This window comes from Collinsella aerofaciens, from assembly GCF_039758965.1.
GTDB lineage: Bacteria > Actinomycetota > Coriobacteriia > Coriobacteriales > Coriobacteriaceae > Collinsella > Collinsella aerofaciens_BR.
Genome location: NZ_JBDMSL010000012.1, coordinates 1 through 57,032 on the forward strand (window position 1 = coordinate 1; position 57,032 = coordinate 57,032).

Here is a 57,032-nt window from a genome sequence, read left to right on the forward strand (position 1 = left end):
GGGTATCGGGTTCCCACATTCATCCGCACATGTGCGGATGAATGTGGGAGGTGTTCGGATGAAGTTGATAATCAAGGCAATTCTGTGAACGGGCGAGTTTTTTGGTAAGGGTAGGCGCGGTCGCACCGCCAACGGTTGATAATGGGACATCGCCCGCATCGTCCGCAGAACATCTACCGGCGGGTGTCTAACGAGGGGGTCCCTTTGGATATTATCGAGCTTCTAAAATCTGCCTTCATGGGCCTGGTCGAGGGCATCACCGAATGGTTGCCCGTTTCGTCGACGGGTCACATGATCTTGGTGGACGAGTTCGTCAAGATGAACGTGAGCGAGACGTTCTGGAACATGTTCCTAGTCGTGATTCAGCTTGGCGCCATTCTGGCCGTCTGCGTGCTGTTCTTCCATGAACTCAATCCGTTCTCGCCCAGCAAGGGCAAGGAGGGCCGTCGCGACACCTGGGTGCTGTGGGGCAAGATTGTGCTCGGTTGCATTCCTGCGGCGGCGATCGGCCTGCCGCTCAACGACTGGATGGAGGAGCATTTCTACAATGCTCCCGTCGTGGCGCTGGCGCTCATTGTGTACGGCGTGCTGTTTATCGTGATCGAGAACTGGCGCGCAAGCAAGCGCGAGGAAATGGCCGTTGCCGGTTCGTTTGGTTCGCGTGCTGTGGTGTCGGGTGGACGTCCCGCCGGTGCGCACTTTGCGGCGCCCGCCGCGGCTACTGCTGAGGATGAGGACGATGACGAGAACCTGGACTTTGGCTCCATCGCCACGCTCGAGGACCTCAGCTGGAAGACTGCGCTGGGTATCGGCTGCTTCCAGGTGCTTTCGCTGGTGCCTGGTACGTCTCGCTCCGGTTCTACCATCATCGGCGGCCTGCTGCTGGGCTGCACGCGCTCGGTGGCGTCTAAGTTCACGTTCTTCCTGGCTATTCCCGTTATGTTTGGCGCAAGTGCGCTCAAGCTGGTCAAGTACTTTATTAAGGGCGGTACTTTCGGCACCAACGAGATTGCCATCTTGGGCGTGGGCTGCGTCGTCGCCTTTGTGGTGTCGCTCATTGCCATCAAGTGGCTTATGGGCTTCGTCCGCCGTCACGACTTCAAGTGCTTCGGCGTCTACCGCATCATTCTGGGCATCGTGGTGCTTGCGTACTTCTTCGTCTTGGAGCCTATGCTCGGCCTGTAGCTTGGTTGACGCTGCGCGGCGGCCAGAACGACAATTTGTCATTCAAAGAGGGTGGCATGACCAAAAGGTCTATGCCGCCCTCTTTTCATGCCAATTTGTTCGTTCTGGCCGCCGCTCGCTGCCGTTGCCATGACATCGGTGGCTCCCTGATTGGTGCAATGGGGACAGGTTGCTTTGCAGCAACATGGTGCAGACTAACCTGACCCCATTGCGCCAAATCCGCTGGGGCGGGCCTGACGGCGGCGCACGGAGTCGTGGTGTGATTTGCGTCGGTGTCCGCGCGGCTCGGTATACTGGTACGGCTCAAACTATGGCGCTGCCCGCAGGCGCGCCGTCCGTCAGATGAGGAGTCGCCCATGACCCAGCCCTTGCCCTGGGAAAAGAACGCCGCGGTGCCCGTGCCGCCCACGCCGGAATCCGTGCCGCTCGATGCATACACCGCCCCCGCTGCGCCGGAGCCCGAGCTCGTCCCGCTCGACATTTACGACGCTCCCGCGCCGGCACCTAAACTCGCCAAGCCGCTCGTCGACATCGACAGCCTTAATCCCGCCCAGCGCGAGGCGGTCCTGACCACCGAGGGTCCGTTGCTGGTCCTTGCCGGCGCCGGCTCGGGTAAGACCCGCGTCTTGACCTTCCGTATCGCACATATGCTCGGCGACCTGGGCGTTAAGCCCTGGCAGATCCTTGCCATCACGTTTACCAACAAGGCCGCGGCCGAGATGCGTGAGCGTCTGGCGGCGCTCATTCCCAGCGGTACCCGCGGCATGTGGGTGTGCACCTTTCATGCTATGTGCGTGCGCATGCTGCGCGAGGACGCTGACCTGCTGGGCTACACCGGTCAGTTCACCATCTACGATGACGACGATTCCAAGCGCATGGTGCGCGATATTATGCAGGCGCTCGGTATCGAGCAAAAGCAATTCCCCATCAATATGATCCGCAGCAAGATCAGTTCGGCCAAAAACGCCATGATCGGCCCCGAGGACATGCTCAAATCCGCCGACAGCCCCAACGACAAAAAGGCCGCGCAGGTTTACCTGGAGCTGGAGCGCCGCCTGCGCGCCGCCAATGCGATGGACTTCGACGACCTGCTCGTGCGCGCGCTCGAGCTGCTGCGCACCCGTCCCGAGGTGCTCGATAAGTACCAAGAGCGCTTCCGCTACATTAGCGTCGACGAGTATCAGGACACCAACCACGTCCAGTACGAGATCGCCAACCTGCTGGCCGCCAAGTACCAAAACCTCATGGTCGTAGGCGACGATGACCAGTCCATTTATAGCTGGCGTGGCGCCGACATCACCAACATCTTGGACTTTGAGAAGGACTTTAAAAACTGCAAGACCGTCAAGCTGGAGCAGAACTATCGTTCCACGGGTCACATCCTGAGCGCCGCCAACGCCGTGGTGCGCCACAACTCGCAGCGCAAGGACAAGCGCCTGTTTACGGCCGAGGGCGATGGCGAGAAGATCCAGGCCTTCCAGGCGAGCGATGAGCGCGACGAGGGCCGCTGGATTGCCGGTGAGATCGAGAAGCTGCACTCCAAGGGCACGAGCTACGACGACATCGCCGTGTTCTACCGTACCAACGCCCAGTCGCGTATTCTCGAAGATATGTTCCTGCGCGCGGGCGTGCCCTACAAGATTGTGGGCGGCACGCGATTCTTCGACCGTGCCGAGATCCGCGACGTCATGGCCTACCTCAAGATGATCGTGAACCCGGCCGACGAGATGAGCGTCAAGCGCGTCATCAACACACCTCGCCGTGGTATCGGCTCCACCTCGATCCAAAAGATCGAGCAGCTGGCGCGCGACAACCGCTGCTCGTTCTTCCAGGCCTGCGAGATCGCGTGCGCCGAGACCGGTATGTTTAGCGCCAAGGTGCGCAACGGCCTGTCGAGCTTTGTGTCGCTGGTGCGCGAGGGCCGTCGCATGGACGGCGAGCTCAAGGACGTCGTCGAAATGATTGTCGATAAGACGGGCCTGCTGCAGGCTTTCCGCGCCGAGGGCACCATGGAGTCCGAGAGCCGCGCCGAGAACATCCAGGAATTCCTGGGCGTCGCCGCCGAATTTGAGGAGACGCACGAGGATATCGAAGGTACGCTCGAGAGCTTGGAAGAGCTGCGCGCTGCCGGTGTTGCCGATGTGCCTGCTAGCGCCGAGCCCGAGCCTGTCGTGGTGAGCGCGCCTGCGCCCGAACCGGGGCCATCTGCTCCGGTATCCTCGTTTGAGGCGCTCGTTGGCGCGCGTGACGCCGCGGGCTCCAATCCGCTCGATAGCTTGGCCGCTCCGGCGCTGTCTCCGCAGGATGCCCTGGCCGCCGCCATCGCGGGCAACGCGTATGCCGCGCCGACGGAGATGCCGGCGGGTGCCGTGCATGCCGACGAGATCGAGCGCACCTACGGTCCGCTCACCTGTAAGGCGCTGCCGGCGCTCATGGAGTGGCTGGCCCTGCGCTCCGACTTGGATTCCCTGGCCGGCGAGACGCATGCCATTACCATGATGACCATCCACTCCGCCAAGGGCCTGGAGTTCCCGGCGGTGTTCGTGGCCGGCATGGAGGAGGGTATCTTCCCGCACGTGCACGACTTTGGCGGTAGTGACGATCCGGGCAAGCTCGAGGAGGAGCGTCGCTTGGCCTACGTCGCCATCACGCGTGCTCGCAAGCGCCTGTTCCTGACCTATGCGGCCACGCGTCGCACCTACGGCTCGACCTCTGCCAACCCGCGCTCGCGCTTCCTCAACGAGATTCCGTTTGAGGATATCGAGTTTAGCGGTATCGGTTCTGCCGGCTTTGAAGGCACGGGCTGGGAGAAGCGCGGCGACCGTCACGGCACCTTTGGCTCGGGCATGGGCTCGGATATGTATGGCGGCAAGGTGTTCGGCTCGCATACGCGCTCGACCGGCGGTTCCGGTTCGCGCGGCGGATCGAGCTTTGACGATTTCTTTGGCGGCAGCAGCTACGGGACCGAACGCCATCGTGGGGTCTCGCCCGATGCCGGCCGTGTTGCCTCGACCTTTGGTTCGGGCGCGCCGCGAGCCAAAAAGCCGTCGTCCAAGGTGTCGCCGACGGTGGAGCGCAAGGTCGATCGCGCCAGCGCATCGCAGGACTTTGCCGCGGGCGATACCGTGAGCCACAAGACCTTTGGTACGGGTACCGTGATCTCGGTCGCCGGAGACATGATCGAGGTTCAATTCGAAAAGACCGGCCAGACCAAAAAGCTTATGAAGGGCTTTGCTCCGATCGTCAAGCTGTCGTGATCCTGGCGGACCTGGGCGGGCGTATAGGGCAACATCGCCTGCTCGGGCAGTCCTGCGCAAGACGGAGGCCACATTAAGTGGCCTCCTTTGCGTGCGGAACTCGCGATCGATGTTGCCCTATACGCCCGCCCAGGTCCTTGGGTAACGTTGCTGGACGAACGTCGCTTTGCTCGTTCGCTTTTTGGTCTGGAGAGCCGGGTGGGCTGATAGATTAATAGATATGAGTAGGGGCTCCCCCGTTGAAGAACGGGGGAGCCTCTTGTTGCGTTTGGGTTGTTGGTGCGACCTAGAGGTGGCTGATGATCAGTTCCATCTTGCCTTCGAGGTCGATGGAACTGACGGTGCTGGGTGCCAGCAGGTGGCTTCCCTTGTGGACGGGGTCGCCGCAGACGGTGCCTTCGCCGTCGATGACCGATAGGCACATGAAGGGCCAACGCTGGTCGAGGGTCTTGCTGCCGTCGACGCGCACGCGATCGACGGTGTAGCAGGAGTTAGACTCGAGCTCGGTCACGCCGTCCACCTCGGGCGCGGTCACCGTGCCGTCGATCGGTGCCTGAACGTCAAAATCGATGCAATCGAGGCTCTGCTCAATGTGCAGGGGGCGCAGCTTGCCGTCGGTGCCGGGGCGGTCGTAGTCGTACAGACGATACGTCACGTCGCTCGACTGCTGCGTCTCCAAAATGAGCGTGCCGGTCTTGATGGCATGCACGGTACCGGAATCAATCTGGAAAAAGTCGCCCTTGTGGATCGGCAGCACGTTGAGCATGTCGTCCCAACGGCCTTCCTCGATCATCTGTGCGGCCTCCGCGCGGTCCTTGGCGCGCTGGCCGACGATGATCGTGGCGCCGGGCTCGCAGTCCAGCACATACCAGCACTCGGTTTTGCCCAGGCTGCCGTTCTCGTGCTTGGCGGCGTACTCGTCGTTGGGATGAATCTGGATCGAAAGGTCGTCCTTGGCGTCCAGAATCTTAATGAGCAGCGGGAACTCCTTGCCCTCGCAGTTGCCAAAGAGCTCGCGATGCTCGGCCCACAGCCACGACAGCGTGTGGCCGGCATGCGGGCCCTCCGCAATCTGGCAGTCGCCGTTGGGGTGGGCCGAGATGGCCCAGCACTCACCGATGGGACCCTCGGGAATGTCGTAACCAAATACGGTTTCGAGCTGGCGGCCGCCCCAGATCTTCTCGTGGAAGATCGGCGTCAGTTTAATCAAATCGGACATGTTCATACCCCATTGTGTTGCGCGGGCGCTGTGCAAAACAGCTCAAAGCGAGCGCCCGCATGACTACAAAAACCTATGCCAACGTTACGTTGTGCAACTCAAAGCGGTCGCCAACGTTGCGCGAGACCGAAGACTCAAAGGCGGCGCCGCTGTCCAAAAAGCCAATCTGGGTGAGCTCGAGCAGGGGAGAGCCAGGTTTGGTGTCCAGGCGCTCAGCTTCTTCCTCGGTTGCTGCCACGGCGCGAATGGTACGGTGGAAGCTCGAGATTTTCAGCCCGCATTGCTCGCGGATGAAATGGTAGACCGATCCGTACAGGTCCTTCTTTTTCAGCCCCGGAATCAGCTCGAGGGGCATGTAGGTGTACTCGATAACGATGGGCTTCCCATCGGCCTGACGCACGCGCACGACGTGATAGGCAAAGTCATCCTCGGCAATTCCCAGCTGGGCTGCGATGTCCGCTGGTGGATTAACAATCGAGAAATCGTAGACCACCGAGGTCACCTTTTCCCCGCGGTGCTCATACGAAAAGCCCTGGGCACGGTCGTTTTTGCCCTGGAAAAACGCCTGGCCGGGAAGTCCCGCCGTGTCCTTAACGTAGGTACCCGATCCGCGCCGGCTGGTAATAAGACCTTCCTCGGTGATTTGCTCGATAGCTCGTTTGACGGTGATTTTGGAAACGCTATAGAGCTCGCAGAATTCAACGACGGTGGGAAGCTTGTCGCCCGGTTTAAGAGCGCCATCCTCGATGCTTCGACGGATATCCGCAGCGATCGTTTCGTATTTGGGAATCATGGAACCCCCTTTCCGGCTTGATTGAATATAAAAGAAAGTATAGTCAACGCCTAGGTATCCCTATTGCGTTTTGAAAAGTTCGAGAAGGATTATGCTAAAAGCCGCTCCGCATATAAAACTAGAGCGCTCTAAACGGATATACATGCGAATAATGTCGCGTTGAACAAATTGATTGGTCCGCGGACCGGGGCGAGTCGTTTTACCACCCAGCAAACCGAATCCCATGCCCTGCGTTTCCCCAGATAAAACCTGCCAAAACAAACCTGTCCCTTTTTGGTAGGTTTTTGCCTTGGGAGCGGTACCATACAGGCAATGTTTAAACGAGAAAGGTGGGCTCCCATGGAACCTAAGCAGTACTACATCGGCATCGACGTCGGCGGCACTTCGGTTAAGGAGGGTCTGTTCGACGAAGACGGCAACCTGCTTGCCAAGGCCAGCGTGCCCACGCCTCCCATCGTTGACGCCGCGGGCTTTGCCGCGGTGACCGAGGCTATCGACCAGGTGGTCGCCAAGGCGCAGATTCCGCGCGCCTTTGTGGCAGGTATTGGCCTGGCCGTTCCGTGCCCCATCCCGGCATCGGGCGATGCCAAGGTCAAGGCCAACATTGCCATTAACCTGCCCAAGCTCAAGATCGCCATCCAGAAGCACTGTCCCGACGCGGTCGTTAAGTACGAGAACGATGCTAACGCCGCTGCCATGGGCGAGGCCTGGCTCGGCTCTGCCAAGGGCGTGCAGAACGTGGTGATGGTCACCATCGGCACCGGCGTGGGCGGCGGCGTTATCGTCAACGGCGACGTGGTGTCGGGCGTTGTGGGTGCTGGCGGCGAGATCGGCCACATGTGCCTGAACCCGGCTGAGGAGCGCACCTGCGGCTGCGGCGGCCATGGCCACCTGGAGCAGTATTCCAGCGCCACCGGCGTGGTGAGCAACTACCTTGCCGAGTGCAAGAAAGCGGGCGTCGATCCCATCGAGCTCACCGGCCCCTCCGATTCCAAGGACGTGTTCCAAGCCTGCCGTGAAGGCGACAAGCTTGCGCTGGCCGCGGCCGATACTATGGCCGACTATCTCGGTCGTGCACTGGCGCTTATTGCCAACGTGGTCGATCCCGAGATGTTCCTCATCGGCGGCGGCGCCTCCGCCTCGGCCGATGTCTACCTCGACAAGGTTCGCGAGCACTTTAAGCAATACGCGCTCTCTGCCTCGCGCGAGACGCCCATTAAGGTCGCTTCGCTCGGAAACGACGCCGGTATCATCGGCGCCGCCTACGTAGCCCTGCGCGCCGCCGGCAAATAGCTGGTGCAAGGGGGACAGGTTACTTTGCACCAACATAGTGCAAAAGGGACAGCCTTGGCCCCCGTGCCTGCCCCAAAATATGCCGTGGCCCTTCCGTCTGCGAAGGCTCGGCATCGGCGTGCTACCATAGCTACGTCCAAGTACACATATCAAGTGGAGGATATCCATGGCAAACGTTCTTGTCTTTGGTCACCAGAACCCCGATAACGACGCCATCATGAGCGCCGTCGTCCTGTCCCAGCTGCTCAACCAGGTTGAGTATGCCGGCAACACCTACGAGGCCTGCGCCCTTGGTCAGCTTCCGGCAGAGTCCGCCAAGCTGCTCGCCGACGCCGGCATCGCCGAGCCCCGCGTGATCGAGTCCGTCGAGGCCGGTCAGCTCGTCGTCCTCACTGACCACAACGAGTCTGCCCAGTCCGTCGCCGGCCTTAAGGACGCCACGGTCTTTGGCGTTGTCGATCATCACCGCATCGGCGACTTCGAGACCGCCGGCCCGCTGCACTACATCTGCCTGCCCTGGGGCTCCAGCTGCACCATCGTCACCAAGCTCGCCGGCGTGCTCGGCGTTGAGCTTTCCGACGTCCAGGCCAAGCTGCTGCTCTCGGCCATGATGACCGACACGCTCATGCTCAAGAGCCCCACCACCACCGATGTCGACCGCGCCGTCGCCGCCAAGCTCGGCGAGCAGGTGGGCGTCGACCCGGTCAAGTTTGGCATGGAAGTCTTCCTCACCCGTCCGTCCGGCTCCTTCACCGCAGCCGAGATGGTCGGCAACGACATCAAGATGTTCGAGCCTGCCGGCAAGAAGCTGCTCATCGGCCAGTACGAGACTGTCGACAAGACTCGCGCACTCGGCATGATCGACGAGATTCGCGAGGCCATGCGCGCCTACGCCGCCGAGAAGGGTGCCGACGGCATCGTCCTGTGCATCACTGACATCATGGAGGAGGGCTCGCAGGTCCTGCTCGAGGGCGAGACCGAGGCTGCTCAGAAGGGCCTGGGCATTGCCGACGAGCACGACGGCGTCTGGATGCCGGGCGTCCTCTCCCGTAAGAAGCAGGTCGCTGCCCCCATCATGGCCGCCTGCTAGGTTTAGTTGACCAAACGCCACGACCGGATCGCGGAAGCCCCGCGCTCCGGTCGTTTTTTGTGCACGGCGCCGCGTCGTCTCTTGGATAGGAGCGCCCGTGCCGTTGAGCAAATAATGTTCAACCTGTGGTTCCGCTTTTCGGCCACGCCTGCGTGCCTGTCGTGCAGGGTAGGCTAGATGCAAGCGTAATACGTTAGAGCGCGGCACCGCCACTTGGGCGGGCCGTGCTTTTTTAAGACGGGAGCTTTCCCGTGAAAGGAGCCGCCCATGGCAGCACCCGAGCAGCTGTTTAACGTTCGTGAGCGCAAGCGTTTTGAGCGCCACGACATTTGGGAGCGCATCACCGAGAACGGCACGATTTCCGCCGCCGTCATGGTCTTCGCCGCCATCGCCGCCGTCATTTGCGCCAACACCGATGCCTACGAGGCCATCCATCACTTTTTGGAGACCCCGCTGTATGTGGGTCTGGGCAACCTTACGGCCGGTCTCACCGTTGAGCTTTTCGTCAACGACTTCCTCATGGCGATCTTCTTTTTGTTGGTGGGCATTGAGCTCAAGTATGAGATGACGGTCGGCGAGCTCAAAAACCCGCGCCAGGCCATGCTTCCCATGCTGGCGGCCGTGGGCGGCGTCGTCGTTCCCGCCTGCATCTACCTGATCTTTAACCATGCCGGCGCGCACAACGGCTGGGCCATTCCCATGGCAACCGATATTGCCTTTGCGCTGGGCGTGCTGTCGCTTTTGGGCAATCGCGTGCCCAACGGCGTGCGTGTGTTCTTCTCGACGCTCGCCATCGCCGACGACCTCATCTCCATCGCCGCCATCGCCATCTTCTACGGTCAGAGCCCCAATCCGTTTTGGTTGGGCGCCGCCGCGCTTGTGACCTGCGCACTCGTGTGGCTCAACAAGACGCAGCATTACCGCCTTGCCCCGTACTCGGTGCTGGGCCTGCTGCTGTGGTTCTGCATGTTCAAGAGCGGCGTGCACGCTACGCTTGCCGGCGTCATCCTGGCCTTCACCATCCCGGCCAAGTGCGGCGTCAAGCTCGATAGCCTCACCGATTGGTTGGGCGAGTGCCTGCCGCTGCTCGATGACCGCTACGACGACGAGGCACACATCCTGGGCCAGCATGACTTTACCGTCTCGACCACCAAGGTCGAGCGCGTCATGCACCGCGTGACCCCGCCGCTCATCCGCATGGAGCGTCTGATCTCCACGCCGGTTAACTTTGTGATTCTGCCGATCTTTGCGTTCGTGAACGCACAGGTTCGCCTAGTGGGCGTGGACATGAGCACGCTACTCACCGACCCGGTGACGCTCGGCGTGTACTTTGGCATGCTGCTGGGCAAGCCGATCGGTATCTTTGGCATGACGTTCGCCTTGGTCAAGCTCAAGGCCTGCGAGCTGCCGCGCAATGTCAACTGGCACATGATTGCCGGTGTGGGTATTCTGGGCGGCATCGGCTTTACCATGTCGATTCTCATCAGCGGCCTTGCCTTCCCGACGGCTGAGTTTGAGGTTCTGGCCGCCAAGGCCGCTATTCTCGCCGGCTCTGTCACCGCGGCCGTACTTGGCATGATCTACATGAGTGTGATCTGCAAGCACCCCGCGCCCAAGGACGAGTAGGCGCGTAGAAACAGACGCCAGAGCCTGCTCGAGCGCGTGTGAAATGCGGTTTTGAGTGGTACTTGCCACCTGCCGGACACCCCAGTGGCCAAAAAACGCCGTTTGTGAGTACTGTCACAAACGGCGTTTCATTTTAGGCGCGAAAAATAATGTACAAATCTATTCTGTCTGTGCATTAACGATTGCGTGGCTGGACGAAAAATGACGACGCATCCTTCCAAAACCGGACACAAAAGGCCAAGACAGGCCTTTTTAATTCAAAATCGCTGTCACTAAAAAAGTAACAGTACTCATATTTGCTATTTTTTGGCCACAGGCCCCAATGACTAGGTTTATTCCACGGTGCCGTAGACGGCGCCCCAGCCGTGGGCGGCCAAGGCGGAGTTGAGCTGGTCGCAAAGTGACTGGCGGTCGTAATAGCCGGGCGGTAGCAGGTTGACGATTTCCATGAGATCGGGCGCCAGGTCCAAGATTTCGGCCTGTACGATCAGATCCAGGCGGTCGATGGCGTGGCGGTCGTAAAACAGCCCGTCGACCAGGCGCTGCAGGTCGCCGAATTCCTCGGCCTGGAACGATCCGTACTCCATAGTGCCTCCTTGAGCGCTCCACGCCGGCATGCGCGGCGTTTCGTAATTTATTGCGATGGACTTAATCTATCACGGCTTCATACCCTTGCGACGGTGGCGGTCTATACTTAGAAGAATTGCAACGTACCGCTTCGTGAAAGGTCGCACCCATGCAGACGATCTACCAGAAGATGGAAACCACCGAACTCGATGCCGCCATCGAGGCGCTCAAGGCCGAGGTCGCCGAGGTCAAGGCCAAGGGCCTGGCGCTCGATATGGCCCGCGGCAAGCCATCGCCCGCCCAGGTGGACATCTCGCGCCCCATGCTCGATATCCTCAACGCCGACGCCGATTTGCACGACGGCAACGTCGACTGTTCCAACTACGGCTGCTTTGAGGGCATTCCCTCGGCACGCAAGCTGGCGGGGGAGTTCCTGGGCTGCCCCGCCGAGCAGACGCTCGTGCTGGGTTCGTCGAGCCTGCTGATCGAGCACGACATCGCCGGTATGTTCTGGCGCTGCGGCTCGTGCGGCAGCGAGCCCTGGGATGCCTACGAGGCTGCCCACGACGGCAAGAAGGTCAAGTTCCTGTGCCCTGTTCCCGGCTACGACCGCCACTTTGGCATTACCGCCGACTTGGGTATCGAGAACGTTCCCGTCGCGATGACCGACAACGGCCCCGATATGGACGAGATCGAGCGCCTCGTTGCCGCCGACGATTCCATCAAGGGCATCTGGTGCGTGCCCAAGTATTCCAACCCCACGGGTATCACCTTTAGCGAGGACACCGTGCGCCGCCTGGTCGAGATGCACACGGCCGCGCCCGATTTCCGCATCTTCTGGGACAACGCCTACTGCGTGCACGACCTGTACGACGAGACCGACGAGCTCGCCAACATCTTTGATCTTGCCCGCGCGGCGGGCACCGAGGACCGCGTGGTGGCATTCGCCTCGACGTCCAAGATCACCTTCCCGGGTGCCGGTATCGGCTTTATCGGTGCGAGCCCCGCGGTTATCGCGGAGTTCTCCAAGCGCCTGAAGGCCGGCCTCATCAGTGCCGACAAGCTCAACCAGCTGCGTCACGTGCGCTTCCTTCCCACCATCGAGGCGGTCAAGGAGCACATGAAAAAGCATGCCGAGTTCTTGCGCCCGCGCTTTGAGGCTGTCGAGCGCAAGCTCACCGAGGGCTTGGGCGACACGGGCTGCGCCACCTGGACGCACCCCCGCGGCGGCTACTTTGTAAGCTTCGATGGTCCCGAGGGTTCAGCCCAGAAGGTCGCCGCGCTCTGCGCCGACCTGGGCGTCAAGCTCACGCCGGCTGGTGCCACCTGGCCTTATGGCAAGGACCCGCGCGACACCAACATCCGCATCGCGCCGAGCTATCCCACGGTCGAGGACCTGGAGGCCGCGCTCGATGTGCTGGTGCTGGCCGTCAAGCTTGTCGCTGCCGAGCTTGCGCGTGTCGAGCGCGCCTAACGCGCGGCTTCCCGTACTATCCGCACTTTCGATACGTAAAGGAGCGTATACATGGATTTGGGTATTTCCACCAACCCCACGCCAGAGCTCTACACCATTAAGGTAACCGGCGAGATCGATATCTCTAACGCCGATAGCCTGCGCAATGCCATCGACCTGGCGCTCGAGCAGCCCACTGAGGCCGTTGAGCTCGATTTTGCCCAGGTGAGCTACATCGATTCGACGGGCATTGGCGTGCTCGTGGGCGCCGCACACCACGCGGTCGACCACGGCAAACTCTTTAGCTGCACCAATGTGCAGCCCCCGGTGATGCGCGTGGTTCAGCTGTTGGGTGTCGACCAGGAGATTTCGATCACCGCTGCATAACCTTTGCCCCCAAAAGGGCGTGCCATTTGGCATATGTTTGTGATGCGCTCGGACGTTTTGGTGTCCGGGCGCTATACTTGACCGAATGAATAGACGAGTTCCGGCCGAATGGCGCGGTGCGGGCTCGACTCACATCGAGCCTTGGAGGTATGTGTGTTTGGTATTGGAGAGGGTGAGCTCGCGATCATCGTGGTCTTCGGCTTTTTGCTGTTTGGCCCGGATAAGCTCCCACAGATGGGCCGCACAATCGGCCGTGCCATTCGTCAGTTCCGCGAGACGCAGGAAAAGATGACGGCCGTTGTTCAGTCCGAGATAATCGATCCGGTGAGCGAGGCCGCGTCGGCCCCGGTCAAGCCCAAGAAGGCTGCTGCGACCGACGACGATTCCGATGCGGACGAGGATGCCGCCGAGACGGCAGCGCCCGCCAAGAAGGAGACCTTTGCCGAGCGTCGCGCCCGTCTTGCTGCCGAGAAGGCCGCGAGCGAGGCTGCCGCCGAGGGCGAGGGTACTGCTGAGGAGTCCGAGGCCGAGGGTGCCGAGCCTGCCGCTGCCGCCGAGCCTGTCGTCGAGCCCGAGCCTGCTGCAGAGCCGGAGTCCGAGCCCGAGCCGGCAGAGCCCACGACGGCTGACCTCTACGCCCGTCGTCCCCGCAAGCGCAAGGCCGTCGTCGACCAGCTCGCTCGCGAGCTCGAGGCCGAGGACGAGGCCGTTGCCGAGGCTGCCACCGCCGATGCCCCGAAGGGAGGCGATGAGTAATGCCTATCGGACCTGCGCGCATGCCGCTCTTCGATCACCTGGGCGAGCTCCGTCGCCGCCTGACCATCGTGGTCGTGTCGGTGTTTGCCGCCGCCATCGTGCTGTATTTCGCCACGCCCGTGGTGCTCGACATCCTGGAAGACCCCATCCGCTCCTTTGTGCCGGACGGTAAGTTCTACATCACCACCACGCTCGGCGGCTTTGGCCTGCGCTTCTCGCTGGCCATCAAGATGGCCGTGGTCATGTGCACGCCCATGATCATCTGGCAGATTCTGGCATTTTTCCTGCCGGCACTGCGTCCCAACGAGCGCAAATGGGTCGTGCCCACGGTGCTCGCCTCGACGGTGCTGTTCTTCCTGGGTGCCATCTTCTGCTATTTCATCATCATCCCGGCGGGCTTTGAGTGGCTTATCGGCGAGACCTCGGCCGTCGCCACGGCGCTGCCCGACCTGGAGAACTACGTCAACATGGAGCTGCTCTTTATGATCGGCTTTGGCGTGGCGTTTGAGCTGCCGCTCATCATCTTCTACCTGTCCGTCTTCCACATCGTGTCCTACGCGGCCTTCCGCGGCGCCTGGCGCTACGTGTACGTGGGCCTGCTTGTGGGCTCGGCTGTGATTACGCCCGACGGCTCGCCCGTTACGCTGGGCCTCATGTATGGTGCCCTGCTCTCGCTCTACGAGATTTCGCTCGCCATTGCCCGCGTGGTCATTACCGCGCGCGAGGGCAAGGAGGGCTTGTTTGTGAGCCGTCTGGACCTGTTCTCGGACGATGAGGACGACGAGGAGTAAATCGGTATGCACGAGGTTGGCATTGTCAACGGCATACTCGATACAGTGATTCGCGCGGCGCGTGGGGCGGGGGCCTCGCGCGCCGTTTTGGTAACGCTGCGTATCGGGGATATGACCGAAGTTGTGCGCGAGGCGCTCGACTTTGCGTGGGAGACATTTCGCGATGAGGACCCGCTCACGCGAGGCTGCGAGCTTGCCGTGGAGGAGGTCCATCCACAAAGCGAGTGTCTGGACTGCGGCGAGGTTTTCGACCACGATCGCTTCCACTGTCGCTGTCCCCAGTGTGGTGGTGCCAACGTGCGCCTACTGCGCGGCCGCGAGCTCGATATCGCGAGTATCGAAATTGAAACCCCCGACGATTAGCCCGCTAGCCATCTGGTGATGGGGTATAAAGGGGCCAAAGTAAGGAGTGCCGAGTATGGCCGAGAAAACGATTGATATCGCGTCGCCGATTCTGTCGCGCAACGAGCGCCTGGCAGATCAGTTGCGTCAGCGATTTAAAGAGACAAACACCTATGTGATCAACGTCTTGTCGAGCCCCGGTTCGGGCAAGACCACCACGATCCTGGGCACCAACGAGCGCCTGCGCGACAAGGCCGGCCTGCGCTGTGCCGTCATCGAGGGCGATATCGCCTCGGATGTCGACGCCATCACCATGAAGGAAGCCGGCATGCCCGCCATCCAGATCAACACGGGCGGCCTGTGCCACCTCGAGGGTAACATGATCATGGAGGCCGTTGACGCGTTCGACCAGGCGGTGGGCCTTCAGAACATCGACGTCATCTTTATCGAAAACGTGGGCAACCTGGTCTGCCCGGTCGACTTTGACCTGGGCGAGAACCTGTCCATCATGATCCTCTCGGTGCCCGAGGGCGACGACAAGCCCATCAAGTACCCGGGCATCTTCCAGCACGCCGGCGCACAGCTGCTCAACAAGGTCGACGTGGCCCCGGCTTTCGATTTTGACATGGATGGGTATACTAAGACACTCGATGACCTCAATCCGCAGGCGCCGCGGTTTGCCGTGAGCGCGCGCAAGGGCGAGGGCATGGATGCCTGGTGCGATTGGCTCATCGGGCAGATCGAGCAAGCAAGGGCGTAAATCGGTCGCCATACGGGCGGGCGTAGCCGCAGAGACACGAGATAGGAGCCTCTTTTGAAGCTCATCATCGCCGAGAAAAACGACGCCGCGCGTCAGATCGCCGAGCGTCTGTCCACGGGTAAGCCCAAAAAGGACAAGGTGTACAACACCGCCATCTACCGCTTTGAGTGGAAGGGCGAGGAGTGCGTGACGATCGGCCTTGCCGGTCACATCCTTGCGCCTGATTTTTGCGACAGCGTGCTGTTCGATAAAAAGCTGGGCTGGTATTCGGTCACCGAGGACGGCGAGATACTGCCGGCCGACATGCCCGATGGCCTGGCGCGTCCGCCCTATGACACCAAGCGTAAGCCGTTCCTTGCCGATGGCATCTCCATTAAGGGCTGGAAGCTCGAGAGTCTGCCTTACCTCACCTGGGCGCCCGTCATTAAGTTGCCGGCTGAGAAAGAGCTCATTCGCTCGCTTAAGAACCTCGCCAAAAAGTCCGACAGCGTCATCATTGCCACGGACTTCGATCGCGAGGGCGAGCTGATCGGTTCGGACGCCCTCAACAAGGTGCGCGAGGTGGCGCCCGACTTGCCGGTCGCCCGCGCCCAGTATTCTTCGTTTACCAAGGCCGAGATCACGCAGGCCTTCGATAACCTTGTCTCGCTCGACCAGAACCTGGCCGACGCCGGCGAGAGCCGTCAGCACATCGACCTCATTTGGGGTGCGGTGCTCACGCGCTACCTGACGCTCGCCAAGTTTGGCGGCTTTGGCAACGTGCGTTCCGCCGGCCGCGTGCAGACGCCGACGCTTGCCCTGGTGGTCGAGCGCGAGCGCGAGCGCATGGCGTTTGTGCCCGAGGACTATTGGCAGATCCGCGGCATGGGCGCCGCACAGGGTACTGCCGAGGACGACCGATTTAAGATTGCGCACAAGACGGCACGCTTTACCGACAAGGATGCTGCTGAGACGGCGTACGGCCATGTTGACGGCGTCGCGACGGCAACCGTCGCCGCGGTGACCAAGCGCTCGCGCAAGCAGCAGCCGCCCACGCCGTTTGCGACCACCTCGCTGCAGGCTGCCGCCGCAGCCGAGGGCATCTCGCCTGCGCGTACCATGCGTATCGCCGAGTCCCTCTACATGGCGGGCCTCATCAGCTACCCGCGTGTCGACAACACCGTGTATCCCGCGACGCTCGATTTGGGCGCCGTGGTGAGTGACCTGGCAAAGATCAACCCGGCGCTGGCGCCCGTGTGCAAAAAGGTACTCGCTGGTCCCATGAAGCCCACGCGCGGTAAAGTCGAGACCACCGACCACCCGCCTATCTACCCCACGGGCGAGGGCGATCCGTCCACGCTCGACGGCGGCCAGCGCAAGCTCTACGACCTCATCGCCCGTCGCTTCCTGGCGACGCTTATGGGTCCCGCGACCATCGAGAACACCAAGCTCGAGCTCGACGTGAACGGTGAGCCGTTCGTGGCTTCGGGCGATGTGCTCGTGACTCCGGGCTTCCGCGAGGCGTATCCGTATGGACTTAAGCGCGACGAGCAGATGCCGCCGCTGGAGCAGGGCGATACGGTCGACGTGTTCGACATTAAACTCGAGGCCAAGCAGACCGAGCCGCCCGCGCGCTACAGCCAGGGCAAGCTTGTGCAGGAGATGGAAAAGCGCGGCCTGGGCACCAAGTCCACGCGCGCGAGCATCATCGAGCGCCTATATGCCGTGCGCTATCTCAAAAACGATCCCGTGGAGCCGAGCCAGCTGGGCATTGCCATCATCGACGCGCTGACGCAGTTTGCCCCGCGCATCACGAGCCCCGATATGACCAGCGAGCTCGATGGCGATATGACCCGTGTGGAGCGCGGCGAGGATACCGAAGAGCATGTCGTGACGCACTCGCGCGCGCTGCTGGCTGGCGTGCTCGATGAGCTGCTCAAGCACACGCAGGAGCTGGGCGACGCCATCAGCGACGCCGTCACGGCCGATGCGCGCGTGGGCGCCTGCCCCAAGTGCGGCAAGGACCTGGTTATGAAGACGAGCGCCAAGACCCGTGGCAGCTTCATTGGCTGCATGGGCTGGCCCGACTGCGACGTGACCTATCCGGTGCCGAGCGGCGTCAAGGTGAGCCCGCTCGAGGGCGAGGCAGCCGTGTGCCCCGAGTGCGGCGCGCCGCGCATTAAGTGCCAGCCGTTCCGCCAGAAGGCCTTTGAGATTTGCGTGAACCCCACGTGCCCCACCAACTACGAGCCTGACCTTAAGGTGGGCGAGTGCAAGGTGTGCGCCGAGGCCGGACGCCATGGCGACCTGATCGCGCACAAGAGCGAGAAGAGCGGCAAGCGCTTTATCCGCTGCACCAACTACGATGACTGCGGCGTGAGCTATCCTCTGCCGGCGCGCGGTAAGCTCGAGGCGACGGGTGAGACCTGCCCCGAGTGCGGCGCCCCCATCGTGGTGGTCAACACGGCGCGCGGCCCGTGGCGCATCTGCGTGAACATGGACTGCCCGACCAAGGAGAAGAAGCCCACCCGCGGTCGCAAGACCACGACCAAGGCGAGCACGGCCAAGAAGACGACGGCGGCAAAGAAGACTGCTGCCAAGAAGACGACCGCCAAAAAGACGACGGCCAAGAAGTCGACTACCAAAAAGACCGCTGCCGACAAGTAGCCGCACGGTCGAAACATCACCTAAAACAAAAACGAGCGAGGACCTCAAAATCCTCGCTCGTTTTTTATCCGGCAGTTAGGGACGTTCCTTTTCTGCCGGCAGTTTAGGAACGTCCCTTACTGCCGGCTCGGGAACGACAGAGCGCTAGTTCACCTCGACAGGCTTGGCGCTGGGATAGCGCTCCTCAAAATCTAGGCGGTACTTATTGTCATTGGTGCCCGCCACGTTGTCGCGCGACAGCGGCGCCACGATCTCATTCTTGTGGTCCTCAGGCTTGGCGTATTTCAGGCTGATCTCCCAGGCATCACAGATTGCGTCAATGCGGTGATCCAGGTCGTCGTACAGGGCGATGATGTCCTTCCAGGAGTTGTAGTTCTTGGAGCTCGTCGGGACGTCCAGGTCCTCGACGATGTCGTAATACTGCTCGATGGTGTCCTCTGTGCGCTCGGCGACGTCGGCGAGATTTTGGCGGGTGGTTCGATCCTCTTCCAGATAGCTGCCGTTGAAGTTCTGCGCGCAGCCACGGACGTAGTTGTCGAGGTCTTCTAGCAAGTCGTAGTATTCGCTCAGTCGGCGGTAGAGGTTCTGCTCGGAGAGTGTTGCTTCGCCGCCATCCTCGTCGTCATCGTCATCATCGTCGTACAGGCTGTTGGGATCGCCGAGAGGCTTTAGGTCATCGTCGTCGACGTCATGGTGCAGCTTAGCTACCTCGGCAGACGTCTGCGTGGCGGCGTTGTCGAAAGGCTTGATCACAAAGAAAACGACCAGGGCGATGATGATCGCCACCAGCACAACGATAACGGCGATAAGCGGCCCGGTGCCGCTCTTTTTGGGAGCGGGGGTCTGTGGCGAAGCGGGCGCGTATGCGGGAGCCGGCTGCTGTTGGGGCGAGTCGCTCGCGACGGGTATGCGCTGCGTGGTCTCGACGGCCGCGGGGCCTGCGGCGGGGTCGGGGCGATAGGCGAGGGGGTCGTCCGCCTTGACTTGCGGCGTATCAAGGGAGCCGGTCTGCTCAAAAGCGGGCTGGCTATCGCTCGCGGTTGTTTGCTCAACAGGTGCACCGCACGAGGTGCAGAACTTGGCATTATCTGCAAGAAGCTTGCCGCACGAGGCGCAATACCGAGACATTGCCACTCCTTTCGCCACATTTCAATGCAATACGACGATTATACCCAGCGTCCAAAATTCCCCATCATAAGTTGCGGTGAAATAGGGACTGTTTGGCGGTCTCAGAGCTTCAATCAGTCCCTATTTCACCGCAACTTCGGGGATGCCTCGATGGCTAGGTTGTGGGGGTCATTGGGGACGTTCTTAAACGACTAGTCATTCAAGAACGTCCCCAATGACTAGGTGGGGTTTGGGACGCGCCTGCCCCTGGGGTATCATGGCTTGGTTGATATATCTGCATTTACGCGCCTTGTAGGAAGGGGCTGCGCCCATGGCTTTTGAGCCCGCTCAACATAGCTTTATCACGCTCGAGGGCGTCGATGGCGCCGGTAAATCTACGCAGGCGCGCCTGCTTGCCCGCGCGCTCGACCTTGCCGGCTACCAGGTTGTGAGCCTGCGCGAGCCGGGCGGTACCGCCATCAGCGAAAAGATCCGTGCTCTGCTGCTCGACCCCGCCAATACGGCGATGGGCGACACCTGCGAGCTGCTGCTCTACGAGGCCGCGCGCGCCCAGCTAGTGCACGAGGTTATCGCGCCCGCCCTTGCGGCCGGCAAGGTGGTCCTGTGCGACCGCTTCTACGATTCCACGACCTGCTACCAGGCGTTTGCCGACGGCCTCGACCGTCAGATGGTGCGCGATGCCAACAACCTGGCTGTCGCCGGTACGCATCCGGCGCTCACGCTCGTCTATCACATCACGCCCGAGCAGGCGGCGCTGCGCATGGCCGCCCGTGGTGCGGCCGACCGCATGGAGGCCAAGGGCATGGCCTTCCAAGAGCGTGTCTACCAGGGATTTTGCGCCATCGCCGCCGAGGAACCAAACCGCGTAAAGCTCATCGACGCGACCGCGTCCATTGAGGACGTCTTCGCGCAGACGGTCGAGCAGGTTCGCGCCTGCGGCCTCGACATTTCTCAGGACGCCGTCGCCGCCGCGCTTGCCAAGGAGGCCGAGTAACATGACCCCCGCTCAGGCAAGCCTGCTGGCCAAGCTCGACACCCAACAGCGCGTGCGCGACTTTTTGACCAATGCCGTCGCCAGCGGTCGCGCATCGCACGCCTACCTGTTTTTGGGCGCGCCCGGCGCGGGCAAGCTCGACGCCGCGTGGGCGCTCGCCCAAGCCTTTCTGTGCGAGCAGGATGGCTGCGGCTCATGCGATAGCTGCGTGCGCGTCGCCCGCCATACGCACCCCGACGTGCACTATTACACGCCCGAGAGCGCCACGGGCTACCTCATCGCCCAGACCCGCGAGCTGCTCGACGACGTGCCTCTGGCGCCCATCCGTGCCAAGGCCAAGGTCTACATCATCGACCGTGCCGAGCAGCTGCGCGCCAACACCGCCAACGCACTGCTCAAAACACTCGAGGAGCCGTCCGAGGGCGTTATGTTTATCTTGCTGGGCACCTCGGCAGACGTGATGTTGCCCACCATCGTGAGCCGCTGCCAGTGCGTGCCGTTTCGGCTGGTGTCGCCCGCCGTCGCCGTGCAGGCCGTGAGCCGCGCCACCGGTCAGGACCCTGTGCGTTGCCGCATGGCCGTCGCCGTAGCGGGAAGCCCCACGCGTGGCATCGAGTTCCTCAAGAGCGCCGAGCGCCAGGACGCCCGCCGTCAGATGGTTCGCGCCATCGATTCGCTCATCGCCGCCGACGAGGCCGACGTGCTCAGCCGCGCCAAGTCGCTCATCGTCGCCGTTAAGGCGCCGCTCGCCGAGGTCAAGTCCACGCAGGAAAAGGTGCTCGAGCAAAACGCCGACTACCTGTCGCGTGGAGCATTGAAGCAGCTTGAGGACCGCAACAAGCGCGAACTCAACGCGCGCGAGCGTTCGGGTATCATGGAAGCGCTGGCGAGCGCGCGGACGCTCATGCGCGATGTGCTGCTGACGCTTCAGGACGAGGCAGCCGACGTGGTGAACGAAGACGTGCGCGACACGATCGGTCGGCTTGCCGCCGCGACCAATGTTGCGGGTGCCACCCAGGCGCTCGAGGCAGTCGCGACCGCCGAGCGCAACATCGCCAGAAACGTTACTCCCCAGCTGGCCATCGAGGTCATGCTGTTCGACATCAGGAAGGCACTGAAATGCCGTTAGTCGTACCCGTTAAGTTTACCTACGCCTCGCGCGACCTGTGGTTCGATCCGCAGGATCTGGATATCCTCGAGGCCGATTATGCCATTTGCTCCACTGAGCGCGGAACCGAGATCGGCCTGGTCACGGCCGATCCCTTCGAGGTGCCGCAAGACGAGATCGGTCAGCCGCTCAAGCCCGTGCTGCGCGTGGCGAGCGACATCGACCTGCAGCTTGCCGACGACCTGGCCATCCAAGGCGACGAGGCGATGGTCGACTTCCGCCGCCTGGTCAAGGAGCTCGACCTCGAGATGAAGCCGGTCGGCGTCGAGTACCTGTTTGGCGGCGAGAAGGCCGTGTTCTACTTTGCGGCTGAGGAGCGCGTCGATTTTCGCCAGCTCGTCAAGGACCTGTCCTCGACGCTGCACATTCGCGTCGACATGCGCCAGATCGGCGTGCGCGACGAGACCCGCCTGGTGGGTGGCTACGCCCAGTGCGGACAGGAGCTCTGCTGCACGCGCTTTGGCGGACAGTTTGAACCCGTCTCGATTCGCATGGCAAAAGAGCAAGACCTGCCGCTCAATTCCTCCAAGATCAGCGGCGTGTGCGGTCGTCTGATGTGCTGCCTGCGCTACGAGTTCGAGGCCTACAAGGACTTTAAGAGCCGTGCGCCCAAAAAGAAGACGCTCATCGATACGCCGCTCGGCAAGGCGCGTATTCAGGAATATGACACGCCGCGTGAGCAGCTGGTGCTGCGCCTAGAGAACGGCAAAGTCTTTAAGGTCAACCTGGCCGATATGACGTGCTCGGAGGGCTGCAAAAAGAAGGCCGCCGAACAGGGCTGCAACTGCCGCCCCGACTGCGTGACGCGCGACGTGCTCGAGCGCATTGAGTCGCCCGAGATGCGTCTGGCGCTCATGGAGCTCGATCGCGAAAACGGCGTCGATGTGGGCGATGGCCTGTCGAGTGCCGACCGTCTGGCCGGCACGTCGATGCCCAAGCGCCGTCGTCGCGATGCTGAATCCGATGCTCGCGCCGGTCAGGGTCAGGGCGAGGGCCGTGGCCGCGGAAAGGGCCGCGGTAAGGCCGAGACACCCGAGGCCGAGGGGGCGGCCGATGGCCGTCGCCGTCGCAAGCGCGCGGGCTCGGGCGATGCTACCGAGGTTGCAGCCGCGGGCAAGAACGCCTCTCGCGAGCGCGAGGTTCAGCAGCCCCAGCAGCAGAATCGCGGCGGCGGCATGAACCCCACACGTCGCCGCCGCCGTCATCTGTCGAGCGAGGAGCGCGAGGACGCCTTCCGCGCCGCAGCTGCTCGCGAGGCCGGTGCCGCTTCCAAGGGCGCCTCGGCCTCCGATGCGCCTGTCGACAAGGGCGGCAAGTCACGTGGCGAGGAGGAGCGCGCGCCGCGTCCGCGCCGTCGCCATTCCTCGGGCGCGCAGCAGAAGCCCTCAGTGCCCTCCGTGGCCGATCAGGTCTCGGATGGCGAGGTCAAGGTCACGCGCCGTCGTCCCGGAGATGGCGGGGGAGCGGCTGCCAAGGCTTCGCGTGGCGCCGCTCGCGACGAGCGCGAGCCGCGCGAGGATCGCGGTGGCGAGGGCTCGGCCGACCAGGGTCAAAAGCGCCGTCGCCGTCGCCGTTCCCGCAAGCCGCGCCAGGATGGTGGCGAGGGCTCGACCCCGTCTTCGCCCGCACCACAACCGCCCGCCGGCGAATAACGCCCGCGAGCGGATTTAGCCCGCCTTGCCCCGAGCGCATCTGGGTATCATAGCGCCGAATCAACAACCCTCCCTGCGACCGAGCGTAGGGAGGGTTGTGTCTTGAAGAGCCATCTGAACATATTGAGCCGTCTGCAGGGTGCCGGTGCCCTACCGTTTGCGGACGAATTGCTACCGTTTGCCGAGCGGGTGGCACACGAGGCGCTCGAGGCATTGTCGCCAACACGATGTGCCGGCTGCGAGCGCGCCGGTGCGCTTATTTGCCAAGACTGTCTGGCTGCGCTCACGCTCATCGACCCGTGTCATAGCTGCACCCGATGCGGCGCCCCGTTTGGGGATTTGCTGTGCACTGAGTGTTCGGTCGAGGGCACGTCCTCGGCAATGGCGGAGGCGCTCGACCGCTGCCTGGCGTGCGCCGTCTATGCGCATCCGCTGCCGCGCATCATTAAAGCGTACAAGGATGCGGGCGAGCAACGTCTGGCTCCGTATCTGGCGGAGCTGCTCTACGACACCGCCCTGCATGCCCAGGTCGTAGCGCCCGATCGCTACGGAGGTGTGCTGTCCGGTGCGGATGCGGTGGTGTTTGTGCCTGCGACGGCGGCAGCGTTTCGGCGGCGTGGTTTTGATCATATGGAGGCTATTGCGCGCCCATTTTGCGAGCTGTCGGGTGTTCCCCTGCTCGATGCTCTCGTCAAGTACGGGCATGGCGACCAGCGTGAACTCGGTCGTGAAGAACGCCGTGAACGCGCCCGAGGCATGTATGATACCGTTGAGGACGTGCAGGGCAAGCGCCTGCTGCTTATCGACGACGTTATCACCACGGGCGCGACGATGGCCGCGGCTTCGGCGGAACTCAAGCGCGCCGGCGCCGCAGCGGTCGATGGCCTCGCTATCGCACGCGTTTGGTAGGGGTGGTTTTGTGTCAGTAAAGATTGAGCGGCGCAACGAGCCGACAGGCGAACAGCTAGCGGCTTCCGTAATCCTAACAGGCGCCTCGGCGCTACGCATGATGCGCGCCGAGCGTCGGCAGATGGGCTACATAAGCTGGAAGGACCTCGATCCCGATGAAGAGCGCCGTGTGCTGCGCACGTCGTCGCCCTCGACCGAGGACATCTATCTTCCCGACTTGGTGCGGATTGGGGCCGCAAGCGGCGAGGTGCAAGAGGATTTGTGCTTGCTGGTAGGGTCTGCAGTGCAGCGCCGCCGCATTCTTGGCGTGAGCTGGTCCGTATGCTCCGGGTTGCCCGCCGGCTCGATTCTAGAGGTGGAACCGGGGGTGTACAGTCTATCTCCCGAGGCCCTTTGTGTTGTCGTCGCCCGCGAGGTCGGCTGCATCCAGGCATTTGCCCTGGCCCAGGAGCTGTGCTCTAAGATTTCGCTGAGTGATCGCGGGAAGTATCTGCCTCCTTACACCTCGCCTGTCGTGAACAAATTGGCAAAGGACAAAGACCAGCCGCCAGATGTCGGTTACTTTGAGGTCGAGCCCGTGCTGACACCCGATCGCCTAGTGGATTACCTTGCGGCGTGCAAAGGAAGCACGGCCAAACGGTTGCTGCGCCTGTGTCCCTACCTGTCAGAAAACCTGCTGTCGCCCATGGAGTGCATCATGCTCGCTCTGTTTTCGCTTCCGTTTTCCTATGGCGGATTTGCCTGCGGTCCTTTTAAGACCGACTACAAGATCGAGTTCGATGACCGCGCGCAGGCAATCTCGGGGATGTCGCACGCAGTTTGCGATGCGTATCAGGAAACAGCCCGGTTTGACCTGGAATACAACGGTGAGCTGGGCCATTCCTCCCGGAGGGGACGTATCCATGATGAAAAACGCAACACGGGCTTGATTACTATGGGAATCGAGGTCGCGACGGTCAATAACGAGATGCTCTGCGACATGGAGGAAATGGAGGCGCTCGCATGGCGCATGCACCAGCGTATGCGAAAGCGGTACCGGAATCGTGTCGATGCCCGCAGGAAAAAGCAAGAGGCGCTGCTTAACACGCTGCGGGCGTGTTTTGGGCTTAAACCCGCCTAACAATGCTCTGAAACAGGGGGTTTGATATATGCTCTGGCCAAAATATAGCAAATATGAGTACTGCTACAAATTCAGTAACAGAAAAATCAGGGATTTTGGGACTGGAAGATGGGGTAAATTAGAAAGATATTAAACAAATGTAGAATATCCTGGCATCAATCTGACGTTATAGAGCGTGAAAACAGCTTGCAGAGCCAAAAACTCCTGCTACTAAATTGGTAACAGTACTCATATTTGCTATTTTTTGGCCACGGCGCCCTAAGACGGGTGTGTTGGGGCTTTCCATAGGGGAGCGACGGGCTCAATCAGAGCACGTGCGGCCCGTCCTGACCTGCGAAATCTGTACTCGCGATGCGAATAACGCCCCTAACCTTAAACTTTAGCTTGAACTTAGCTATAATGCGCTTCGTTCCTACCAGGCTGTGGTTGCGGACGGACGAAATGCCCGTCCTAGTCCAAGACAGACGCGGTCAAAGGGATCCACGTAAGCGACCGCGTGCGCGCGGCGCGATCATGGCGCGTCCTAGATGTAAGCCGCACCGTCCGTTCTACTTTCTTTGGGGCAATACCGCCTCGCGGGCGAGCGGGCCAGTCGTGAAGGTGGCTGCGGCCTCCCGAGCAAACACCCCGGTGCGCAAGTGTGGGGTCAAATACCAGGTCAGCTGGTGGGAACAACCTGATATTCCGCGCAACGCACGGATCGTATACGACACAGAAGGCAGGGTAGTGGACATGGTGAGGGGCAGCTTGATGCACGCGGCTCGGTTAGGTGCTGGGACCGCAGCGGTCATCGCCGTTTTGGGCCTGAGCGGATGCGCGTTCAACCCGCTGTCTACGTTCACGACTCCCACGATCGACCAGATCGAGTACGAGACCGTCACGCCGGCGGTGTCGGACGATGCCCTGGTCACTCCCGGAACCCTGACGGTCGCCCTCGATACTTCCGATGCGCCGCAGGCAATGCAGGGCGCCGACGGCGAGCTCACGGGATATGCGGTCGACGCCGCCCGCGCCCTCGCAAGCCGCATGGGCCTTAAGGTCGCCTTTGTCGATGCGTCCTCGGCAGGTTCCGCGCTCGGCGACAAAAAGGCTGATATCTTTATCGGCGAGATCAACTCCACAGACGGGGACGTTAGCTCGCTCGGCACCTGCCTGTACGATGCCGCTTCTGTGTTCGGTAAAACCAGCGATGGTGGGTCGCTAAGCGTTTCCACCGATACCCTTAACACGTCTACCCTGGGTGTCCAGATGTCCTCGGCCTCGCAGGAGGCGCTTGCCAAGCAGAGCATTACCGCCAACCAAAAGACCTACTCCAACATCAACGAGTGCTTTGAGGCGCTCGAGTCCGGCGAGGTCGACTATGTGATCTGCGACTCCACGGCTGGCGGCTACCTTGCACGCCTGATGAGCGAGGTCTCCTATGTCGGTGCGCTTGAGGCGCCCTCGACGCTTGGTGTTGCGGGCCTCTCGTCCAATGACGAACTGTGCCGTGCCGTGAGCGATGCCCTCGACGACATCACGGTCGACGGCACGCTCGAGGCAGTTCACTGCGTCTGGTATGGCAGGATGCCCTACGACCTCACCACTAAGACGGTTTCGGGCGCTAACGTGCAGCCGGGCGACTCTGAGTCCAGTGAGACCACGTCCTCCGGCAGCGAGTCCTCCGATTCCGGCAATGAGACCGCATCCTCCGAGGACAAATCGTCCAGCCAGGAAGGCACTATCACTGACGACGACATTAACAAACTCAATAGCTAGTTATTGCTAGGGGTGGTGTCTCCTATACGTTGGAAAGGACACCTCTTCACGGTTTCAACACGCACTGCCGGGCTTCCCCAATAGGGGAGCCCGGCTTTTTCATCCCTATAAAACCAGCAGGTCAAAGCCAATTTTCGGGACCAAATACAAATCTGTCGGCTCCCTCCTATAGCGCACTTTGCCATGGAAAAGTACGAGACTTCGGTATGCGGTATCAAGCAATCGTTATTCGGGTCTTTAGGAATCCGCGTGATTAAATGCACGGCAATGGGTACATAGCCAGTACAGTAAGTCCCCGAGGCAGATTGGAGCCACGTATGGATATCAAGGTTTCTGGACGCAAGACGACGGTAACCGATGCTCTGCGTGCGCATGTGGATGAGAAGATCGGCGAGGCGCTCAAGGTTTTCGATATCGAGCCCATGACGGTCGACGTTGTACTTCGCTATGAGAAGAACCCCTCGAACCCCAACCCGGCAATCGTCGAGGTTACGGTTCGTGCCCGCGGTTCGGTGATTCGCGTTGCCGAGCACGGTGCAGATATGTACACCGCCATCGACCTCTCCGCCGATAAGGTCACCCGCCAGCTGCGCAAGTTCAAGACCAAGGTCGTGGACAACCGCCAGGGCGGTGCCAGCGCCGCGGATGTCGCGCCGGTCGAGCGCGTCGAGGATCTGGCCGACCTGCTGCTGCCCGAGGAGGAGGACGACCTGCTCGTCCGCGAGAAGGTTATCGACGTCACCCCGATGACCGAGGAGCAGGCGCTGGTGCAGACCGATCTGCTCGGCCACGACTTCTATGTGTTCGAGAACGCGACGACCGGCCTTATCAATGTGGTGTATCACCGTAAGAATGGTGGATATGGCATCATCAAGCCCCGTATCGAAACACTTGACGAGTAAAATACGTTAACTTGCATGAGTTAACGGTTGGCGGCCATCCCATGCGGGTGGCCGCCTTTTTACGTAAGGAGTCGCTTTGATGGACAAGGCCGCATCCGCCGGTCATTCGGACCGTTGCCGCATCGTCGTCGATACCTGCTGCGACTTTAGCCCCGAGGTCGCCGCGAACCTCGATGTCGATATCCTGGGTTTCCCCTTCATTATCGATGGCGAAGAGCGCACGGATGACATCTGGTCGAGCATCACACCCAAGGAGTTCTACGACCGGATGCGCGCCGGTGCCCGCGTGTCCACCTCGGCTGTGTCGCTCGGTCGCTATATCGAGTTCTTTACCGAGTGCGCCAAAGAGGGCACGCCCACGGTCTACCTGTGCTTTACCTCGGCGCTGTCGTCGAGCTACAACTCCGCGTGCCAGGCGGCAGATGCCGTGCGCGCCGAGTATCCCGATTTTGAGCTTTACGTGGTCGACAACGCTCTGCCCTGTGCGACCGGCGCGCTCTTGGCGCTCGAGGCCGTGCGCCAGCGTTCGGCGGGACTGACCGCCAAGCAGCTGGTCGATTGGGCAAACGAGGCAAAGACCTACGTCCACGGCTACTTTACGCTCGAGAGCTTCGACGCACTGGCTGCCGGCGGCCGCATTCCGCCCGCGGCAGCGCAGCTCACGGCAAAGCTCGATGTCAAGCCCGAGCTCTCCTACGACCTGGCCGGCTCGCTGTCGCTGATCGGCGTCAACCGCGGCCGCAAGAAGGCACTCAAGTCCATCCTCAAGTCGTTCCGCGAGAACTACGTGCCCGACCGCACCATGCCCATCGCCATCATGACGGCCGATGCCGAAAAGGACGGCGACTGGCTCGAAGCCGCCATCCGCAAGGAGGAGGGCTGCGCCGACGTCACGATCATTCGCGGCTCCGTGGGTCCCACCATCGGCTCGCACGTGGGCCCCGGCATGGTGGGCTGCGCGTTTTGGGGTAAGAACCGCGCCGACAAGGCGTCGCTTTCCGACCGTATCGCCCGCCGCGTGCGCGGTCAGTAGGCAAGCGCTGCGTCCGTTATCGCCCTCGACTCACAGCCCAAACGCTGGCACCGAGTATTCAACCTGGTAACAACACCCAACCCAAAAGGAAAGGTTTCATGGCAAACAAGCTCTCCGTCGCATTTATCGGCACCGGAATCATGGGTGCCCCCATCGCCGGCCACATCCTGGATGCCGGCTATCCCGTCACGGTTAACAACCGCACCAAGTCCAAGGCTGCCGCGCTTATCGAGCGCGGTGCCGCTTGGGCCGATACGCCGGCCGATGCCGTGGTTAACGCCGATGTCGTCTTTACCATGGTGGGCTATCCCTCCGAGGTCGAGGAGCTCTACCTGGCGGGCGACGGCCTGCTCGCGTGCACTAAGCCCGGCGCGGTCCTGATCGACCTCACCACGAGCTCGCCCGAGCTGGCGCGCGACATTGCCGAGGCCGCCCAGGTCTCCGGCCGCATGGCGTTTGACTGCCCCGTCACCGGCGGCGAGTCGGGTGCTATCGCCGGCACGCTTACGGCTATCGTGGGCGCCACCGAGAACGACATCGCGCCGGTCCGCGACATCCTTGCCACCTTCGCGGCCAACATCTGCTGCTTCGACGGCGCCGGCAAGGGCCAGGCTGCCAAGCTCGCCAACCAGGTGTCGCTGGGCGCCTGCATGGTCGGCATGGCAGACGCCATGGCATTTGCCGAGCTGAGCGGCCTTGACCTGGAGAAGACCCGCCAGATGATCCTGGGCGGTACCGGCAAGTCCGGCGCCATGGAGAGCCTGGCTCCCAAGGCGCTCGACGGCGACTACAAGCCCGGCTTTATGGTCGAGCACTTCATTAAGGACCTGCGCTTGGCGCTCGCCTATGCCGACGATCGTGAGCTTGCGCTGCCCGGCGCCGACGTGGCCTTTACGCTCTACGACATGCTCGACGCCATCGGTGGCGCCAAGCTGGGCACCCAGGCCATCACGGTCCTCTACAAGGAGGAGGCCGACGCCATCGCCGCCGGTCTGGACTGGTCGCAGTATCGTCCCGAGGAGCACGGTGCTCACGAGGACGGCTGCGGTTGCGGCGAGCATGGCGACGACCACGAGTGCTGCTGCGGCCACCATCACGGGGAGTAGCGCCCATGAGCTGGACGTTCGTGGTGCTTGCGCTGGTGCTCTTTCTCTTTGCGATCTACATCGGCTTTTTGTGCGGCCAGTGGGCTTGCGAAAAGCGCGTCATCACCAAGCGCGACTACTGGATCGCCAATTTTGCAGGTGCGGCGGCGGTCGTCCTGCTAACCTGGGTGTTTTCGCTGTTCCCGCTGGTGCAGTTTGCGCCGATCGGCTGGCTCGGCGGCTTTATCGCCGGCCTTAAGATGAGCTTTGGCGAGTCCGTCGGCCCGTGGCGCAAGCATGACGAGGTCTTTAACGTCAACAAGGCTCACCGCGCCGCTGCCGACTCGGGCGATGCCGAGGAACGCCGCCGCGCGCGTCGCAATGGCGCAGCCGACCGACAGCTCATCTCGGTCACCGATGACAGCAAGGGTGCTGGCAAGCACGCTAAGAAATAGTAAGAAGAGGTAACTATGGCAGAAAACAAGGAAGAACAGCTCACCGATGAGGAGCTGGCACAGCTTCAGCTGGCAGAGGAGAACGAGAACGCCGTCGACCGTCTGGTCAAGGAGCTCGGCTGCCCCACGCGCCGTATCCGCCAGTTTGCCGCCCGCGTGCTGCACCTGCTGGCCGAGCGCGATCCGCAGCGCGTCGTGCCCTGCGTGCCCGCGCTGATCGAGGCACTTGACCGCCCCGAGGCTCAGACCCGCTGGGAGGCCCTCGATGCCCTTGCGGTGCTCGCCACCACCTGCCCCGAGCAGCTGGGCGATGCCTTTGAGGGCGCCGAGACCGCGCTGTTCGACGAGATTTCCTCCACGCTGCGCTATGCCGCCTTCCGCCTGCTGTGCGTGTGGGGCGCCACGAGCGTCGAGCGTTCGCGCGAGGCTTGGCCGATCCTGGACGAGGCCATCCAGTGCTACCACGGCGACCTCGAGTATCGCGACATGCTCGGTTGCCTGTATGAGTTTGGCCAGGGTGAGATTGACGCCGAGGTCGCCGAGAAGCTCGCGCTGCGCCTTAAGTTCGACGCCGAGAATGGCAAGGGCAGCTATCTCAAGGCCCGTTCGAGCGAGATTTGCGAAATGCTTGTTAAACGTTTTGGCCTGGATCTCTCCAAAAAGAAGAAGCGTGCTAGCGTTAAAAAATCTGACGACGCCGAAGACGAGGAGTAACAGATTATGGCGCACGATGTAGTCCTGATTCCCGGTGACGGTATCGGTCCCGAGATTACGCAGGCCATGCGCCGCGTGGTCGAGGCCACCGGTGTCCAGATCAACTGGAACGTCCAGGAGGCCGGCGCCGGCGTCATGGACGAGTTTGGCACGCCGCTGCCCCAGCATGTGCTCGATGCGGTCGCCGAGACCAAGGTTGCCATCAAGGGCCCCATCACCACGCCGGTCGGCACGGGCTTCCGCAGCGTTAACGTCGCCCTGCGCAAGCATTTCGACCTGTACGCCTGCGTGCGCCCCTGTCTGTCGCAGCCGGGCGACGGCTCGCGCTTCCGCGACGTTGACCTGGTCATCGTGCGCGAGAACACCGAGGACCTCTACGCCGGCATCGAGTTCGATGAGGGCGCTGCCGAGGTCGAGGAGCTCTCGCAGCTTGTCGAGCGCTCGGGTCAGAAGACCTTCGCCGCAGATTCCGCCATTTCGATCAAGCCCATCTCCATCGCCAAGAGCCGCCGCATTGTGGAGTATGCCTTTGAGTATGCCCGCCGCTGCGGCCGCAAAAAGGTGACGGCCGTGCATAAGGCCAACATCATGAAGGCGACCGATGGCCTGTTCCTGCGCGTTGCGCGCGAGGTGGCCGCCAACTATCCCGATATCGAGTTCAACGACAAGATTGTCGACGCCACCTGCATGGGCCTGGTCCAGAACCCCAACGACTTCGATGTCCTGGTGCTGCCCAACCTGTACGGCGACATCGTGAGCGACCTGTGCGCCGGCCTGGTGGGCGGCCTAGGGATGGCCCCCGGCTCCAACATCGGTGCCGACTGCGCCATCTTCGAGGCGACGCACGGCTCCGCGCCCGATATCGCTGGCCAGGATATCGCCAACCCCACGGCCGAGATTCTGTCTGCGGCTATGATGCTCGATCACCTGGGCGAGAACGACGCGGCCAATCGCATTCGCGCCGCCGTTTCTGCCACGCTCGACGAGGGTGAGCAGGTTACCGGCGACGTTCGTCGTGCCCAGACCGGCTCCGTTGAGGGCGCTGTGGGCACGCAGGCCTTTGCCGATGCCGTTATCGCGCACCTGGCCTAAGGCATGCAGACTGCAAACGCCTAAATAGTACTTAAGTGTTTGCGTATAACCTGAGAATCAATACGCCCGGCGCTCTGTCGGGCGTATTCTATTGCGGACTATGTTTCCTAACAAGGAGTAACTGATATGGGTCTGATTCAAAAGAAGGACGAGAAGGACGAGATCGACGGCATCCAGATCATCGAGCGCGGCGAAGGCCCCGACGGTGATGAGGACGAGAAGATCGATCTGGTCGCCGGTACGTCTGCCGAGCACATTGCTGCCGGCACGACTGCCGAGGAGGAGGACGCCCGCCTGGAGGCTCAGATTGCCGCGGATGCCGCTGACGAGAATCTGATGCCCGAGGAGCAGGACGAGGACGACGACTCCGACGAAGACGACCATACATCCAAGCACAAGAAGACGATGATTGCCGCCTTTGTGGTCGCTATCGTGATCGCTGCGGTGGTCGGCTTCTTTATCGGCAACGGTGGTTTTGGCGGCAAGGGTGTTGGCTCGGCGACCCTCACCGAGGACCAGCTCGATTCGACCGTGGCAAGCTATAGCTACAACGGCAAGAAGAGCGACATCACCGCGCGTGAGGCCATCGAGAGCCAGTACAGCCTCGACACCGTCAAGGATAGTGACGGCAACTATACTGCTCCTTCTGCCGACGTCATCCTGTCCTACGTGCGCAACAAGATCCTGCTCGATGCTGCCGCGGACGAGGGCATTACCGTTTCTTCCAAGGAAATGAAGAAGTACGCCGAGGATTCCATCGGCACCTCCGACTACAAGACCATGGCCACGCAGTATGGCGTGTCCAAGGACCAGGCCAAGCAGATCGTCCGTCAGTCCGCGACGCTGCAGAAGCTCTACAAGAAGAAGGTGGGCGATAGCTCCGCAAGTATGCCGACCGCCCCGACCGAGCCTTCTGACGGCAACGAGGAGACCGCGAGCAAGGACTACGCCGATTACATCATCAACCTTGCCGGCGACGAGTGGGATAGCGAAAAGGGTACCTGGAAGGACGCCGATAGCACCTACGCTAAGGCCTTCGCTGACGATGCCTTTACGGCCGATAGCGCTACCTATAAGCAGGCCATGACCGCCTATTACACCGCCTACCAGCAGTATTCCTCGCAGGCTTCGAGCGCCAGCTCCAAGTGGACCGAGTATGCTAACGGCCTCTACGCCAAGGCCAACATCAGCGTCTACGGCCTGTTTGCGTAAAGAGTTGCACGGCTCATCGAGCATCTAGCCGATAGACAGCAAATAGCCCGCCAGTACGGAAGTCGTTCTGGCGGGCTATTTGCGTTGAGAGCGTGATCGGCAGTTTAATTATGGCTATTCATCTTTAAGCCCAAAAAGGCTATCGGCTTCATCGTCGGATATATATTCCAGTACATCGCCCGGTTGGCAGTCGAGTGCCCGGCATATCGCGTCAAGAGTTGAAAAACGTATGGCAGAAACCTTGCCCGTCTTAATGCGTGACATATTGACCTGGGAGATGCCCACGCGTTCCGCAAGCTCTTTGGATGAGATCTTGCGTTCGGCGAGCATGCGGTCAAGCCGCAGAATAATCATGGATTCCCCCTAGAGCAACTCGTCATCTTGTTTTTGCAGGATATACCCGTAGCGGAAGATACTGGCAATCAGGCAAATAATCAGGCCTGCAAAGAGCATGGAGGGCTCGAATAACTGGCCGACGAACGCATCCGTAAAGCTGCCGCCAAATCCTGAGAGTATCAATCCCGTGATTACGGCACCAAGAAGCCTCACGGCAACGCCGCCGATAAGGAATAAATGTCCTACTCGACGAAGCGTCTGGTTGCATTCAAGGTCAAAGGGTCTGCCTTCCTTTTCAATGTTGAAGAAAAGCCTGCGCACGCTTATCGCGATGGTAAGCGCGAGACATGTCATCAAGAGGCTTCCTATGGCAGTGTGACCATCGTGTGCGACGAGCATAAGTGGGGCCTGCGCATCGGTACCGACAATAGCCAGGCACGGCCCTTCGCCGGCTTGAAGTTCTACGGATTGGAGGCACGACCCTTGGGAGAGGCCGGGCAATATAAGTAGAAGGTCAATCGCAATGACTGCGAGGAGTCCCAGGGCGAGCGCGGTGGTAATGCAGATTGTGGCCCATTTGCAGATGCGAGCGAGCCTCCTCAGCTCGGCTATTGTCTGTTCGCGACCGATGGCTTCATTCGATGCGGATGCGTTCCGGCGGATCATAGCCCCTCCAACCAATCTTTTGGATGATACTTGTATCATACCAGAATTAACGATAAACGATAAATAATTACGAATATTGAGTAAGTAATGATTGAGAACGATTAGCATGAACTATTAGCTCGTTTGGGTGTCGGAGTTTGGCGCGCGGGGGATGAGGATAAATGTCAAAACTTCCCGTGATCGCGCAAGCGCTCCATCGGGTTCCCCTAATTCATCTGGGAAAACGACTGCAAACGATTGCAAGTAACCGGTGAACGGCCGAAAACTACCGTTCACCGATAATCTCAAAACTGGTTCTAACTGGTATTAAGTCAAAAAGACCAATTCACATATCTTCACAATGACCTGCAATTTTTCAACACGCTATTTTTAGCCACCCTGCGTTGTTTAGACACAAAAAAAGTTCCGATCTTTTGCCAAAGCGTTTCGAAACGGTTTCAAAACCACAGGTAGAAGTGTTAACGACCGGTAAACGGTCGATTTATCACCGTGAGCGGTGCAAAAACGTTTTACCGTATGAATCAACGAAAGCGACCTCTTTTGGGGTGATATAGTGACAACAACACGTCACGTGGTTACTACCAGTTTAGAAACCACTGGTCTTCAAAGAAGGCTTTCTAAGAAGCTTTAAGGGCGAGCGCCCGCTGGCTTCCGAAAATCATCGGACTCAGATTGTACACACCTTCGGAAGGGAAATTTGAATGGTTGGCTTTATTCTTACCGGTCATGGACAGTTCGCACCCGGCCTTGCAAGCGCTATCGCTATGGTTGCCGGCGACCAGCCTGCTTTTACCGTCGTTCCTTTTGAGGGCGACCAGGCTGCTTCCTACGGTGAGGATCTCCGCGCCGCTATTACCGCTATGCGCGAGGAGTGCGATGGCGTGCTCGTCTTTACCGACCTGCTTGGCGGTACCCCGTTCAACCAGTCGATGATGATTGCCCAGGATGTCGACAACGTCGAGGTTCTGACCGGTACTAACCTTCCCATGGTTATTGAGCTTCTGTTCCTCCGCAGTAACGCCACGCTCGCCGAGCTTGGCGAGCAGGCCGTGACCGTTGGCCAGACGGGCATCACCGCCCAGACGGTCGCATCCGTTGCCGGCTCTGACGAAGAGGATATCTTCGGCGACGAGGACGGCATCTAATGGCCGATTTCGGAGCCAACGTCCTGAGCTCCTCGGTCGCCCTTTTAGGCCTGCTTGTCATCATGGGTTTGATTTACACCATCTGGTCGCAAATCAACATGAAGAAGAAGCAGAAGTACTTCAAGGAGCTGCACACCGAGCTCAAGCCGGGTCAGGAGGTTCTTTTCGCCGGCGGTATCTACGGAACCGTCAAAGGCATCGAAGGCGAAAAGGTCCAGATCAAAGTCCGATCCGGAGCCGTCGTAGACGTTTCGCGTTACGCGATTCAGGAGATCAAGTAACTGTCGTCAGCAAATAACGAAAGGAAGCTGATCAACATGGCAGAACCCAACATTCTTCTTACCCGCATCGATAACCGACTGGTTCATGGTCAGGTTGCCACCCAGTGGAACTCCACCCTGGGCTCCAACCTTATCCTCGTCGCCAACGACGACGTGGCGACCAACACCATGCGCCAGAACCTCATGAAGATGGCCGCTCCCGCCGGCGTCGCTACGCGTTTCTTCTCCCTGCAGAAGACCATCGACGTCATTGGCAAGGCGAGCCCGCGCCAGAAGATCTTCATCGTGGCCGAAACACCGGAAGACGTGCTTACGCTCGTCAAGGGCGGTGTGCCTATAAAGAAGGTAAACATCGGCAACATGCACATGTCGGAAGGAAAGCGCCAAGTCGCCACCTCCGTCGCAGTTAACGACGAGGATGTCGCTGCGTTTAAAGAGCTGCAGGAATTGGGGGTGGAGTTGGAGATCAGGCGCGTTCCGAGCACGCCTGTTGAGGACACGAGCAAGCTCTTCTCGTAATCCTCGTGATCCACGTTGTCAGGAGTGAAACCCTGACGTTCTGTACGTGATATCCAAAGTGCGTACATACATTTTGAAAGGAGGAGCAAGATGGAATACTCGATCATCCAGATCGCTCTGGTCTTCGTCGTCACGTTCATCGCGGCAATCGACCAGTTTGACTTCCTCGAGTCTCTCTATCAGCCCATCGTCACCGGCGCCGTCATCGGTCTTATCCTTGGCGACCTCAACACCGGTCTTCTCGTGGGTGGTACCTATCAGCTCATGACGATCGGCAACATGCCGATCGGAGGCGCTCAGCCGCCTAACGCCGTCATCGGCGGCATCATGGCAGCCATTCTCGCTATCGCCACGGGCCTCGAGCCCAACGCGGCAGTCGGCCTCGCCATTCCGTTCGCTCTGCTTGGCCAGCTCGGCGTTACCCTGGTCTTCACGCTTATGTCCCCGCTTATGTCCACGGCCGATAACATGGCTCATAACGCGGACACCAAGGGCATCGAGCGCCTGAACTACTTCGCCATGGCCCTGCTTGGCCTGATTTTCGCTGTCGTCGTCACCCTGTTCTTCATCGCTGGCGCTACCATTGGTCAGACCATCGCTTCCGCCATCCCGACTTGGCTGCAGACCGGTCTGTCCGCTGCAGGCGGCATGATGCGCTTCGTCGGCTTCGCCGTCCTGCTCAAGGTTATGATGAACCGCGATATGTGGGGCTTCTTCCTCATGGGCTTTGGCCTCGCGCTCATCACCGTTGCCAACGATTCGCTGGCAACCCCTGCTCTGCTCATCCTCGCTCTCATCGGCTTCGGCATCGCTTTCTGGGACTTCCAGCAGCAGACCGAGCTGAAGGGTGCAGCTGTTTCTGACGGAGGTGACTTCGAAGATGGCATCTAATGAGTATGTGATCCCGGAGCACTACGAGGATCTCACTCCTGCTCCGCAGCTCGACCAGAAGACCCTCAACAAGATGGCTTGGCGCTCCTGCTTCCTGCAGGCCTCGTTCAACTACGAGCGTATGCAGGCCGCTGGCTGGCTCTACTCCATCATCCCCGGTCTGGAGAAGATCCACACCAACAAGAACGACCTCGCGGCTTCCATGAGCCACAACCTGGAGTTCTTCAACACTCACCCGTTCCTCGTCACCTTTGTTATGGGCATCGTGCTTTCGCTCGAGCAGAACAAGGTTGACATCCCCACGATCCGCGCCGTCCGCGTCGCCGCAATGGGCCCGCTCGGTGGTATCGGTGACGCCCTGTTCTGGCTGACGCTCGTGCCTATCACGGCTGGCATCACCTCCAACATGGCCATCAACGGCAACGCCGCTGCGCCGATCATCTTCCTGGTGATCTTCAACGTCGTCCAGTTCGCTCTGCGTTTCTGGCTCATGAACTGGTCCTACAAGCTTGGCACCAGCGCTATTGACGCTCTGACCGCCAACATGCAGGCCTTCACGCGTGCCGCTTCCATCATGGGCGTCTTCGTCGTCGGTTGCCTGGTCGTCACCATGGGTGGCACCCAGATCAACCTCCAGATCCCCAACGGCACCACCCGTGGCCTCTCCGCTACTACCGTGATCGTCTCCGAGAAGGAGGCCGAGAACTTCACCGGTATGGAGGGCATCGATACCGAGACCGCTGAGGCCGGTACCATCGCCATGACCGATAAGGACGGCAACGCCCTTACCGCTTCCGATGCCGACGGCAACGCTGTCGAGTGCGGCGTCACCGATCTGGGTAACGGCATGGAGTCCGTGACCTACGGCACCGTTACCGAGGATCCGGTCAACTTCTCTGTTGCCGACACCCTCAACACCATCGTCCCGAAGCTCGTCCCGCTTATGCTTACGCTGCTGCTTTACTACATGTTCGCTAAGCACAGCTGGACCCCGACCAAGGGCATTCTCCTGCTCTTCGTCCTTGGCATCCTGGGCGCTGGCCCGCTTGGTCTCTGGCCGAGCATCTGGTAAGGCTCTAGCTTGAGGGGTGTGTCCCTACGCGGCTCACACCCCGACCCCTTAAGCCATGTGTATGTTAAAAGCCGCGTGCTCGAAAGAGCGCGCGGCTTTTGTTTTCTTAATGATTCGGGTGTGGCAGACAGATAATGCATAACACCCTAGGTAGTTAGCCGAATTCGAGCAAAAGGGAGGATAGGATGGCGATCGGAGCGCGTAAGCAACCGCTGTACGATCAGCTGGTCGATATTCTGACCGAAAAGATTGACCATGAATATCGCGCCGGTGACATGATTCCTTCCGAGCGCGAACTTTCGGAGCGCTATGGTCTCTCGCGCACTACGGTACGCCTGGCTCTGCAGGAACTGGAGCGTTTAGGACTGGTGGTTCGGCAGCACGGTCGCGGTACCTTTGTGACCGACCGTTCGGCAAAGGCAACCAATCTTATGCAGTCCTACAGCTTTACCGAGCAGATGCGCGCGATGGGTCGAGAACCCGAGACCACGATTCTCGATTTTTGCGAGATGGAGGCCGATAAGAATCTGGCTGAGCATATGGGATTGCGTATCGGTGATCGCATTTTTAAGCTCAAGCGTCTTCGTTCTGCCGACAACATGCCCATGATGGTCGAACGCAGCTATCTACCGGTTCGTCAATTTCTATCCCTAAAGCGACCACTGCTAGAGCGTAAGCCGCTTTACGATGTGATTGAGCAGGACTTTCAGCAAAAGATTCGCGTGGCCGAAGAGGAGTTCTATGCGAGCATAGCCCGTCCCACCGATGCCCACCTTTTGGGAATTGTCGAGGGCTCGCCTGTGCTCGATTTGGTCAGGACTACGTATAACGAGTCAAACGAGGTAGTGGAGTACACACTCTCGGTTGCTCGTGCCGATCAGTTTAAATACAAGGTTTACCACCAGCGCAGCAACTAGTGCTCGCATCGTTTCCATATGGTGATTCTTTGCATTTAACTGGTTACTACCAGATAACCAACCGAAGTGTATAATTGCACGTCAGAGGATTACTTCTAGAGAGAGGTATTAAAAATGTTCGAGAAGAGTGTCGAGGAGCTCACCGAGCTTGGCGCCCAGATCACCACGGCCGAGATTGCTCAGCAGCCCGAGCTTTGGCGCGATACGCTCAACATCTATCGCGAGAACAAGGAGGCCATCGAGGCCTTCCTGGCCGAGGCTCGCGCTATGGGCGAGGGTCGTCTGTCCGTTGTCTTCACCGGTGCCGGTACGTCCGACTACGTTGGCGATACATGCGCCCCGTACCTGCGTCACGCTGGCAACACTGATCTCTACGACTTTAAGCCCATCGCCACGACCGACATCGTGAGCGCCCCGCGCGACTTCCTGCGCGCCGAGGATCCCACGCTCGTGGTTTCCTTTGCCCGCTCTGGCAACAGCCCCGAGAGCCTTGCCGCCGTTGCCGTTGCCAAGGAGCTCGTCCACAACGTCAAGTTCCTCAACATCACCTGCGCGCCCGAGGGCAAGCTCGCCGTCGAGTCCGCCGATGATCCCAATGCGCTGACGCTGCTCATCCCGCGCGCCAACGACAAGGGCTTCGCCATGACCGGTTCCTACACATGCATGACCCTGCTCTCCACCCTTATTTTCGACACTGCCTCTGACGAGCAGAAGGCCGAGTGGGTCGAGACGATTGCCAAGATGGGCGAGGAGGTCATCTCCCGTGAGCCTGAGATCGCCGATTACCTCGCTGGCGATTTCAACCGCGTGACCTACTTGGGTTCTGGCTCCTTCGGTGGTCTTGCCCAGGAGAGCCAGCTCAAGATCCTCGAGCTCGCTCACGGTCTGGTTGCTACTTCCTACGACACCTCCATGGGCTATCGTCACGGACCTAAGTCCTTCGTCGACGATAAGACGCTCGTCTTCGTGTTCGTCAACAACGACGCCTACACCCGTCAGTACGACATCGACATCCTCAACGAGATCGGTGGCGACAAGATCGCTCAGCACACCGTTGCCGTTCAGCAGGAAGGCGCTACCGTCTACGAGGGCGAGTCCTTCACCTTTAAGGGCTACGAGGCGCTTCCCGAGGGCTACCTTGCCTTGCCGTTCGTGATGTTTGCCCAGGCTATCAGCCTGCTCAACTCCGTGCGCGTGGGCAACACGCCCGATACGCCGAGCCCCACCGGCACGGTCAACCGCGTGGTTAAGGGCGTGACGATTCACCCCTTCACCGCTTAATCGCGTCCCCCTGTAAGGGCGCCCGTCCGCTCATAACGGCGGGCGGGCGCTTTTTGTTTTACGTGAGCTGGGTATAAGCATCACCACAGTCAACTGCTTTAGAAGCGAGGAGTGCATATGAGCACGTACGCAATTAAGGCTGACAAGTTCTTCTTGCCGGCAGGCCCGCAACTGGGCGGCTATCTTATGGTCGAGGATGGCGTTTTTGGCGCCTGGCAGGCCGACGAGCCCTCTTGCGAGATTAAGGACTACACGGGATCGTGGATCGCACCGGGTATGGTCGATACTCACATCCATGGCTTCTACAACCACTCAACTACCGATAACGATCCCGAGGGCATCGATATCAGCTCAACCGAGCTCGCCCGTCGCGGTACCACCAGCTGGCTGCCCACGACGTTCACCGATGGCGTCGAGCAGATCAAGGATGCCTGCGCCGCCATCGCCCAGGCTGACGAGGGCCGCGGCCCCGACTTCTGCGGTGCTCGCATTCAGGGCATCTACCTGGAGGGCCCCTTCTTTACCATGAAGCACGTGGGCGCGCAGAACCCCGCTTATCTTATCGATCCCTCCGAGGAGGTCTTCGACCAGTGGCAGGAGGCCGCGGGCGGTCGCATCGTTAAGAGCGCCATGGCGGCCGAGCGCGACGGTGCCGCTGCTTATGCGGCTGCTCTGAACGCCAAGGGCGTGGTGACCAGTATCGGTCACTCCGACGCCACCTACGATGAGTGCATCGCCGCCATCAACGCCGGTGCCAGCTGCTTTACGCATACCTATAACGGCCAGCGCGGGCTGCATCACCGTGAGCCCGGTGTCGTGGGCGCTGCCATGTCCACGCCCGAGACCTACGCCGAGATCATCTGTGACGGCAAGCACGTAAACCCTGCCGCCATCAAGGCGCTGCTGCAGGCAAAGGGCTGGCAGCACACGGTGCTCATCACCGACTGCCTGGGTTGCGGCGGCATGCCCGAGGGCAGCTACACCAGTGGCGGCATGGACGTCATCATGAAGGACAACCTGTGCTGGCTCGCCGACGGCAAGAGCATTGCCGGCTCGGTGCTCACGCTTGCCCAGGGCGTCAAGAACATCGTCGACTGGGGCATCGCCAGCGCCGATATCGCCATTCGCATGGCAACTGAGGTGCCGGCACGCTCCGCGCACATCGAGGATAAGTGCGGCAGCATCATGCCGGGTCGCGACGCCGACTTTGTCGTGTTCGACCATGAGCTCACCCTCGTCGAGACGTATGTTGGCGGCCAGAGCGTCGGCAACGCCTTTACCGAGTAACGATAGAAAAAGACGGCGGGCCCGAATCTGCTCGGACCCGCCGTATGGGTTAAACGCTCAAAAGCACCTTAACAGTTACAGCTTGTTAGCGATCTTCTTTGCCGTGCGCTTGACGCCGGCCACAAGACCCCCCGCGGGATGCTCCTTTTCGTATGCTAGACGCTTCTCGCGCTTGGCGTACTCTTCGACGATGATGTCGCCATACTCGTCTTCGATTTTGTTGAAGAAATCGACGGCTCCCTTAATCTCTTCGGCAGTTGGGTGCCCCTTCTGGACGCCGCCGGCGAGCTTGAACGGTCCCCACGTATCAAAGCCGGGGCAGCCGTAGACACCCATAAAGATGGCCTGTCTCATGCGGCAGATGCCATCGATATCCTTGCCGTACCACTTGTTTTTGCCACCGTAGGTCATAAGGCCAAACACCTTGTCCTGCGGCTGCAGTACGTTCGTGAGCACGCGCGCCATATCTTTGTCGATCTCGGAGTAATAGATGCCCGTGGCGACGCCGATCAGATGATATTCGTGCAGGTTGGGGTACTCGTTTTTACCGAGTGACCTCACGTCGAGGGTATCGATTTCGGGGTGCGCCTCAACGATGGCGTCCACGAGCTTTTTCGTATTGCCGTGATGGCGCGAGGCATAAAGGATGATGGTTCGCATAAGAAGGCCTTTCAGCTGTAATTGCATCAATGTCTGTATGGTACCCCGTTGCATGGCTGGGAAACCGGACGCATCGATGAACGTGCGGGTTTGTCCTTTGGTCAGGGCCGAGACGGGTTCTTGCGAGCAAAAAGCAGTTGTTCGAAAGGATGGACAATGGAATACGCTCTCTCCAACGATTCGATTTCTATCAAGGTCTCCACGGCCGGCGGCTCGTTTACCTCGATTGAGGCTGGAGGTCGCGAGTACTTGTGGCAGGGCGATCCCGCCGTGTGGTCCGGCCAGGCACCGATTTGCTTCCCGATTTGCGGAGGTTTGCGCGATAACAGCGCCATGACGTTTGCCGGACATCATGTGAAGCTCGCCCGCCACGGCTTTGCGCGCAAGCAGGAGTGGAAGCTGTTGAGCCAGAGCGAGAGCGAGCTGGCGATGTGCCTGGCTTCGGAGGATAACGCCGCGCTGCTGAGCGATTATCCGTATCCGTTTAAGCTTGTCGCCCGCTATACGCTCGAGGACGCTGCCGTGCGCGTTTCCTACGAGGTCACCAACGAGGGCACCGAGGACATGCCGTTCTTTATCGGCGGTCATCCCGGCTTTAGGTGTCCGCTCGATGAGGGCGAGGCCTATACGGACTACGAGTTGCGCTTTGAGAAAGACGAGGCTGCGGAGCTCTGCACCGCCGTTCCCTCGACTGGATTGATTGACGTGGCAAACCGCTCCAAGAACTCCATGGTGGGAAAGACGCTGCCCCTGTCGCACGATCTCTTCGATTTTGCGGAGACCATCTTTGACGTGCTCGAGAGCCGTCAGGTCACGCTTTCCAAAAAGGGCGAGGACAAGGGCGTCCGCCTGAGCTTTGAGGGCTTCCCATATCTCATTGTGTGGAGCAAGCCCGAGGGCGATTTTGTGGCGGTTGAGCCTTGGGGCGGTCTCTCGACCTGCTCCGATGAGGACGACGTGCTTGAGCATAAGCGCGGCTGCCTTGTCGCCAAGCCCAAGGAGACCGTCGTTCGCTCGTTCACGATTGAGATCCTGTAATTCCGTTTTGTCGACTCGTATCGCGAGGCACAAGGAGCCTGCGAGATAAGGAGCTAAAAATGATCCTCACCGTTACGATGAACCCGTCTGTCGATACGCGCTATCAGCTCGACGAGCTCGTTATCGACGACGTCAACCGCGTGACGCCCGAAAAGACCGCCGGCGGCAAGGGCCTCAACGTGGCCCGTGTGCTGGGTCAGCTGGGCGACGACGTTGTGGCAACCGGTCTGCTCGGCGGCCACATGGGCGCCTACATGGCTGAGCTCATGGACGCCAACGGTATTAACAACGACTTTGTGCCCATCAAGGGCGAGACTCGCATTTGCCTCAACATCCTCCACGCCGGCAACCAGACTGAGCTGCTCGAGAGTGGCCCGACAATTGCCCCCGAGGAGCTCGATGCCTTTACCGCCAAGTTTACTGAGCTTGCGGGCAAGGCCGACGTCGTCACCATTTCGGGTTCTCTGCCCCGCGGTGTCGAGGCAGACTACTATGCCAAGATCACGGGCATTGCCGAGAACGCCGGAGCCAAGGTGCTGCTCGATACCTCGGGTGCTTCGCTCGAGGCCGCCCTTAAGTCCGAAATTAAGCCCGATCTGGTCAAGCCTAACCTGACCGAGATCAACGGCCTTCTGGGCACGAGCTTTACCACCGACGATGTGGACGAGCTCCGCGCCGCGCTCGCCTCTGATGCCCGCTTCTCCGATATCCCCTGGGTCGTCGTGTCCATGGGCGCTGCCGGCTCCGTTGGCTTCCACAATGGCCGTGCGTTCCGCGCAAAGACGCCCGATATCCCTGCCGTTAACGCCACGGGCTCTGGTGACTCCACTATCGCTGGCTTCGCGCATGCCATTGCTGCTGGCGCAGACGACGAGACGGTGCTGCGTACCGCCAACACCTGCGGCAAGCTCAATGCCATGGATCCCATGACTGGCCATCTGGTCATGGACCGTTGGGACGAGGTCTACAACGGCGTTGTCGTGACCGAGCTGTAGGAGCTTGTGCTGCGGCCCCGGCATCGGTTGCTAGCTCATGTCGCCGACAGGTGCAGTAGCATTATGCCGGGGCGCGACGCCGACACTGTCGTGTTCAATCCCGACCTTACCCTGGTCGAGACGCATGTGGGTGGCAACAGCGTCGGTAATGCGTTTGCCGAGTAGCCGCCAAAGAAACGATCCGAGAGGGGATTTAGATGATTTACGGTGCATTGGGCGATATCGAGGAGTACCGTGGAATGCTCAAGGGCCTCGACGTGCTGATCGATTGGCTCGAGGAGAACGATCCGGCGAAGCTCGAGGTCGGCAGCCATCCGATTCTGGGCGACAAGGTCTTTGCGAACGTCATGGCTCCCACGACGCGTCCCGAAGGCGAGGCTCACTATGAGACGCATCAGCGCTATCACGACCTGCAGATCGACGTCGAGGGTCGCGAGGCCTTTAAGGTTGCCACGGGCAGCCTGACGCTGGTTCAGGAGTTTGACGAGAAGGACGACTACGATCTGGTCGATTCCGACGCCTCGATCGCCGGCGATCTTGCTGACGACAAGTTTGCGCTGTTTGTTGCCGGCGAGCCTCACATGCCCACGCTCGAGTTCCCGGGCGATGGCGCGCAGCCGGTCAAGAAGATCTGCTTTAAGCTGCTTGCAGACGCTTACTGGGAGGAGTAACGCGCTGCTCGGCTGAGCTGTTCGTCTGATGGCGTGATTTCCCTAGGGAAATCACGCTAGGACCCCGCCAAACGTGCTTTCTCTAGGGGAATCACGTTTGGCGGGGTTTTCGGTTTTTGAATAGGGAAGCCTCATTTATTTGCGAAGAACATCGGCTAGCCGCAGGATTGAAATCATCGACCGATAAGTGAGTTCCACTTTTTCGCCCGCAAGCAGTCGTTTCGAGCCAATCTCATCTAGCCCCACAAGCCGAGAAAACAGCGGGCCGCTCATCGTGCCATCGTCAATTGATTCCCTTATGGTCTTCAAAACGTCCGTATCATGAAGCGATGCCGAGCTGTAGGGGGCAACACGAGCGGAACTCTCAATTAACGACGAGACAAAAGGATGGAGATGCTTTGGACATAGTCCATCAAACACCACATCCCCACTGTCGTTCGAGCCGACCAGGCGCCAAGTATAATGATCGACCCAGTCATCCCCGTCATATATGGCGTCCATGAGCAACTTCCCGTCTAGAGAGAGAAACCTATTTGGACATCGGGGCGCAAGACCGCAATCCATATCGGGCCTGCAGCAGCTCCAACCCAACGCACCACATAGGTTCCCTTTCGTACATGTGTATCAATCTGCCCCGAAATGCCGGTGAATGCAATTCCAGACCCGTTTGTCGGATAGCAATCGACGTATTTTTGTTTTCCGCTCACAACCTTGTATAGATATATCGTTCCAGCAAAAGAGAAGGGATCGTGACTATTTTAGATCTATATGGCCAATTCGAGCCCTCACCATGGCAATTGTTGCAGCTGGGTTTCTTTTCATTAAAAGTTCACTTTGGTAAATCCCCGCCCCTAAGCATTAAACCCGAAGTCCACCGAGTGGGCCGCTGTTGACGTGGCGATGCTTGGATTGGCGCGCACGCACTCAAAATCGGTAACAAAAAAGCCGCCCGAAGGCGGCTATCTTGTGCAATGGAGCCAGCGACCGGGCTCGAACCGGTGACCCCCGCTTTACGAGAGCGGTGCTCTACCAACTGAGCTACGCTGGCGGCCATGTGGTGACGCAACAGGAGCGTCAACGGCTGTCTATGATACGGGACATCGCACATCCGCGCAAGTGTTCTGACGGCTTTTCTCACTTTAAATGCACTAATATTGGAGACGTGATGTCTTGCTCTTACGGATCTCAAGCAGAATGGGGCGGCGATGGCTCAACCCAAGATTCTTCTCACGCGCATCGATGACCGGTTTATTTACGGACAAGACGTTGAGCTATGGAACGAAGCCGTGGGTTCCAACCTTGTCTTAATCGTCAACGATGAGATTGCGGCTGATTCGCGCAAGTGGGCCCCTATGAGGGTGGCGACGCCCGATGGCGTGTGGACACGGTTTTTCTCGGTGCAAAAGGCCATCGACATCATTCAGACCGCAACGCCGCGTCAATGGATTTTGATCATGGTGGCCTCACCCGCCGATGCGCTCGCGCTGGTTAAGGGCGGTGTGCCCATTACCAAGATCAGTATCGGTCACATGCAAGCAGGGGAGGGCAAGCGTCCCGCGACGCCTACAGTTGCCGTAGACGACACAGACGTCGCCGCCTTCAAAGAGCTGCAAGAACTCGGCATAGAGCTAGAAATCCGCTACCTCCCCAGCTCCAATCCCGACCCCATTCAACTAGTCGTTGGGGACACCCTTGGCACTTGGGGACGTTCCTTTTAATATGAGCAGGACATTGTCAAGAGGCAAAATCGGGCCTGGCCCCAACGATGTGGGGTCAGGCCCCCTCCCTATATCAACCCGTCCGCGGCGACCTCGGCGTGTCTTACCGACGCTCGTCTTTGCAGTTTAATATCCGCCCGCGGCGATCTCTCGCCGGGCAATCCGTTGCTACGGCTGAGGCTTCTACGTCGAACCGACAGTCTGTGCACGCGTGTGGCGCCATGGGCGCCCGTCAGAGACGATATGAGCAGGGGCTCTCAATGTTTAATGTCCTGCTCATATCGTCTCTGCCGGGCGGCGAAAGAGCGCGCCCAACGACCAGCCGTTTAAGAGCGCCCCCGATACATAGTTGTCGGAACCTGGTCGTCTGTTGATAAAAAAGAAACCGCTAACGGACAAAATGGCGCCTTTTGCGGATTAGTCGCTGTGCCGGAAAATAAATTGTTAGAACCAGGCGATAATTAAATTGCCGCGGCTGTCGTTACATATGACACGTGACAGGAGGACATGATGAAAAAAATGCCCAAGTTGTTGTTAGCAATGGTTGTCCTATTTTTCGCCACCGGATTTATTTTATTGCCCTCCGCAAATGCTTCTGAGTATTTGACGCCCGCCGACGCATGCTTCGATTTGAATGATGGGCCGAAACAAGAACGTACTATCGAGCTGCCAGATGGCTCTACAGGTGTTTTTGGGATAGAGAAAGAGCAAGCTGATGTTGCCCCGATTTGGGACGGCTACTACAACGCTACTGATGGGAATTGGAAGGTTTACTTCTATACTGGAGTGCTCGATGCTGAGTACTGGATATCAATCAAGAACTACAACATTACATCGTGGTGGGGCCATAAGGCATCTTCCGTTGGTGCTGCCTTATCGAATTTCAGTAAGAGTTTTTCTTCCAAACGAACAAAGTGGAGCTTTCTTTTTACCGGTGTAGGCGGTATGGCGTCTGCGACTTATACTCTTGGAGCTGAAATAAATGGCTCACGACTGCATACATATCTAGCGTGATTCAATATGGGCGTGTTGGGTAAGATCAACATTGGCGGAGAGGTTTCCCTCCTGGCTATAGTTCTGGTTGAGGTCGGAATCACCGCTGCGGTGATCTATCTCGTTTACAAGTTGATAAAGGCTCTCAAAAAGGTTATTGAACGAACCAAACAAGAGTAGGCGGTCAGCCCACTCGATTTCGAACCCATTTCAGCAGGTGCCATCCTCTCTGTCTGCTTCTCTGTGGGCGGAGAGGATTTTTCTATGACTGAGACCGCATCAGCGCCAAATCCACGCCTATCCTCGACCCGTCACCTGGGGACGTTCCTTTCCAGCCGGTGCTTGGGGAGACTCCTTGCCACCCGGTCGTCGTGGATGTTCTTAAACGACTAGCGATCGGGGACAGCCCTTGCCGATTGGCCGGTTTGCCGTCCGGGTTGGCAAGGGCTGTCCTTTTAATATGAGCAGGACATTGTCAAGAGGCAAAATCGGGCCTGGCCCCAACGATGTGGGGTCAGGCCCCCTCCCTATATCAGCCCGTCCGCGGCGACCTCGGCGTGTCTTACCGACGCTCGTCTTTGCAGTTTAATATCCGCCCGTGGCGATCTCTCGCTGGGCAATCCGTTGCTACGGCTGAGGCTTCTTCGTCGAACCGACAGTCTGTGCACGCGTGTGGCGCCCTGGGCGCTCGCAGAAAAGGGACCTGAGGTTCGCCTCAACGGCTTCGGATCCAACCGCTTCCGGGGTGATCGGCTTATGTGCGGGGGAACGCCCATTACAGTCTGAAGTGGGCCACCGATAAATTTCGATGGCGAGCATTCGGCGCATTGCCTACGATACGGGCAAGCCCCGAGGGGCCGCCGATCGGGCGCCTCCGGATGGCCGTCTGCCCCTGCCCCGTAGAGGGCCCGGGGGGTGTTGCCACCGGGGGCGCTTGCCGCTCCGGACGACTGATAGGAAACTGCCGGGCGCAAGCGCCACGGCCAGGTAATGTGGGTGTCGCAGGGAGGGGTTCCGATCGGCCTACCGATTGGAGGATACCACCGTGGCACCACCTAGAATGCCGGAAGCCGTCATCGGGCTCGATGTCGGGAAATCGTCCCACTGGGCATGCGTCGCGACCCGGGACGGCGAGATACTGCTGAGCGCCCCCGTCGCGAACAGGGAGGACGACCTGGACTCGCTGTTCGGCCGCTTCCCCGACGCGCTCGTGGTCGTCGACCAGTCGCGCAACATAGGCGCCCTCGCGCTCGCCCGCGCCAGGGCGGCCGGGATGTCGGCGGCGTACCTGCCGGGACTCGCGGCACACGGGGCCGCCAGGCTCTTCGCCGGCGACGCCAAGACCGACGAGCGAGACGCGATGGTCATCGCGAAGACGGCGCTTGGCATCCCCGACGCGCTCCTGCCGGTCGGAGACCCAGGCCCGACGGTCGCGGCGGCGAGGGCGCTGGCCGCCCAGAGGAACTTCCTGACCTGCGAGAACACCAGGAGCAAGAACCGGCTGCGCAGCATCCTGCTGGAATCGTGCCCCGCCTTCGAGGCACTGGTCGACCTGTCCGACGGGCCCCAGCTGAGGCTCATGGCATCCCTCGGCGGGGCCTGGTCGGTAGCCGACGCCGGGCCCCGCAGGGCGGCGGCGCTCACGCGCGGGGCGGCGCGCGGTAAGATCGAGGCCCTCGTCCGCTCGACAACCTCCTCGACAAGGCCGGATGCGTCGGTCGTCGCCGCCGAGGACCGGGCGGTGAGGCTGCTCGCGCGCAGGATATCCGAGAACTCGGCGGAGATCGAGGCGATCACGGCGGAGATCTCCGCCCTGCTCGAGGGCGACGATACCTACCGATGCCTCCTGACGGTGCCGGGGATCGGCCCCAAAACCGCTTCCGAGCTCGCGATCTCCATAGATATCGAAGACTTCCCAAGCCACGACAGGCTCGCGTCGTACTGCGGCCTGGCGCCGCGCAACCGCCAGTCGGGGACCTCGATCTCCTCGGTGACGGCATCGCGCCAAGGCAACAAGAGGCTGAAGAACCTGCTCATATTCTCGTGCAACTGCCTTACCCGGACAGAGGGAAGATGGGGCGATTACTACGCTAGGTGCCGAGAGCGGGGCATGCCGCACGGCAAGGCGCTCAAGGCGCTGGCACGAAAGAGGCTGAAGGTCATCTACGCGATCATGCGGGACAGGGTGCCCTACGCCGCCTAGTCGAAGCGCTCCGAACAGATTGGAGCCCATCGGCCGAAAGGCCTGGCGTTAGCATGTCGCGATTCAATCTCGAAAACAGCATTGCCCAGTTGACAAAACTATAGGAACACCCCCCTACGCCTCCTCGGCCATGAGGCCGACCGCCCATACCCAGCAGGCGAGCTCGCGCGCCGTGGCGACGTTCTGCCGTGGACCCCGCGCGCGAGCAGCGCCTCCCGCCTCTCGACAAGCCTCCGCACGCCCTTGGCGGCATGCCTCCGGGCGACCCGGTCCGGGGCCTGGACCTTGGCGAGGTCCTTCGGCCGCCCCGAGCACGTCAGGTAGTGCCACGCGGCCTCGACCAGCGTCTTCCTCAGGTGCTTGTTGCCGGCCTTGGTGATCGCACCCCTGCGGTCGCTCTCCCCGCTGGAGTGCTCGGAGGGCGTCAGGCCGACCCACGCCGCGAACGAGCGGGCGTTCGACTGGATAGAAAAACGCCCGTCGGCGGTGTGCCGGCGGGCGCTGTTGTGCGATATGTTGCGCCGTGCGTTTAGTGCCTCATAAAGTGGTATTCGATCACATTACTGTAGGGGTGACCCGGGCCCACAATGCCCTGCGGGAACAGCGGCTGGTGCGGCGTGTCGGGGTACATTTCTGCCTCGAGGGCAAAGCCGGCACCCCAGCCATAGTTAGCATCGTCCTTGGCGTGCTCGTCGCCCAGCCAGTTGCCGGTGTAGAGCTGCACGCCCGGGGCGGTGGTGTAGTAGTCCAGCTCACGACCGGTCCACATCTCCTCAACATGCATCGCGCGGCGCAGATTACGGCCGTACTGATAGCCATCGATGCACAGACAGTGATCGTAGCCACGGGCCTGCTTAATCTGCGGGTCGTCGGCTTCCATGCCGGGAGCGACGGGGCGCAGCTCACGGAAGTCAAACGGCGTGCCCTCGACCGGAGCAATCTCGCCGGTGGGGATGTTCTGCTCGTTAATGGGCAGGTAGTGGGCAGCGTTGGCAACAAAGAAGTGCTCGCAGTCCATGCCGGCGTTATGACCGGCAAGGTTAAAGTACGTGTGGTTGGTCATGGACACGTAGGTTGCGCGGTCACTCTCGCAGCCATACTCGATGCGGAAGACGCCGGTGCGCGTCACGGTAAACACGGCCGTAAAGGTGCGGTTGCCGGGGAGACCCAGCTCGCCATCCTCAAGCGAGGTGGTCATGCGAACGGCGTTGTGAGTCTCGTCGAGTTCAACGTCCCACACGCGTTTATGCAGGCCGTGCTCAAGGTCGCTGTGCAGGTTGTTGGCGCCTTCGTTGGCCGGCATATGCCAGTCCGTGCCAGCGATAGTGATCGTGGCACCTGCAGTGCGGTTGGCCACAGGGCCGATGGTCGCGCCAAAGCAGGCGGGGTTGTCAAAGTAATCCTCGAGCTTATCGAAGCCCAGCACCACATCGCGCACGTTGCCGGGGATGTCGGGCACATCGATGCCCAGTACGGTGGCGCCATAGTCCATAATGCGAACGCAGATCTCGGGCCCGTTGAGAGTGTAACGATGAACGGGGGTACCGCACGGCGCGGTGCCGAAAAGCTCGGAAGTGATCATTTGGTTCCTAACATCGAGGTATTTCCGTCAAACTGTAGCGCGAACAGGCGAGATTATCACTACACCCCACTAAAGCAGAGGGTATTTTTCTCAAAAAAGTGATGATTGGAGCTGTGCGGGCGTTCATTTTTGACGCGCGCGGGTCTGATACAATTTGTTCGTTACTGTTTGAATGATATGCACGCATAGAACGGCGAGGATTCATCGTGATTAAGGCAGAGCGACAGGATAGGGTTCGCCAGCTGCTCGATGAGCAGGGCACGGTTTCGGTTAAGGAGATTTCGGATGCGTTAGGTGTCTCGGACATGACGATCCGTCGCGACCTTGAGGAGCTTGCGAGCCTAGGCGAGATCGAGCGCGTGCACGGCGGAGCCCGCAGTGCACAGGGCCGTCCCCACGCTATGCTGCGCCATGAGTACTCACACAGCGAAAAGCGCACCAAGCATGCCGAGGAAAAGCTGCAGATTGCGCGCCGTGCTGTGGAGCTTATCGAGGAAGGCTCGACCATCTTTTTGGGCACGGGCACCACGGTTGAACAGATGGCCTCGATGCTGCCGGCGTTTCGCCTGCGCATTGTGACCAATTCGCTTTCGGTGTTTAATCTGCTCGAGGCGCGCGAAGACTGCGAACTGTGCCTGGTGGGCGGCGTGTACCGCCGCCGCACTGCCGCCTTTGTGGGTCCCACGGCCGAGGACACCTTGCGCGCACTGGGGATCGACGCAGCCTTTATCGGCGCAAACGGCATTCTGGACGGCGACGTGTCCACGTCTAACATGGAAGAGGGCCGCATCCAGCAGCTCGCCTTTAGCAAGGCCGACTCGCGCTATCTGATCGCCGACTCCAGCAAGATCGGCAAGCGCGACTTCTACACCTTCTGCCGCCTGGACGGCCTGGACGCCGTGGTGTGCGAGCCGGGTATCGCCGCCGAGGACCGTGCCGCCATCGAGGAACATACGCGGGTCATCTGCTAGCTAATGCTACAGACGATACTTCTGCCCCTGCCGGCGCAGTGGTTATCGCTTCACAATGACGCGTAAATAACTTTGGGCAACAAGGATGAGGCTATTCTGGGATATGACTAGACTCCGTATTTCGTCTTTATGTCCCTTGAGAATGAATCGTAGTCTTCATAGAGCCCCTCTCTGCTTTCATCCTCGGCGTGGTTTACACGTTCAAGGAGCTTATCCTTTGGAGCCTCTTTTGTTATTGCGGCCTCGCTATCGGGTATTGTGGATTGCAAGAATAGTTCTAGAGCATGGACGTCTTTGAGTATGTAGCCCGTCGAACGACCCGCTCCTGTTTTTTCGATTGCGCTGCAACTAACAAGCTGACCGAGGGTTCGTTTAACGGTTACCTCGCTGATATCGGGGCAGTTGGACCGGATGTCGGATTTCTTAATGACGCCGGGTCTCTGTTGAAATAGAACAGCGATGCGCGCTTGCTTCGACATGGGACGAGTGCTTGATTCAATTAAGGTACGCTGCTCGAGCTGTCGGTAGGCGGCCAGGGTTGTTCCGAGCATGAAACGGATAAAGGGTACTTCGGTGTTTTGATTTTCATTCCATCCAGTGGAGCTTGCAGCGAGGGCGTTGTAGTAAAGCGCTTTGTTGTCTTCAATAAGTCGCTCGATGCTGATGTAACGCGCAACGTCGTATCCAGTCTTTTCGAGCAGCAGCGTTGTAAGGAGCCGACTCATCCTGCCATTGCCATCGTTGAAGGGATGAATGCTAACAAAATCGAAGATAAAGCGGAGCGATATAAGGAGGGGATCGCAAACTTGGCGAGATAAAGCATCGTTGAGGGACTGGCAGGCTTCTTTAATAAGTCCCGGGGTTGCTAGAGCCGAAGGGGGCCTAAAGCGCACAAATCGATTACCTTGATCGTCAATGGAGACGATTTCGTTATCGCCATCTTTCCAATGGCCTCCATACGAGATTGCCGTGTGCGCCATGAGGTCACGATGCAACTGCAGAATGACCGATGGCGTTACGGGAATGGAATCGTGTTGCTCGTGAATAAGCGACAGCACATCTCGGTATCCAGCGATTTCTTCCTCTGCACGGGAGCTTGGCTTGGCGGAATACGCCATGATCGCTTTGAGTCTTTTTTGGGTGGTAACAATTCCTTCAAGTCCGTTGGAGGATCGGGTGCTTTGGATCTTAGCCTCCTCCATTAGGGACGATAGAAGCTCGGGTTTGACTTGACTCAGAGCAAGCTGACGGCCTTTATGCTCGCGTATCGAGAGGAGGAGGTTGGTGATTGGAGTTGCTTCGAGTTCCGCTGGGACTGTGGTGTAATCGAACTGACGCATGCGGCTCCTTTCGGTATCACGAACATACTTTCGATATCATAATACCATTAAATGATACCGAAAGTATGTTCGTGATACCGAAAACTGGAAACCATGGTTCATAACTGCTTGGAAAGTTCGGATTTGACTATCTTATTGTCTTGATCTGTAACAGTTAGACGGTTAAAAGTGGGCTACGTGTTACAGATTGAGATCTTTCAGCCCTGGTCGCCCGTTCGTCTAAATCTATAACAGTTAGGATTGAAAATCCCTGCTAGATGTTACAGATTGAGACAAACGGCCCGCTCAGGTCCGAGCCAAAACAAAAAGCCGCATGCGAACCCGTGGAGGGATTCGCATGCGGCCGACAGGGGGTATGCGGCGGAAAATTAGGCCATGAGCAGGCCGGTCTCCGCGACGTTCTTGTACCAGTACGCGCTCGCCTTGGGATAGCGCTTCTGGGTCTCAAAGTCGATGTAGAACAGGCCATAGCGCTTGTTATAGCCGTTGGTCCAGGAGAACTGATCCTGCAGCGACCACACAAAGTAACCGTCGACGTTCACGCCGCCGTCGATTGCCTTGAGGATCCACGCGAGATGCTGACGCATGTAGTCGATGCGAGGGGCGTCGTCGATAAAGCCGTCCTCAAAGTCGTCCTTATAGCCCATGCCGTTCTCGGTGATGTAGATCTTCTTGTAGTTGGGGTAATCGTTCTTAATGCGGAGCAGCAGGTCGTACAGGCCCTCGGGATAGATGATCCAGTCCCAATCGGTGGTGGGTACGCCTTCGCGCACGCATGACTCGCCCACGCCCTTGAGGAACCAGCGCGAGGAGCCCTTGTCGCCGGTGCCATTGTGGTTGATGTCGTTTTCGCCCTCGGCGGCACGCAGGAACTGGCACTTGTAGGTGTTGACGCCCAGGCAATCGTTGTAGGGGAGCGCGGCGGTCAGCGCGGCGATGTCCTCGTCGCGGACGTCGAGCTCGCCGCCGGCGATATGGGCCAGCTTGGTTGCAGCCTCCATGGTGTCGGCTGCATAGTGGCCGCGGAAGGTGGCGTCGAGTACCCAGCGGTTGTTGATGACGTCGGCCATGCGAGCTGCCTCGCAGTCGGCAGCGCTGTTGGGATCGAGGGGATACTTGGGCTCCAGGTTCTGGACAATGCCGATCTCGCCCTCAAAGCCGCCCTCATGGAAGGCGACGACGGCCTTGGCGTGGGCCACCATCATGTTGTGCATGAGCTGGAAGGCCTTGTCCAGGCGATACTTCTCGCCGTGCGGCCAGTTGCCAACGATAAAGCTGCCCTCGGCGGTCGCGGGAATTTCGTTAAAGGTGAACCAGTGCTTGACCTCGGTGAACTCGGCAAAGCAGAACTTGGCGTACTCGACAAAGGCGTCGATCGTCGTGCGCGTCAGGAAACCCTCGTCGCCGTTCTGGTAAAAGGCCTCGGGCGTATCGAAGTGATCGAGCGTGACATAGGGGATAACGCCGGCATTATTGCAGGTGGCAAAGAGCTCGTGATAGAAGGCAACACCCTCGGGGTTAATCTCACCAGTGCCGTTGGGGAAGATACGGCTCCAGGCGATGGAGACACGGATACCGTTGATGCCGAAGCGCTGGCACAGGTCGATATCGACCGGGTACTTGTTGTAGAAATCGCTTGCGGGGTCGGGGGAGAAGCGACCCTGAGCTGCCAGGAAATCGTCCCAGGGCACTTTGCCCTTGCCGTGCGTGCGGGTCTCGCCCTCAACCTGGTAAGCGGCGGTGGCGCCGCCAAATACAAAGCCGTCGGGGAACTGCATGGGGTTGGTCATGAGTCATCCTTTCTGTGGGATACGAATAGGGAGAGGTGCCCGAACTGGGGATCCGGGCACCAACAGAGGGAGGAACTAGTCGAGGTTCTCGCGGAGCCACTTGATGGCGCCAGCGGGGTCGCGGGTGAGGTCGATATATTCCTTACCGCGGGGAGCGAGCAGCTTAATGCCCAGACGATCGGTGTCGGCCTTCATGTCGTTGTAGTAGCTACGAACCTGCGGGGCGAGCACGATGACGTCGTACTGATCCATGATGGCAGTGTGCTGACCATAAGCGCCTGCGGAGGAAGCGATGTTCTCTCCGGTCTGTGCGGCACCTTCCTTGATGGCGTTGGCGAGCATGGCAGAGGTGCCGGCGCCGGCGCACAGGACGAGGACCTTCAGGCCATCGACATCCTTCTTGGCGGATGCATCGGCAGCGGGCTCGGGCTGATCGACGACAGGCTTGTTGTCGGCGGCGGCAACAGTCGTCTCGACGGAAGCGGTAGCCTGCTCGACAGCGGGCGCAGGGGCGTTGGCGGCGATGGCAGCGGCACCATCGGACTCGAGACCCAGCTCGGCGGCGCGCTCGGCCTCCTGGTCGCAGAGCAGCTTATCGTATGCCTTCAAGAACGGCAGGTAGATGATGGCGTCCAGCAAGATGATAATCGCGACAAATACCAGGGCGATAAGCTGGAAGTTCGTGGTGATGAAGATGCCGATGGGGGCAGGGGTAGCCCAAGGCACCACGAAGGAGAAGCCGTTCATGCCCACGTTATCGATAAAGAACTTGGCAACACTCACGTTGACGCAACCGGCGGCAACAAAGGGGATGAGCATGTAGGGGTTAAGGATCATCGGCGCGCCAAAGAGCAGCGGTTCGTTGACGGCGAAGGCAACAGGAACAATCGAGGCCTTACCGACGGCCTTGAGCTGCTTGGACTTCATAAAGAGAATCAGCAGAAGCGGCACGATGAACGTGGCGCCGGTGCCGCCGAACTCACCCACGAGCGACATGTTAAAGGTGAGGGAGTGGGCGGGGTGGCCACCGGCCAGCAGAACCTGCAGGTTCTCGGCCTGGTTGGCAAGACGGATGGGGTCGATGCCCGGCTGGACGATCGAGGGGCCGTGGACGCCGATAAACCAGAAGAACGCGGTGGCTGCCTGGATAAGGATAAGGCCAGGATAGGTTTCTGCAGCGGTGAAGAGCGGGGAGAGCAGTTTGATAAGCAGCTCGGAGAACGGAACGCCCATGAGGTTGCGCACAACCACATCGATGATGCCGCAAATGATGACAGCGCCACCGAAGG

Annotated in this window: 53 protein-coding genes and 1 tRNA gene (1 of these 54 running past the window's edge); 40 read left to right on the plus strand and 14 right to left on the minus strand. The window is 60.0% G+C overall.

Translation table 11 applies throughout. The features are described 5' to 3' along the window. Window positions 1–204 precede the first annotated feature (204 nt). Both ABHU32_RS05080 and ABHU32_RS05085 read left to right on the plus strand, forming a co-directional pair. Window positions 205–1,185 carry an undecaprenyl-diphosphate phosphatase gene (locus ABHU32_RS05080; RefSeq protein ID WP_117654900.1) on the plus strand — a complete coding sequence of 327 codons (981 nt, stop codon included), beginning with the start codon at window positions 205–207 and terminating at the stop codon, window positions 1,183–1,185. Between the two features lie 356 nt (window positions 1,186–1,541). Beyond that, complete coding sequence (locus tag ABHU32_RS05085) at window positions 1,542–4,442, plus strand: ATP-dependent helicase (protein WP_346979252.1); 2,901 nt, start codon at window positions 1,542–1,544, stop codon at window positions 4,440–4,442. Between the two features lie 286 nt (window positions 4,443–4,728). On the opposite strand, the gene ABHU32_RS05090 is transcribed toward ABHU32_RS05085, so the two are convergent. Together ABHU32_RS05090 and ABHU32_RS05095 are read right to left on the minus strand one after the other, a co-directional pair. Further along, on the minus strand, window positions 4,729–5,661 hold the full coding sequence (locus tag ABHU32_RS05090) for a type I phosphomannose isomerase catalytic subunit (RefSeq protein WP_430393430.1): 933 nt from the start codon (window positions 5,659–5,661) through the stop codon (window positions 4,729–4,731). A 73-nt stretch (window positions 5,662–5,734) separates the two neighbouring features. Next, a complete protein-coding gene (locus ABHU32_RS05095; RefSeq protein ID WP_346979254.1) occupies window positions 5,735–6,454 on the minus strand; it encodes a GntR family transcriptional regulator in 720 nt (239 codons plus the stop codon). Window positions 6,455–6,793: 339 nt separating this feature from the next. Between ABHU32_RS05095 and ABHU32_RS05100 the strand changes: the two genes are divergently transcribed. From ABHU32_RS05100 to nhaA, 3 genes are all read left to right on the plus strand, one after another. After that, window positions 6,794–7,747 carry an ROK family protein gene (locus ABHU32_RS05100; RefSeq protein ID WP_346979255.1) on the plus strand — a complete coding sequence of 318 codons (954 nt, stop codon included), beginning with the start codon at window positions 6,794–6,796 and terminating at the stop codon, window positions 7,745–7,747. A gap of 166 nt (window positions 7,748–7,913) precedes the next feature. Continuing rightward, window positions 7,914–8,837 (plus strand): manganese-dependent inorganic pyrophosphatase, encoded by a 924-nt coding sequence (locus ABHU32_RS05105; protein ID WP_118226883.1) that lies wholly within the window; start codon window positions 7,914–7,916, stop codon window positions 8,835–8,837. Between the two features lie 267 nt (window positions 8,838–9,104). Continuing rightward, a complete protein-coding gene (gene nhaA / locus ABHU32_RS05110; protein ID WP_346979256.1) occupies window positions 9,105–10,463 on the plus strand; it encodes a Na+/H+ antiporter NhaA in 1,359 nt (452 codons plus the stop codon). Window positions 10,464–10,795: 332 nt separating this feature from the next. On the opposite strand, the gene ABHU32_RS05115 is transcribed toward nhaA, so the two are convergent. Then, window positions 10,796–11,050, minus strand: a complete 255-nt coding sequence (locus ABHU32_RS05115; RefSeq protein WP_022093864.1) for a hypothetical protein — start codon at window positions 11,048–11,050, stop codon at window positions 10,796–10,798. 149 nt (window positions 11,051–11,199) lie between these two features. Here ABHU32_RS05115 and ABHU32_RS05120 point away from each other — a divergent pair, with 149 nt between their 5' ends. The 7 genes from ABHU32_RS05120 (at window position 11,200) to ABHU32_RS05150 (ending at window position 18,165) form a co-directional block, all read left to right on the plus strand. Then, window positions 11,200–12,504: an aspartate aminotransferase type Ic gene (locus ABHU32_RS05120; RefSeq protein ID WP_346979257.1), complete on the plus strand. Its 1,305-nt coding sequence runs from the start codon at window positions 11,200–11,202 to the stop codon at window positions 12,502–12,504. Window positions 12,505–12,555: 51 nt separating this feature from the next. Next, window positions 12,556–12,870, plus strand: coding sequence for an STAS domain-containing protein (locus ABHU32_RS05125; RefSeq protein WP_226802900.1), 315 nt, complete (start codon window positions 12,556–12,558; stop codon window positions 12,868–12,870). Between the two features lie 153 nt (window positions 12,871–13,023). After that, window positions 13,024–13,626, plus strand: a complete 603-nt coding sequence (locus ABHU32_RS05130; RefSeq protein WP_346979258.1) for a twin-arginine translocase TatA/TatE family subunit — start codon at window positions 13,024–13,026, stop codon at window positions 13,624–13,626. Next, complete coding sequence (gene tatC / locus ABHU32_RS05135; protein WP_022093860.1) at window positions 13,626–14,417, plus strand: twin-arginine translocase subunit TatC; 792 nt, start codon at window positions 13,626–13,628, stop codon at window positions 14,415–14,417. Before ABHU32_RS05130 ends, tatC begins: the two co-directional genes overlap by 1 nt. A 6-nt stretch (window positions 14,418–14,423) precedes the next feature. After that, on the plus strand, window positions 14,424–14,780 hold the full coding sequence (gene hypA, locus ABHU32_RS05140) for a hydrogenase maturation nickel metallochaperone HypA (RefSeq protein ID WP_346979259.1): 357 nt from the start codon (window positions 14,424–14,426) through the stop codon (window positions 14,778–14,780). Between the two features lie 55 nt (window positions 14,781–14,835). Then, window positions 14,836–15,519: a hydrogenase nickel incorporation protein HypB gene (gene hypB, locus ABHU32_RS05145; RefSeq protein ID WP_196022275.1), complete on the plus strand. Its 684-nt coding sequence runs from the start codon at window positions 14,836–14,838 to the stop codon at window positions 15,517–15,519. 54 nt (window positions 15,520–15,573) lie between these two features. Beyond that, window positions 15,574–18,165, plus strand: coding sequence for a DNA topoisomerase I (locus tag ABHU32_RS05150; protein ID WP_346979260.1), 2,592 nt, complete (start codon window positions 15,574–15,576; stop codon window positions 18,163–18,165). A gap of 144 nt (window positions 18,166–18,309) precedes the next feature. Here the strand turns inward: ABHU32_RS05150 and ABHU32_RS05155 are convergent, their stop codons facing one another. Further along, window positions 18,310–19,293 carry a zinc-ribbon domain-containing protein gene (locus tag ABHU32_RS05155; RefSeq protein ID WP_346979261.1) on the minus strand — a complete coding sequence of 328 codons (984 nt, stop codon included), beginning with the start codon at window positions 19,291–19,293 and terminating at the stop codon, window positions 18,310–18,312. 310 nt (window positions 19,294–19,603) lie between these two features. Between ABHU32_RS05155 and tmk the strand changes: the two genes are divergently transcribed. From tmk to ABHU32_RS05220, 13 genes are all read left to right on the plus strand, one after another. After that, window positions 19,604–20,287, plus strand: a complete 684-nt coding sequence (gene tmk / locus ABHU32_RS05160; protein ID WP_346979263.1) for a dTMP kinase — start codon at window positions 19,604–19,606, stop codon at window positions 20,285–20,287. Between the two features lies 1 nt (window position 20,288). After that, window positions 20,289–21,416, plus strand: coding sequence for a DNA polymerase III subunit (locus ABHU32_RS05165; protein WP_346979264.1), 1,128 nt, complete (start codon window positions 20,289–20,291; stop codon window positions 21,414–21,416). Further along, on the plus strand, window positions 21,407–23,107 hold the full coding sequence (locus tag ABHU32_RS05170) for a PSP1 domain-containing protein (RefSeq protein ID WP_346979265.1): 1,701 nt from the start codon (window positions 21,407–21,409) through the stop codon (window positions 23,105–23,107). Before ABHU32_RS05165 ends, ABHU32_RS05170 begins: the two co-directional genes overlap by 10 nt. A gap of 102 nt (window positions 23,108–23,209) precedes the next feature. Next, on the plus strand, window positions 23,210–24,016 hold the full coding sequence (locus tag ABHU32_RS05175) for a ComFC family protein (protein WP_346979266.1): 807 nt from the start codon (window positions 23,210–23,212) through the stop codon (window positions 24,014–24,016). A 10-nt stretch (window positions 24,017–24,026) separates the two neighbouring features. Next, window positions 24,027–25,136 (plus strand): hypothetical protein, encoded by a 1,110-nt coding sequence (locus ABHU32_RS05180; protein ID WP_346979267.1) that lies wholly within the window; start codon window positions 24,027–24,029, stop codon window positions 25,134–25,136. Between the two features lie 732 nt (window positions 25,137–25,868). Next, window positions 25,869–26,894 (plus strand): substrate-binding periplasmic protein, encoded by a 1,026-nt coding sequence (locus ABHU32_RS05185; protein WP_346979304.1) that lies wholly within the window; start codon window positions 25,869–25,871, stop codon window positions 26,892–26,894. A gap of 317 nt (window positions 26,895–27,211) precedes the next feature. Then, on the plus strand, window positions 27,212–27,796 hold the full coding sequence (gene hpf, locus ABHU32_RS05190; RefSeq protein WP_346979268.1) for a ribosome hibernation-promoting factor, HPF/YfiA family: 585 nt from the start codon (window positions 27,212–27,214) through the stop codon (window positions 27,794–27,796). A 79-nt stretch (window positions 27,797–27,875) separates the two neighbouring features. Next, the gene (locus ABHU32_RS05195; RefSeq protein WP_346979269.1) at window positions 27,876–28,829 is read left to right on the plus strand and encodes a DegV family protein; all 954 of its coding nucleotides are present in this window, start codon (window positions 27,876–27,878) and stop codon (window positions 28,827–28,829) included. Between the two features lie 98 nt (window positions 28,830–28,927). Further along, window positions 28,928–29,935, plus strand: a complete 1,008-nt coding sequence (locus ABHU32_RS05200; protein WP_346979270.1) for an NAD(P)-dependent oxidoreductase — start codon at window positions 28,928–28,930, stop codon at window positions 29,933–29,935. Window positions 29,936–29,940: 5 nt separating this feature from the next. After that, window positions 29,941–30,369: a hypothetical protein gene (locus ABHU32_RS05205; RefSeq protein WP_346979271.1), complete on the plus strand. Its 429-nt coding sequence runs from the start codon at window positions 29,941–29,943 to the stop codon at window positions 30,367–30,369. A gap of 15 nt (window positions 30,370–30,384) precedes the next feature. Further along, window positions 30,385–31,083: a HEAT repeat domain-containing protein gene (locus ABHU32_RS05210; RefSeq protein ID WP_346979272.1), complete on the plus strand. Its 699-nt coding sequence runs from the start codon at window positions 30,385–30,387 to the stop codon at window positions 31,081–31,083. Between the two features lie 6 nt (window positions 31,084–31,089). After that, window positions 31,090–32,175, plus strand: coding sequence for an isocitrate/isopropylmalate dehydrogenase family protein (locus ABHU32_RS05215; RefSeq protein WP_022094615.1), 1,086 nt, complete (start codon window positions 31,090–31,092; stop codon window positions 32,173–32,175). 126 nt (window positions 32,176–32,301) lie between these two features. After that, on the plus strand, window positions 32,302–33,387 hold the full coding sequence (locus ABHU32_RS05220; protein ID WP_346979273.1) for a hypothetical protein: 1,086 nt from the start codon (window positions 32,302–32,304) through the stop codon (window positions 33,385–33,387). A gap of 114 nt (window positions 33,388–33,501) precedes the next feature. On the opposite strand, the gene ABHU32_RS05225 is transcribed toward ABHU32_RS05220, so the two are convergent. Then, a complete protein-coding gene (locus ABHU32_RS05225; RefSeq protein ID WP_118388347.1) occupies window positions 33,502–33,741 on the minus strand; it encodes a helix-turn-helix domain-containing protein in 240 nt (79 codons plus the stop codon). A 9-nt stretch (window positions 33,742–33,750) separates the two neighbouring features. Then, window positions 33,751–34,389 carry a hypothetical protein gene (locus tag ABHU32_RS05230; RefSeq protein WP_346979274.1) on the minus strand — a complete coding sequence of 213 codons (639 nt, stop codon included), beginning with the start codon at window positions 34,387–34,389 and terminating at the stop codon, window positions 33,751–33,753. Window positions 34,390–35,090: 701 nt separating this feature from the next. Between ABHU32_RS05230 and ABHU32_RS05235 the strand changes: the two genes are divergently transcribed. The 8 genes from ABHU32_RS05235 (at window position 35,091) to nagA (ending at window position 41,782) form a co-directional block, all read left to right on the plus strand. Beyond that, entirely contained in the window at window positions 35,091–35,534 is a 444-nt protein-coding gene (locus tag ABHU32_RS05235) for a PTS sugar transporter subunit IIA domain-containing protein (RefSeq protein ID WP_346979275.1), read from the plus strand. Continuing rightward, a complete protein-coding gene (gene yajC / locus ABHU32_RS05240) occupies window positions 35,534–35,815 on the plus strand; it encodes a preprotein translocase subunit YajC (RefSeq protein WP_022094612.1) in 282 nt (93 codons plus the stop codon). Before ABHU32_RS05235 ends, yajC begins: the two co-directional genes overlap by 1 nt. Window positions 35,816–35,851: 36 nt before the next feature. Further along, window positions 35,852–36,334: a PTS N-acetylgalactosamine transporter subunit IIB gene (gene agaV / locus ABHU32_RS05245; protein ID WP_117716286.1), complete on the plus strand. Its 483-nt coding sequence runs from the start codon at window positions 35,852–35,854 to the stop codon at window positions 36,332–36,334. A gap of 90 nt (window positions 36,335–36,424) precedes the next feature. After that, a complete protein-coding gene (locus ABHU32_RS05250; RefSeq protein WP_022094610.1) occupies window positions 36,425–37,225 on the plus strand; it encodes a PTS mannose/fructose/sorbose/N-acetylgalactosamine transporter subunit IIC in 801 nt (266 codons plus the stop codon). Then, a complete protein-coding gene (locus ABHU32_RS05255) occupies window positions 37,215–38,297 on the plus strand; it encodes a PTS system mannose/fructose/sorbose family transporter subunit IID (RefSeq protein WP_055251210.1) in 1,083 nt (360 codons plus the stop codon). The genes ABHU32_RS05250 and ABHU32_RS05255 overlap by 11 nt, the downstream gene beginning before the upstream one ends. A 185-nt stretch (window positions 38,298–38,482) precedes the next feature. Next, a complete protein-coding gene (locus tag ABHU32_RS05260) occupies window positions 38,483–39,214 on the plus strand; it encodes a GntR family transcriptional regulator (protein ID WP_161156022.1) in 732 nt (243 codons plus the stop codon). 114 nt (window positions 39,215–39,328) lie between these two features. Beyond that, window positions 39,329–40,495 (plus strand): AgaS family sugar isomerase, encoded by a 1,167-nt coding sequence (locus tag ABHU32_RS05265; protein WP_346979276.1) that lies wholly within the window; start codon window positions 39,329–39,331, stop codon window positions 40,493–40,495. 117 nt (window positions 40,496–40,612) lie between these two features. After that, a complete protein-coding gene (gene nagA / locus ABHU32_RS05270; protein WP_022094606.1) occupies window positions 40,613–41,782 on the plus strand; it encodes an N-acetylglucosamine-6-phosphate deacetylase in 1,170 nt (389 codons plus the stop codon). Window positions 41,783–41,857: 75 nt separating this feature from the next. On the opposite strand, the gene ABHU32_RS05275 is transcribed toward nagA, so the two are convergent. Next, window positions 41,858–42,442 (minus strand): flavodoxin domain-containing protein, encoded by a 585-nt coding sequence (locus ABHU32_RS05275; protein WP_346979277.1) that lies wholly within the window; start codon window positions 42,440–42,442, stop codon window positions 41,858–41,860. A gap of 156 nt (window positions 42,443–42,598) precedes the next feature. On the opposite strand from ABHU32_RS05275, the gene ABHU32_RS05280 reads away from it, so the two are divergent. The 3 genes from ABHU32_RS05280 to ABHU32_RS05290 all read left to right on the plus strand — a co-directional run bounded on the left by ABHU32_RS05280 (window position 42,599) and on the right by ABHU32_RS05290 (window position 45,146). Next, entirely contained in the window at window positions 42,599–43,480 is an 882-nt protein-coding gene (locus ABHU32_RS05280; RefSeq protein WP_346979278.1) for an aldose 1-epimerase family protein, read from the plus strand. Window positions 43,481–43,539: 59 nt separating this feature from the next. Continuing rightward, the gene (locus ABHU32_RS05285; protein ID WP_346979280.1) at window positions 43,540–44,475 is read left to right on the plus strand and encodes a hexose kinase; all 936 of its coding nucleotides are present in this window, start codon (window positions 43,540–43,542) and stop codon (window positions 44,473–44,475) included. 197 nt (window positions 44,476–44,672) lie between these two features. After that, window positions 44,673–45,146 (plus strand): NanQ anomerase/TabA/YiaL family protein, encoded by a 474-nt coding sequence (locus ABHU32_RS05290; protein WP_346979281.1) that lies wholly within the window; start codon window positions 44,673–44,675, stop codon window positions 45,144–45,146. A gap of 135 nt (window positions 45,147–45,281) precedes the next feature. Here the strand turns inward: ABHU32_RS05290 and ABHU32_RS05295 are convergent, their stop codons facing one another. Next, window positions 45,282–45,647, minus strand: a complete 366-nt coding sequence (locus ABHU32_RS05295) for a hypothetical protein (protein ID WP_346979282.1) — start codon at window positions 45,645–45,647, stop codon at window positions 45,282–45,284. A gap of 471 nt (window positions 45,648–46,118) precedes the next feature. Beyond that, window positions 46,119–46,194: transfer RNA gene (locus tag ABHU32_RS05300), tRNA-Thr, on the minus strand. 157 nt (window positions 46,195–46,351) lie between these two features. Here ABHU32_RS05300 and ABHU32_RS05305 point away from each other — a divergent pair. The 3 genes from ABHU32_RS05305 (at window position 46,352) to ABHU32_RS05315 (ending at window position 50,060) form a co-directional block, all read left to right on the plus strand. Beyond that, complete coding sequence (locus tag ABHU32_RS05305; protein WP_346979283.1) at window positions 46,352–46,864, plus strand: PTS sugar transporter subunit IIB; 513 nt, start codon at window positions 46,352–46,354, stop codon at window positions 46,862–46,864. 507 nt (window positions 46,865–47,371) lie between these two features. Continuing rightward, complete coding sequence (locus ABHU32_RS05310) at window positions 47,372–47,878, plus strand: DUF5626 family protein (RefSeq protein ID WP_346979284.1); 507 nt, start codon at window positions 47,372–47,374, stop codon at window positions 47,876–47,878. Window positions 47,879–48,887: 1,009 nt separating this feature from the next. Further along, on the plus strand, window positions 48,888–50,060 hold the full coding sequence (locus tag ABHU32_RS05315) for an IS110 family RNA-guided transposase (protein WP_346979285.1): 1,173 nt from the start codon (window positions 48,888–48,890) through the stop codon (window positions 50,058–50,060). A 98-nt stretch (window positions 50,061–50,158) separates the two neighbouring features. Here ABHU32_RS05315 and ABHU32_RS10080 read toward each other — a convergent pair whose 3' ends face one another. After that, window positions 50,159–50,611 (minus strand): transposase, encoded by a 453-nt coding sequence (locus ABHU32_RS10080; RefSeq protein WP_430393431.1) that lies wholly within the window; start codon window positions 50,609–50,611, stop codon window positions 50,159–50,161. Beyond that, a complete protein-coding gene (locus ABHU32_RS05325; RefSeq protein WP_346979286.1) occupies window positions 50,590–51,642 on the minus strand; it encodes an aldose epimerase family protein in 1,053 nt (350 codons plus the stop codon). The genes ABHU32_RS10080 and ABHU32_RS05325 overlap by 22 nt, the downstream gene beginning before the upstream one ends. Window positions 51,643–51,848: 206 nt before the next feature. Between ABHU32_RS05325 and ABHU32_RS05330 the strand changes: the two genes are divergently transcribed. Next, window positions 51,849–52,613, plus strand: coding sequence for a DeoR/GlpR family DNA-binding transcription regulator (locus tag ABHU32_RS05330; RefSeq protein ID WP_346979287.1), 765 nt, complete (start codon window positions 51,849–51,851; stop codon window positions 52,611–52,613). Window positions 52,614–52,720: 107 nt separating this feature from the next. Here ABHU32_RS05330 and ABHU32_RS05335 read toward each other — a convergent pair whose 3' ends face one another. From ABHU32_RS05335 to ABHU32_RS05345, 3 genes are all read right to left on the minus strand, one after another. Continuing rightward, a complete protein-coding gene (locus ABHU32_RS05335) occupies window positions 52,721–53,953 on the minus strand; it encodes a Fic family protein (protein WP_346979288.1) in 1,233 nt (410 codons plus the stop codon). A gap of 368 nt (window positions 53,954–54,321) precedes the next feature. Next, complete coding sequence (gene lacG / locus ABHU32_RS05340) at window positions 54,322–55,743, minus strand: 6-phospho-beta-galactosidase (RefSeq protein ID WP_346979289.1); 1,422 nt, start codon at window positions 55,741–55,743, stop codon at window positions 54,322–54,324. 75 nt (window positions 55,744–55,818) lie between these two features. Continuing rightward, on the minus strand, window positions 55,819–57,032 hold the 3' portion of the coding sequence (locus ABHU32_RS05345; protein WP_271740281.1) for a PTS lactose transporter subunit IIBC. 565 nt of this gene lie beyond the right edge of the window; only the last 1,214 of its 1,779 coding nucleotides appear in the window; its start codon lies beyond the right edge, outside the window; the stop codon is at window positions 55,819–55,821.

What these genes read in the sequence shown, in the direction of transcription:
- ABHU32_RS05085 (WP_346979252.1), top strand. Translation starts at nt 1,542, where the DNA reads ATGACCCAGCCCTTGCCCTGGGAAAAGAACGCCGCGGTGCCCGTGCCG.
- lacG (WP_346979289.1), bottom strand. Translation starts at nt 55,743, where the DNA reads ATGACCAACCCCATGCAGTTCCCCGACGGCTTTGTATTTGGCGGCGCC.
- tatC (WP_022093860.1), top strand. Translation starts at nt 13,626, where the DNA reads ATGCCTATCGGACCTGCGCGCATGCCGCTCTTCGATCACCTGGGCGAG.
- hypA (WP_346979259.1), top strand. Translation starts at nt 14,424, where the DNA reads ATGCACGAGGTTGGCATTGTCAACGGCATACTCGATACAGTGATTCGC.
- nagA (WP_022094606.1), top strand. Translation starts at nt 40,613, where the DNA reads ATGAGCACGTACGCAATTAAGGCTGACAAGTTCTTCTTGCCGGCAGGC.
- ABHU32_RS05295 (WP_346979282.1), bottom strand. Translation starts at nt 45,647, where the DNA reads ATGGACGCCATATATGACGGGGATGACTGGGTCGATCATTATACTTGG.
- yajC (WP_022094612.1), top strand. Translation starts at nt 35,534, where the DNA reads ATGGCCGATTTCGGAGCCAACGTCCTGAGCTCCTCGGTCGCCCTTTTA.
- ABHU32_RS05205 (WP_346979271.1), top strand. Translation starts at nt 29,941, where the DNA reads ATGAGCTGGACGTTCGTGGTGCTTGCGCTGGTGCTCTTTCTCTTTGCG.
- ABHU32_RS05290 (WP_346979281.1), top strand. Translation starts at nt 44,673, where the DNA reads ATGATTTACGGTGCATTGGGCGATATCGAGGAGTACCGTGGAATGCTC.
- ABHU32_RS05250 (WP_022094610.1), top strand. Translation starts at nt 36,425, where the DNA reads ATGGAATACTCGATCATCCAGATCGCTCTGGTCTTCGTCGTCACGTTC.
- ABHU32_RS05225 (WP_118388347.1), bottom strand. Translation starts at nt 33,741, where the DNA reads ATGATTATTCTGCGGCTTGACCGCATGCTCGCCGAACGCAAGATCTCA.
- ABHU32_RS05195 (WP_346979269.1), top strand. Translation starts at nt 27,876, where the DNA reads ATGGACAAGGCCGCATCCGCCGGTCATTCGGACCGTTGCCGCATCGTC.
- ABHU32_RS05090 (WP_430393430.1), bottom strand. Translation starts at nt 5,661, where the DNA reads ATGTCCGATTTGATTAAACTGACGCCGATCTTCCACGAGAAGATCTGG.
- agaV (WP_117716286.1), top strand. Translation starts at nt 35,852, where the DNA reads ATGGCAGAACCCAACATTCTTCTTACCCGCATCGATAACCGACTGGTT.
- ABHU32_RS05280 (WP_346979278.1), top strand. Translation starts at nt 42,599, where the DNA reads ATGGAATACGCTCTCTCCAACGATTCGATTTCTATCAAGGTCTCCACG.
- ABHU32_RS05310 (WP_346979284.1), top strand. Translation starts at nt 47,372, where the DNA reads ATGATGAAAAAAATGCCCAAGTTGTTGTTAGCAATGGTTGTCCTATTT.
- ABHU32_RS05210 (WP_346979272.1), top strand. Translation starts at nt 30,385, where the DNA reads ATGGCAGAAAACAAGGAAGAACAGCTCACCGATGAGGAGCTGGCACAG.
- ABHU32_RS05275 (WP_346979277.1), bottom strand. Translation starts at nt 42,442, where the DNA reads ATGCGAACCATCATCCTTTATGCCTCGCGCCATCACGGCAATACGAAA.
- ABHU32_RS05255 (WP_055251210.1), top strand. Translation starts at nt 37,215, where the DNA reads ATGGCATCTAATGAGTATGTGATCCCGGAGCACTACGAGGATCTCACT.
- ABHU32_RS05200 (WP_346979270.1), top strand. Translation starts at nt 28,928, where the DNA reads ATGGCAAACAAGCTCTCCGTCGCATTTATCGGCACCGGAATCATGGGT.
- tmk (WP_346979263.1), top strand. Translation starts at nt 19,604, where the DNA reads ATGGCTTTTGAGCCCGCTCAACATAGCTTTATCACGCTCGAGGGCGTC.
- ABHU32_RS05165 (WP_346979264.1), top strand. Translation starts at nt 20,289, where the DNA reads ATGACCCCCGCTCAGGCAAGCCTGCTGGCCAAGCTCGACACCCAACAG.
- ABHU32_RS05170 (WP_346979265.1), top strand. Translation starts at nt 21,407, where the DNA reads ATGCCGTTAGTCGTACCCGTTAAGTTTACCTACGCCTCGCGCGACCTG.
- ABHU32_RS05220 (WP_346979273.1), top strand. Translation starts at nt 32,302, where the DNA reads ATGGGTCTGATTCAAAAGAAGGACGAGAAGGACGAGATCGACGGCATC.
- ABHU32_RS05185 (WP_346979304.1), top strand. Translation starts at nt 25,869, where the DNA reads ATGGTGAGGGGCAGCTTGATGCACGCGGCTCGGTTAGGTGCTGGGACC.
- ABHU32_RS05335 (WP_346979288.1), bottom strand. Translation starts at nt 53,953, where the DNA reads ATGCGTCAGTTCGATTACACCACAGTCCCAGCGGAACTCGAAGCAACT.
- ABHU32_RS05095 (WP_346979254.1), bottom strand. Translation starts at nt 6,454, where the DNA reads ATGATTCCCAAATACGAAACGATCGCTGCGGATATCCGTCGAAGCATC.
- ABHU32_RS05260 (WP_161156022.1), top strand. Translation starts at nt 38,483, where the DNA reads ATGGCGATCGGAGCGCGTAAGCAACCGCTGTACGATCAGCTGGTCGAT.
- ABHU32_RS05155 (WP_346979261.1), bottom strand. Translation starts at nt 19,293, where the DNA reads ATGTCTCGGTATTGCGCCTCGTGCGGCAAGCTTCTTGCAGATAATGCC.
- hpf (WP_346979268.1), top strand. Translation starts at nt 27,212, where the DNA reads ATGGATATCAAGGTTTCTGGACGCAAGACGACGGTAACCGATGCTCTG.
- ABHU32_RS05305 (WP_346979283.1), top strand. Translation starts at nt 46,352, where the DNA reads ATGGCTCAACCCAAGATTCTTCTCACGCGCATCGATGACCGGTTTATT.
- ABHU32_RS05120 (WP_346979257.1), top strand. Translation starts at nt 11,200, where the DNA reads ATGCAGACGATCTACCAGAAGATGGAAACCACCGAACTCGATGCCGCC.
- ABHU32_RS05235 (WP_346979275.1), top strand. Translation starts at nt 35,091, where the DNA reads ATGGTTGGCTTTATTCTTACCGGTCATGGACAGTTCGCACCCGGCCTT.
- ABHU32_RS05230 (WP_346979274.1), bottom strand. Translation starts at nt 34,389, where the DNA reads ATGATCCGCCGGAACGCATCCGCATCGAATGAAGCCATCGGTCGCGAA.
- nhaA (WP_346979256.1), top strand. Translation starts at nt 9,105, where the DNA reads ATGGCAGCACCCGAGCAGCTGTTTAACGTTCGTGAGCGCAAGCGTTTT.
- ABHU32_RS05215 (WP_022094615.1), top strand. Translation starts at nt 31,090, where the DNA reads ATGGCGCACGATGTAGTCCTGATTCCCGGTGACGGTATCGGTCCCGAG.
- ABHU32_RS05125 (WP_226802900.1), top strand. Translation starts at nt 12,556, where the DNA reads ATGGATTTGGGTATTTCCACCAACCCCACGCCAGAGCTCTACACCATT.
- ABHU32_RS05105 (WP_118226883.1), top strand. Translation starts at nt 7,914, where the DNA reads ATGGCAAACGTTCTTGTCTTTGGTCACCAGAACCCCGATAACGACGCC.
- hypB (WP_196022275.1), top strand. Translation starts at nt 14,836, where the DNA reads ATGGCCGAGAAAACGATTGATATCGCGTCGCCGATTCTGTCGCGCAAC.
- ABHU32_RS05115 (WP_022093864.1), bottom strand. Translation starts at nt 11,050, where the DNA reads ATGGAGTACGGATCGTTCCAGGCCGAGGAATTCGGCGACCTGCAGCGC.
- ABHU32_RS05100 (WP_346979255.1), top strand. Translation starts at nt 6,794, where the DNA reads ATGGAACCTAAGCAGTACTACATCGGCATCGACGTCGGCGGCACTTCG.
- ABHU32_RS05265 (WP_346979276.1), top strand. Translation starts at nt 39,329, where the DNA reads ATGTTCGAGAAGAGTGTCGAGGAGCTCACCGAGCTTGGCGCCCAGATC.
- ABHU32_RS05325 (WP_346979286.1), bottom strand. Translation starts at nt 51,642, where the DNA reads ATGATCACTTCCGAGCTTTTCGGCACCGCGCCGTGCGGTACCCCCGTT.
- ABHU32_RS05285 (WP_346979280.1), top strand. Translation starts at nt 43,540, where the DNA reads ATGATCCTCACCGTTACGATGAACCCGTCTGTCGATACGCGCTATCAG.